This window comes from Streptomyces sp. NPDC052773, from assembly GCF_044547145.1.
GTDB lineage: Bacteria > Actinomycetota > Actinomycetes > Streptomycetales > Streptomycetaceae > Streptomyces.
In genome coordinates, this window is the sequence record NZ_JBITZX010000008.1 from 114517 (window position 1) to 172187 (window position 57671).

At 71.8% G+C, this 57671-nt stretch carries 48 protein-coding genes (2 of these 48 only partly in view); 29 read left to right on the forward strand and 19 right to left on the reverse strand.

From position 1 onward, the window contains the following. From ACIG0D_RS19475 to ACIG0D_RS19485, 3 genes are all read left to right on the forward strand, one after another. Positions 1-940, forward strand: the 3' portion of a protein-coding gene (locus ACIG0D_RS19475) for a TerD family protein (protein ID WP_399802200.1). The gene continues 1097 nt to the left of window position 1, outside the view; 940 of the gene's 2037 nt are visible here — the last part of the coding sequence; its start codon lies beyond the left edge, outside the window; the stop codon is at positions 938-940. 288 nt (positions 941-1228) lie between these two features. Next, positions 1229-2218: a TerC/Alx family metal homeostasis membrane protein gene (locus ACIG0D_RS19480; protein ID WP_399802203.1), complete on the forward strand. Its 990-nt coding sequence runs from the start codon at positions 1229-1231 to the stop codon at positions 2216-2218. A 439-nt stretch (positions 2219-2657) separates the two neighbouring features. Further along, the gene (locus ACIG0D_RS19485) at positions 2658-3758 is read left to right on the forward strand and encodes a calcium:proton antiporter (RefSeq protein ID WP_399802206.1); all 1101 of its coding nucleotides are present in this window, start codon (positions 2658-2660) and stop codon (positions 3756-3758) included. Here ACIG0D_RS19485 and ACIG0D_RS19490 read toward each other — a convergent pair. Both ACIG0D_RS19490 and ACIG0D_RS19495 read right to left on the reverse strand, forming a co-directional pair. Beyond that, a complete protein-coding gene (locus tag ACIG0D_RS19490) occupies positions 3748-5058 on the reverse strand; it encodes an MFS transporter (protein WP_399802208.1) in 1311 nt (436 codons plus the stop codon). The two genes, ACIG0D_RS19485 and ACIG0D_RS19490, sit on opposite strands and share 11 nt — an antisense overlap. 62 nt (positions 5059-5120) lie before the next feature. Then, positions 5121-6167: a S66 peptidase family protein gene (locus ACIG0D_RS19495; RefSeq protein ID WP_399802211.1), complete on the reverse strand. Its 1047-nt coding sequence runs from the start codon at positions 6165-6167 to the stop codon at positions 5121-5123. 102 nt (positions 6168-6269) lie between these two features. Here ACIG0D_RS19495 and aroQ point away from each other — a divergent pair, with 102 nt between their 5' ends. Further along, complete coding sequence (gene aroQ, locus ACIG0D_RS19500) at positions 6270-6743, forward strand: type II 3-dehydroquinate dehydratase (protein ID WP_399802213.1); 474 nt, start codon at positions 6270-6272, stop codon at positions 6741-6743. Between the two features lie 26 nt (positions 6744-6769). On the opposite strand, the gene ACIG0D_RS19505 is transcribed toward aroQ, so the two are convergent. The 5 genes from ACIG0D_RS19505 to ACIG0D_RS19525 form a co-directional block, all read right to left on the reverse strand. Beyond that, entirely contained in the window at positions 6770-7531 is a 762-nt protein-coding gene (locus tag ACIG0D_RS19505; RefSeq protein ID WP_399802216.1) for an amino acid ABC transporter ATP-binding protein, read from the reverse strand. Beyond that, positions 7528-8409 carry an amino acid ABC transporter permease gene (locus ACIG0D_RS19510; RefSeq protein ID WP_399802219.1) on the reverse strand — a complete coding sequence of 294 codons (882 nt, stop codon included), beginning with the start codon at positions 8407-8409 and terminating at the stop codon, positions 7528-7530. Before ACIG0D_RS19510 ends, ACIG0D_RS19505 begins: the two co-directional genes overlap by 4 nt. Further along, complete coding sequence (locus tag ACIG0D_RS19515; protein ID WP_399802222.1) at positions 8406-9290, reverse strand: ABC transporter substrate-binding protein; 885 nt, start codon at positions 9288-9290, stop codon at positions 8406-8408. Before ACIG0D_RS19515 ends, ACIG0D_RS19510 begins: the two co-directional genes overlap by 4 nt. A gap of 383 nt (positions 9291-9673) precedes the next feature. Further along, positions 9674-10330 (reverse strand): MBL fold metallo-hydrolase, encoded by a 657-nt coding sequence (locus ACIG0D_RS19520; RefSeq protein WP_399802225.1) that lies wholly within the window; start codon positions 10328-10330, stop codon positions 9674-9676. 100 nt (positions 10331-10430) lie between these two features. After that, on the reverse strand, positions 10431-11117 hold the full coding sequence (locus ACIG0D_RS19525; RefSeq protein WP_399802227.1) for a maleylpyruvate isomerase family mycothiol-dependent enzyme: 687 nt from the start codon (positions 11115-11117) through the stop codon (positions 10431-10433). Between the two features lie 224 nt (positions 11118-11341). Between ACIG0D_RS19525 and uvrA the strand changes: the two genes are divergently transcribed. Beyond that, the gene (gene uvrA, locus ACIG0D_RS19530; protein ID WP_399802230.1) at positions 11342-14386 is read left to right on the forward strand and encodes an excinuclease ABC subunit UvrA; all 3045 of its coding nucleotides are present in this window, start codon (positions 11342-11344) and stop codon (positions 14384-14386) included. 187 nt (positions 14387-14573) lie between these two features. On the opposite strand, the gene ACIG0D_RS19535 is transcribed toward uvrA, so the two are convergent. After that, positions 14574-15143 (reverse strand): YceI family protein, encoded by a 570-nt coding sequence (locus ACIG0D_RS19535; RefSeq protein WP_399802233.1) that lies wholly within the window; start codon positions 15141-15143, stop codon positions 14574-14576. A gap of 100 nt (positions 15144-15243) precedes the next feature. Between ACIG0D_RS19535 and ACIG0D_RS19540 the strand changes: the two genes are divergently transcribed. Beyond that, entirely contained in the window at positions 15244-16107 is an 864-nt protein-coding gene (locus ACIG0D_RS19540) for a helix-turn-helix domain-containing protein (RefSeq protein WP_399802236.1), read from the forward strand. A 32-nt stretch (positions 16108-16139) separates the two neighbouring features. Here ACIG0D_RS19540 and ACIG0D_RS19545 read toward each other — a convergent pair whose 3' ends face one another. Continuing rightward, the gene (locus ACIG0D_RS19545; RefSeq protein WP_399802239.1) at positions 16140-17057 is read right to left on the reverse strand and encodes a carbohydrate kinase; all 918 of its coding nucleotides are present in this window, start codon (positions 17055-17057) and stop codon (positions 16140-16142) included. Then, a complete protein-coding gene (locus ACIG0D_RS19550; RefSeq protein ID WP_399802241.1) occupies positions 17054-18133 on the reverse strand; it encodes a LacI family DNA-binding transcriptional regulator in 1080 nt (359 codons plus the stop codon). Before ACIG0D_RS19550 ends, ACIG0D_RS19545 begins: the two co-directional genes overlap by 4 nt. Positions 18134-18400: 267 nt before the next feature. Here ACIG0D_RS19550 and ACIG0D_RS19555 point away from each other — a divergent pair, with 267 nt between their 5' ends. Beyond that, on the forward strand, positions 18401-18826 hold the full coding sequence (locus tag ACIG0D_RS19555) for a Rieske 2Fe-2S domain-containing protein (protein WP_399802243.1): 426 nt from the start codon (positions 18401-18403) through the stop codon (positions 18824-18826). A 31-nt stretch (positions 18827-18857) separates the two neighbouring features. Here ACIG0D_RS19555 and ACIG0D_RS19560 read toward each other — a convergent pair whose 3' ends face one another. Further along, positions 18858-19814, reverse strand: coding sequence for a hypothetical protein (locus tag ACIG0D_RS19560; protein ID WP_399802246.1), 957 nt, complete (start codon positions 19812-19814; stop codon positions 18858-18860). A gap of 301 nt (positions 19815-20115) precedes the next feature. Here ACIG0D_RS19560 and uvrC point away from each other — a divergent pair, with 301 nt between their 5' ends. The 13 genes from uvrC to ACIG0D_RS19625 all read left to right on the forward strand — a co-directional run bounded on the left by uvrC (position 20116) and on the right by ACIG0D_RS19625 (position 37078). Continuing rightward, entirely contained in the window at positions 20116-22332 is a 2217-nt protein-coding gene (gene uvrC / locus ACIG0D_RS19565; protein ID WP_399802248.1) for an excinuclease ABC subunit UvrC, read from the forward strand. After that, entirely contained in the window at positions 22329-23369 is a 1041-nt protein-coding gene (gene rapZ, locus ACIG0D_RS19570) for an RNase adapter RapZ (protein WP_399802251.1), read from the forward strand. The genes uvrC and rapZ overlap by 4 nt, the downstream gene beginning before the upstream one ends. Then, positions 23366-24433, forward strand: a complete 1068-nt coding sequence (yvcK, locus tag ACIG0D_RS19575) for a uridine diphosphate-N-acetylglucosamine-binding protein YvcK (protein WP_399802253.1) — start codon at positions 23366-23368, stop codon at positions 24431-24433. Before rapZ ends, yvcK begins: the two co-directional genes overlap by 4 nt. After that, a complete protein-coding gene (gene whiA / locus ACIG0D_RS19580; protein ID WP_043499846.1) occupies positions 24424-25413 on the forward strand; it encodes a DNA-binding protein WhiA in 990 nt (329 codons plus the stop codon). The genes yvcK and whiA overlap by 10 nt, the downstream gene beginning before the upstream one ends. A 167-nt stretch (positions 25414-25580) precedes the next feature. After that, complete coding sequence (locus ACIG0D_RS19585) at positions 25581-28535, forward strand: M14 family zinc carboxypeptidase (RefSeq protein WP_399802258.1); 2955 nt, start codon at positions 25581-25583, stop codon at positions 28533-28535. Positions 28536-28741: 206 nt separating this feature from the next. Then, entirely contained in the window at positions 28742-29749 is a 1008-nt protein-coding gene (gene gap / locus ACIG0D_RS19590; protein WP_365766519.1) for a type I glyceraldehyde-3-phosphate dehydrogenase, read from the forward strand. A gap of 173 nt (positions 29750-29922) precedes the next feature. Continuing rightward, a complete protein-coding gene (locus ACIG0D_RS19595; protein ID WP_399802261.1) occupies positions 29923-31134 on the forward strand; it encodes a phosphoglycerate kinase in 1212 nt (403 codons plus the stop codon). Positions 31135-31139: 5 nt separating this feature from the next. Continuing rightward, on the forward strand, positions 31140-31916 hold the full coding sequence (gene tpiA, locus ACIG0D_RS19600; protein WP_399802263.1) for a triose-phosphate isomerase: 777 nt from the start codon (positions 31140-31142) through the stop codon (positions 31914-31916). Between the two features lie 102 nt (positions 31917-32018). Then, positions 32019-32246, forward strand: a complete 228-nt coding sequence (gene secG / locus ACIG0D_RS19605; RefSeq protein WP_399802265.1) for a preprotein translocase subunit SecG — start codon at positions 32019-32021, stop codon at positions 32244-32246. A gap of 238 nt (positions 32247-32484) precedes the next feature. Next, positions 32485-32820, forward strand: a complete 336-nt coding sequence (locus ACIG0D_RS19610) for an RNA polymerase-binding protein RbpA (protein WP_129797281.1) — start codon at positions 32485-32487, stop codon at positions 32818-32820. Between the two features lie 137 nt (positions 32821-32957). Beyond that, complete coding sequence (locus ACIG0D_RS19615; RefSeq protein ID WP_399802268.1) at positions 32958-34226, forward strand: MFS transporter; 1269 nt, start codon at positions 32958-32960, stop codon at positions 34224-34226. Between the two features lie 52 nt (positions 34227-34278). Then, a complete protein-coding gene (gene pgi / locus ACIG0D_RS19620) occupies positions 34279-35934 on the forward strand; it encodes a glucose-6-phosphate isomerase (RefSeq protein ID WP_399802272.1) in 1656 nt (551 codons plus the stop codon). 106 nt (positions 35935-36040) lie between these two features. Further along, the gene (locus tag ACIG0D_RS19625; protein WP_399802275.1) at positions 36041-37078 is read left to right on the forward strand and encodes a hypothetical protein; all 1038 of its coding nucleotides are present in this window, start codon (positions 36041-36043) and stop codon (positions 37076-37078) included. Positions 37079-37108: 30 nt separating this feature from the next. On the opposite strand, the gene ACIG0D_RS19630 is transcribed toward ACIG0D_RS19625, so the two are convergent. From ACIG0D_RS19630 to ACIG0D_RS19640, 3 genes are read right to left on the reverse strand one after another with little or no spacing between them, the layout of a single operon-like run. Continuing rightward, positions 37109-39394 carry an ABC transporter permease gene (locus ACIG0D_RS19630; RefSeq protein ID WP_399802278.1) on the reverse strand — a complete coding sequence of 762 codons (2286 nt, stop codon included), beginning with the start codon at positions 39392-39394 and terminating at the stop codon, positions 37109-37111. 42 nt (positions 39395-39436) lie between these two features. Next, entirely contained in the window at positions 39437-40189 is a 753-nt protein-coding gene (locus tag ACIG0D_RS19635) for an ABC transporter ATP-binding protein (RefSeq protein ID WP_399802281.1), read from the reverse strand. Next, positions 40186-40701, reverse strand: a complete 516-nt coding sequence (locus ACIG0D_RS19640) for a PadR family transcriptional regulator (protein WP_365762074.1) — start codon at positions 40699-40701, stop codon at positions 40186-40188. The genes ACIG0D_RS19635 and ACIG0D_RS19640 overlap by 4 nt, the downstream gene beginning before the upstream one ends. Positions 40702-40830: 129 nt before the next feature. Here ACIG0D_RS19640 and ACIG0D_RS19645 point away from each other — a divergent pair, with 129 nt between their 5' ends. The 5 genes from ACIG0D_RS19645 to ACIG0D_RS19665 all read left to right on the forward strand — a co-directional run bounded on the left by ACIG0D_RS19645 (position 40831) and on the right by ACIG0D_RS19665 (position 47523). Then, positions 40831-42105, forward strand: coding sequence for an ABC transporter substrate-binding protein (locus tag ACIG0D_RS19645; RefSeq protein ID WP_399802284.1), 1275 nt, complete (start codon positions 40831-40833; stop codon positions 42103-42105). 135 nt (positions 42106-42240) lie between these two features. Further along, positions 42241-43881: a glycoside hydrolase family 13 protein gene (locus ACIG0D_RS19650; RefSeq protein WP_399802287.1), complete on the forward strand. Its 1641-nt coding sequence runs from the start codon at positions 42241-42243 to the stop codon at positions 43879-43881. Positions 43882-44001: 120 nt separating this feature from the next. After that, complete coding sequence (locus ACIG0D_RS19655; protein ID WP_399802290.1) at positions 44002-45327, forward strand: ABC transporter substrate-binding protein; 1326 nt, start codon at positions 44002-44004, stop codon at positions 45325-45327. A 1-nt stretch (position 45328) separates the two neighbouring features. After that, positions 45329-46687, forward strand: coding sequence for an ABC transporter permease subunit (locus ACIG0D_RS19660; protein WP_399802293.1), 1359 nt, complete (start codon positions 45329-45331; stop codon positions 46685-46687). After that, positions 46684-47523, forward strand: coding sequence for a carbohydrate ABC transporter permease (locus tag ACIG0D_RS19665; RefSeq protein ID WP_399802296.1), 840 nt, complete (start codon positions 46684-46686; stop codon positions 47521-47523). Before ACIG0D_RS19660 ends, ACIG0D_RS19665 begins: the two co-directional genes overlap by 4 nt. Before the next feature lie 72 nt (positions 47524-47595). Here ACIG0D_RS19665 and pgl read toward each other — a convergent pair whose 3' ends face one another. From pgl to tkt, 5 genes are read right to left on the reverse strand one after another with little or no spacing between them, the layout of a single operon-like run. Further along, entirely contained in the window at positions 47596-48378 is a 783-nt protein-coding gene (gene pgl, locus ACIG0D_RS19670) for a 6-phosphogluconolactonase (protein WP_399802299.1), read from the reverse strand. Continuing rightward, a complete protein-coding gene (gene opcA, locus ACIG0D_RS19675; protein ID WP_399802302.1) occupies positions 48375-49493 on the reverse strand; it encodes a glucose-6-phosphate dehydrogenase assembly protein OpcA in 1119 nt (372 codons plus the stop codon). The genes pgl and opcA overlap by 4 nt, the downstream gene beginning before the upstream one ends. Next, entirely contained in the window at positions 49490-51025 is a 1536-nt protein-coding gene (gene zwf / locus ACIG0D_RS19680) for a glucose-6-phosphate dehydrogenase (RefSeq protein ID WP_399802305.1), read from the reverse strand. Before zwf ends, opcA begins: the two co-directional genes overlap by 4 nt. 4 nt (positions 51026-51029) lie before the next feature. Continuing rightward, complete coding sequence (gene tal / locus ACIG0D_RS19685; protein ID WP_399802308.1) at positions 51030-52148, reverse strand: transaldolase; 1119 nt, start codon at positions 52146-52148, stop codon at positions 51030-51032. 34 nt (positions 52149-52182) lie between these two features. Beyond that, complete coding sequence (gene tkt, locus ACIG0D_RS19690) at positions 52183-54270, reverse strand: transketolase (protein ID WP_399802311.1); 2088 nt, start codon at positions 54268-54270, stop codon at positions 52183-52185. Positions 54271-54755: 485 nt separating this feature from the next. Here tkt and ACIG0D_RS19695 point away from each other — a divergent pair, with 485 nt between their 5' ends. The 4 genes from ACIG0D_RS19695 to ACIG0D_RS19710 all read left to right on the forward strand — a co-directional run. Beyond that, on the forward strand, positions 54756-55724 hold the full coding sequence (locus ACIG0D_RS19695) for a heme o synthase (protein WP_399802314.1): 969 nt from the start codon (positions 54756-54758) through the stop codon (positions 55722-55724). 81 nt (positions 55725-55805) lie between these two features. Continuing rightward, a complete protein-coding gene (locus tag ACIG0D_RS19700) occupies positions 55806-56138 on the forward strand; it encodes a hypothetical protein (RefSeq protein WP_399802317.1) in 333 nt (110 codons plus the stop codon). A 147-nt stretch (positions 56139-56285) separates the two neighbouring features. Next, a complete protein-coding gene (locus tag ACIG0D_RS19705) occupies positions 56286-57392 on the forward strand; it encodes an amidohydrolase family protein (RefSeq protein WP_399802319.1) in 1107 nt (368 codons plus the stop codon). An 18-nt stretch (positions 57393-57410) separates the two neighbouring features. Continuing rightward, a protein-coding gene (locus ACIG0D_RS19710; RefSeq protein WP_399802321.1) for a nucleotidyltransferase domain-containing protein crosses the window boundary here: on the forward strand, positions 57411-57671 show its 5' end (the start). Its footprint extends 474 nt past the window's final position; 261 of the gene's 735 nt are visible here — the first part of the coding sequence; it begins with the start codon at positions 57411-57413; its stop codon lies beyond the right edge, outside the window.

The window sequence follows — 57671 nt, forward strand, 5'->3', positions numbered from 1 at the left end:
CGACGCCGCCCGCGAGGCGGCGCGCGCCAAGCACGCCCAGCTCGTCGACCAGGCCCGCCAGGCCCTCGACCGGGACGTCGCCCAGCTCACCGCCGAGGCGGCCGTGGTCGAACCCGCCCTGCCACCGGCGTACGCCCGCTGGGACAACCCGGTCTGGCACGGGTACCGGGTGCCCATGGAACTGCCGATGGCCCTGCGCCTCGGCGACCTGCACCTGTCCGAGTGCGCCCAGCTGCGCATACCCATGCTGGTCCGGCTGCCGCTGGAGCGCGGTCTGTGGATCGACAGCGGCCGGACGGGCTCGCTGGACGGCTCGTTCGCCGACAGCCACGAGACGCGCCGCCTGGCGATGGAGTCGGCGGTCGCGCACGTGGCCCGGCTGCTCGCCGTCCACCCGGCGGGCGAGTTCACCGTGTACGTCATCGACCCGGCCGGGACCGGCGCCCAGGCGCTGGCGCCGCTGGTGCAGACCGGGGTGCTCGCGGCACCGCCCGCCCTGGGCGCCGCCGGTGTGGCGGAGGTCCTGGCCAAGCTGACCCAGCGCGTCGACCTGGTGCAGATGGCGGTCCGCGGCGGCGCCGCCGACGCGCTCCCGCCGGGCCTCGACACCGCCCAGCACCTCCTGGTCGTCAACGACTTCCCGCACGGCTTCGACGACCGGGCCGTCACCCAGCTCCGCTACCTCGCGGACGAGGGCCCCGCCGTCGGCGTCCACCTCATGATGGTCGCGGACCGCGAGGACGCAGCGGGGTACGGCCCGCTGCTCGACCCGCTGTGGCGTTCGCTGCTGCGCCTGACCCCGGTCCCGGACGACCACCTGGCCGACCCGTGGGTCGGGCACGCCTGGACGTACGAGCCGTCACTGGTGCCGCCCGGCAGCCAGGTGCTCCAGCAGGTGCTCACCCAGGTCGCGGCGGCCCGCCGCGCCTGGCGCCGCTGACCGGCACCAGCCATCGCCACCCATCACCGGACCAAGCGCCGGTAAAGCGCTCTGACCAGCAGGCTTGGCCCTTCTTTTACTAACCACTTTACCTTTCCTTGGTGATTGGGTAGTCTTATCCGCACGGAGGGGAGTACTCCCTGTCTGCTGCGGCGTCCCCGTCAATACGGATCCGGCCGGATCCCGGGGCGTCGGCCCTTCACCGGGTGGAAGAGACCTCCGGCAGCGCGACGACGCTGACTGTTCTGTTCGCCGTTACGTACTGCCGGAGGCGCAGTGGAAGTTTCCATGACCCTGTGGGTCCTGACGGTCGTGGGCCTCGCCGCCCTGATCGCGGTCGATTTCTTCATCGGCCGAAAGCCCCATGACGTATCCATCAAGGAAGCCGGGATCTGGACCGTCGTCTGGATCGTCCTGGCCGGTCTGTTCGGCGTCGGCCTGCTCGTCTTCGGCGGCGGCCAGCCCGCCGGCGAGTTCTTCGCGGGCTTCATCACCGAGAAGTCGCTGAGCGTCGACAACCTCTTCGTCTTCGTCCTGATCATGGCGAAGTTCGCGGTCCCGTCGCAGTACCAGCAGCGGGTGCTGCTCGTCGGCGTCCTCATAGCCCTGGTGCTGCGCGCGATCTTCATCGCCGCCGGCGCCGCGATCATCGCCAGCTTCTCGTGGGTGTTCTACCTCTTCGGCGCCTTCCTGATCTGGACCGCCTGGAAGCTCATCCAGGAGGCTCGGGCCGACGAGGAGGACGAGGAGTACGAGGAGAACAAGCTCCTCAAGGCCGCCGAGCGCCGCTTCGGCGTCGCGGACCGGTACCACGGCACCAAGCTGTGGATCCAGCAGAACGGCAAGCGGGTCATGACCCCGATGCTGGTCGTGATGCTCGCCATCGGTACCACCGACGTGCTGTTCGCCCTGGACTCCATCCCCGCGATCTTCGGCCTCACGCAGGACCCGTACATCGTCTTCACCGCCAACGCCTTCGCCCTGATGGGTCTGCGGCAGCTGTACTTCCTCATCGGTGGCCTGCTGAAGAAGCTGGTCCACCTGTCGTACGGCCTGTCGATCATCCTGGGCTTCATCGGCGTGAAGCTGGTGCTGCACGCCCTGCACGAGTCCGGCGTCCACGTCCCGGAGATCAGCATCCCGGTCTCGCTCGGCGTCATCTGCGCCGTCTTGATCGTCACCACGATCACCAGCCTGATGGCCTCCAAGAAGCAGGCTGCCGCCGAGGCGGCGCAGGCGGAGGGCACGCAGGCCCCGAAGGACAGCATCGACGCCTGACCGCGTCGGTCACCTCAGCGCACCCGGCACCGGGAGCGGCGCGGCGCCTCGCCGACCGTCGCTCCCGGTGCCGCGTTTTGCCCACGGGGTGCCGAGGCACCCAACGGAAGCCGACCGCCCTGGGGTGACCCCCGCCAGTCCGCCGGCCCAGCTCCGAGAGCCCCGAGACGCCGAGACCGCGAGACCCAGAGACCTCTGAGACCCCCGAGCCACCGAGCCCTGAGGAGAGCGACCGGCACGAGCGACGACGACGCGACCGAGCGACGAGCACCGAACGCGAGGAGGAGATGTGGCAACCGGCCGCAAAGACCACCCGACCAGCGCCGGCGGAACCGTCCAGCGGCCCGCGGACCGGAACGCGAGGCCCGGTCCCGACCGGAACGCCAGGCCCCGGACCGACCGGAATGCGAAGCCCCGGCCCGTCTGCGACGATCGCCGCATGATCGCTCGGCTCAGGTCGCTCACGAACCAGTGGACGTCCCTCGTGCCGGTGCTCGGGGCGATCCTGCTGATCTTCACCTGGGGGCGTGATCTGCCCGGCCCGCTCGTGGCACTGGTGACCTTGGTGCTGGCCGGCGCGGTGCTCGCCGCGGTGCACCACGCGGAGGTGGTCGCCCACCGGGTCGGCGAGCCCTTCGGCTCACTGGTCCTCGCGGTCGCCGTCACCGTCATCGAGGTCGCCCTGATCGTGACCCTGATGGCCGACGGCGGCGACAAGGGCTCCACGCTCGCGCGGGACACCGTCTTCGCCGCCGTGATGATCACCTGCAACGGTGTCGTCGGCCTCACCCTCCTGGTCGCCTCCCTGCGCCATGGCACGGCCGTCTTCAACCCGGAGGGCACCGGCGCGGCCCTCGCCACGGTCGCCACCCTGGCCACGCTCAGCCTGGTGCTGCCGACGTTCACCACCAGCAAGCCGGGCCCGGAGTTCTCCGGGGTGCAGCTCACGTTCGCGGCGATCTCGTCACTCGTCCTGTACGGCCTGTTCGTGGCGACCCAGACGGTCAGACACCGTGACTACTTCCTGCCCGTCACCCGGCAGGGCGAGGTGATAAGCGAGGACCACCATGCCGACGCGCCGTCCGCGCGCACCGCCTGGATCAGCCTGGGACTGCTTGCCCTCGCCCTGATCGGCGTGGTCGGCCTGGCCAAGGGCGTGTCGCCGACCATCGAGTCCGGCGTGGCGGCGGCCGGGCTGCCGCATGCCGTCGTGGGCGTCATCATCGCCCTGCTGGTGCTGCTCCCCGAGACCATCGCCGCGCTGCGCTCCGCCCGCCGCGACCGGGTGCAGACCAGCCTCAACCTGGCCCTCGGCTCCGCCATGGCCAGCATCGGCCTGACCATCCCCGCCGTCGCCCTGGCCTCCGTCTGGCTGTCCGGCCCCCTCGTCCTCGGCCTCGGCTCCACCCACATGGTGCTGCTCGCCCTGACGGTCGTCGTGGCCTCGCTGACGGTCGTGCCCGGCCGCGCCACCCCCCTCCAGGGCGGCGTCCACCTGGTGATCTTCGCGGCGTATCTGGAGCTGGCGATCAATCCATGACCGGCTCCGGCTTCGCCACCGCCCCCGGTACGGGCCGGGTCTCCGGCAGCAGCGCGAAGCAGGCCAGGCTGAGCAGGGCGATCCCGGTCAGATACGCCCCCACACCCCACGGCACCCGGCCGCCCTGCTCGGCCAGCGCGGTCGCCGCGATCGGGGTGAGCGCACCGCCGACCACCCCGCCGAGGTTGTAGCCGACGGCGGCGCCGGTGCAGCGCACCCGCGGCTCGTACAGCTCGGGCAGATAGGCGGCGACCACCGCGAACATCGTGATGAACGCGAGCATCGCCCCCAGGAACCCGGCGAACATCAGCAGCGGCTCACCGGTCGCGAGCAGCCCGACCAGCGGGAACATCCACACCGCGGCGGCGGCGCAGCCGAGCAGGCACATCGGCCGCCGCCCGTACCGGTCGCCGAGCACCGCCGCCACCGGGGTGAGCGCGCCCTTCACCACCACCGCGGCCAGGACACAGGTCAGCATGACGCTGCGGCTCAGCCCCAGCCGCTCCGTGGCGTAGGCGAGGGACCAGGTGGTGACGGCGTAGAAGACCGCGTAACCGACGGCCAGCGCGCCGGCGGTCAGCAGGACCAGCCGCCAATGGTCGCGCACCACCTCGGCGAGCGGCACGCGCGCGGGCTCCTCGATCTCCAGGAAACGAGGGCTCTCGGCCAGCGACGAGCGCAGCCACAGGCCCACCGCGGCGAGCACCCCGGCCGCCCAGAACGGCACCCGCCACCCCCACTGGGCGAACTGCGCCTCGGTGAGGGTCGCCGACAGCGTCAGCATCGAGCCGTTGGCGAGCAGAAAGCCCACCGAGGGGCCGACCTGCGGGAAGCTCGACCACAGGGCGCGCCGTTCCGGGGGCGCGTGCTCGACGGTCAGCAGCACGGCCCCGCCCCACTCCCCGCCGAGCCCCAGCCCTTGCAGGAAGCGCAGGGTGACGAGCAGCAGGGGAGCGGCGACCCCGATCGCGTCGTACGTCGGCAGACAGCCGACCGCGACCGTCGAGGCGCCCGTCAGCAGCAGCGAGACGACGAGGACCGGCCGGCGTCCGTGCCGGTCCCCGATGTGCCCGAACAGCACCGAGCCCAGAGGGCGGGCCACGAATCCCACGCCGAACGTCGCGAACGCGGCCAGGGTGCCCGCAAGCGGGGAGACGGTCGGAAAGAACAGCGGTCCCAGGACCAGCGCCGCCGCGGTCCCGTAGACGAAGAAGTCGTAGAACTCGATGGCGGTCCCGGCCAGGGCGGCCATCGCGAGCCGCAGCATGGAGGGCGCCCTTACGGTGCGTACGTCGTGCATGGACCGTCAACTACCCACAGTGACGGGGAGTTACGGGGGCGCGTGGAGGTGGCCGGTCGTCGTCAGTACGTGACCGTAATGCGCCGGGCCGGGCCGTCTACGCGGATCGTGCCGCCGTAGGGGATCACCACCTGGGGGTCGGTGTGCCCGCACTCCACGTCGAAGACGATGGGGGTGTCGGGGGCGTACATACGCATCGCGCGCAGGACGGCCTCGCGCTGGTCGGCGGCGTAACGGGCCGCCTCCTCCGGGCTGTTGGGGTGGATGAAGGACCAGGTCTTCGCGCGGGCCATCAGCAGGGCGGAGAACTGCCGCAGCAGGCCGCGCTCGCCCATGTTGCGCAGGGTGCGGAAGACCTCATCGGCGCTCGGCAGCTCCTCGGAGGTCTCCAGGAACAGCACGTCGCCGGCGTACTCCGCCGGGTCGCGGGCGATCTCGCGGTCGGCCATCAGCAGCCAGCCGAGGATCTCCAGGTTGCCGCCCCAGCCGCGGCCCTCGACGACACGGTCGGCGTTCACCCAGGTCCAGCCCTCGGAGGGCCGGGTCCGCGGCTGCGTCTCGAAGGTCGCCGGGTCCGCCCAGTCGCGGTCGACGTCGTTCCAGCGCTCGGCGGGGCGCAGCTCGTACGGGCCGGACGTGAACAGCGCCGCACGCAGCGAGTCGGCCGTCCGCGGGTCCATGGCGCCGGGCCGGCCCAGCTCGACCATCACGCTCGCGCCGTGGTAGCCGACGATGCCGGTGTTGCGCAGATACGCCAGCAGGTTGGTGTTGTCGCTCGTCCCGAAGAACGGCTTCGGGTTCGCCCGGATCAACTCCCCGTCCAGGTACGGCAGCACGGTGATCTGGTCGTCGCCGCCGATGGAGGCGATCACCGCCTTGACGTCCGGGTCGGCGAAGGCGGCGTGGACGTCGGCGGCCCGCTCCCGCGGCGTCGAGCCCATCTTCCGGGTCGCCGGGTACTCCACCGGCTCCAGGCCGTACTCGGTGCGCAGCCGCTCCAGGCCCAGCTCGAAGGGGCGCGGGTAGAGGCCGGGCAGGCCGCTGGACGGCGAGATGACGGCTATGCGGTCGCCGGGGGACGGTTTGGGCGGGTACAGGGGTGTGATCACGATCGGCAGGGTAGGGCCGTCCGGGCCGCCCACGCACCGTGATAAACCGGGTGCGAGCAGCGGTCCCGCCGGACCGCGACCCCCGAACGGACCGGAGGAACAGTGCCCCGCACCCTGGCCAACGCCCCGATCATGATTCTCAACGGCCCCAACCTGAACCTCCTCGGGCAGCGCCAGCCGGAGATCTACGGCTCCGAGACGCTCGCCGACGTCGAGGCGCTGTGCGCCAAGGCGGCGGCCGCGCACGGCGGCACGGTGGACCTGCGCCAGTCCAACCACGAGGGACAGCTCGTCGACTGGATCCACGAGGCGCGCGAGAACCACTGCGCGATCGTCATCAACCCCGGCGCCTACACGCACACCTCCGTCGCGCTGTTCGACGCACTGAGCACCTGTGACGGCATGCCGGTGGTGGAGGTCCACATCTCCAACATCCACAAGCGGGAGTCGTTCCGGCACGTCTCCTACGTCTCGCTGCGCGCCGACGGTGTCATCGCCGGGTGTGGCATCCAGGGCTACGTCTTCGGCGTGGAGCGCGTCGCCGCGCTGCTCGGGGCGGCGCGCGCGGAGGCGTAGGCGCTTCCTGGGGGCGCCCCGCTCTCCTAGAGGCGCCCGGCCTCCACGATGCGCCGCAGGAAGCGCCGGGTGCGCTCCTGCCGCGGATCGCCGAAGACCTGCTCGGCGGTGCCGCGCTCCAGCACGACCCCTCCGTCCAGAAAACAAACCTGGTCGGCGACCTCCCGCGCGAAGCCCATCTCGTGCGTCGCCAGCACCATGGTCATGCCGTCGTCCTTGAGGTCGCGGACGACGGCGAGGACCTCGCCGACCAGCTCGGGGTCGAGCGCCGCGGTGATCTCGTCGAGCAGCAGCAGCCGGGGCCGTACGGCGAGCGCGCGGACGATGGCCACGCGCTGCTGCTGACCACCACTGAGCCGGTCGGGATACGCGTCGGCCTTGTCGCCCAGCCCGAGCCGCTCCAGCAGCCGCACGGCCTGCTCCTCGGCCTCCACGCGGGGCACGCCGTGCACCCTGCGCGGCGCGAGAGTGATGTTCTCCAGGACCGTCATGTGCGGGAACAGGTTGTACGCCTGGAAGACCACGCCGATCCGGCGCCGTACCGCGTCCTGGTCCACGCGCGGGTCCGTGATCTCCTCGCCGTCCAGCCAGATCGCCCCGTCGTCGATCTCCTCCAGCAGGTTGGCGCACCGCAGCAGGGTCGACTTCCCCGAGCCGGAGGCGCCGATCAGCGCGGTCACCGTGTGCGGCGCGACCTCCAGGTCGACGTCCCGCAGCACGACGGAGCCGCCGAAGGTCTTGCGGACGGACTCCATCCGCAGCACCGGGGCGGCGGGGGCGTCGCTCATGTGATCCCTCCCTGGGCCCGCCGGCGGTCCATCCGGGCCGTCACCCAGTCCGTGAGCCGGGTCATCGGAATGGTCAGCGCCACGAAGACCAGCCCGGCGACGATGTACGGGGTGTAGTTGAGGCTGCGTCCCACGATGATGTCCGCGGCCCGTACGGCGTCCACCGCGCCGCCGATCGACACCAGTCCCGTGTCCTTCTGCAGCGACACCAGGTCGTTCAGCAGCGGCGGCACCTGACGGCGCACCGCCTGCGGCAGCACCACGTGCCGCAGCGCCTGACGGTTGGTCAGGCCCAGCGAGCGGGCCGCGGCGCGCTGCGAGGGGTGCACGGACTCGATGCCCGCGCGGAACACCTCCGCGACGTACGCCGAGTACGTCAGCGTCAGCGCCGTACCGCCCAGCAGCACCGGATCGACGGTCACGCCCTGCAGCCGCAGCGCCGGGACGCCCAGCACCACGATCATCAGGTTGATGATCAGCGGCAGCCCGCGGAAGAAGTCCGTGTACGCGGCGGCCAGCACCCGCAGCGGGAAGAACACCGGGCCGCGCAGGGTCCGCGCGACGGCGATGAGCATGCCGAGGACCAGCACCGCGGCCCCGCACACCAGCAGCAGCCGGACGTTCAGCCACAGCCCTTCCAGGACCTTCGGGAACGCCTCGCGCGCGTACCCCCAGTCGAAGAACGTCTCCTTGGTGCGCGGCCAGCCGGGCGCGTTGACCACGACCAGGTACAGCACCACACCGGTGACCAGCGTCGACACGGCCGCGATCGCGGTGGCGCGGCGCGCGCGGGCCCGCTTGTGGCGCTCGCGCTCCAGCCGCCGCGCGGAGGGGACGTACGGGTCCCGCGTCTCCTCGGGTTCCTTCGTGACGGTCACTTCAGCACCGGGGCGTCGACGGCGTCGGACAGCCACCGCTGCTCCAGCTTCGCCAGGGTGCCGTTCTCGCGGAGGGTGTCCACGGCGTCGGTGACGCATGCGGTGAGCGCGCTGCCCTTGTCGAGGACGAGCCCGAACCGCTCCTGTGTGGAGCCCCGGTTCTCGAACTGGCCGACGATCTCGGCGTCGGTCACCTCGGCGGCGGTGATGTAGAAGGCGGTGGGCAGGTCGGTGACGATGGCGTCGACCTGACCGTTCCTCAGGGCGGACTTCGCCTGGTCGTTCTTGGCGTAGACGGCGGCGTCCCGCTCGGGCCGCACCACGTCGTCGATGTAGTCGAGGCTGGTGGTGCCGACCTGGGCGCCCAGCCTGACGCCCCTGAGGTCCGCGACGCTCTTCGCCTTCGCGGCCTTCGAGCCCTTCAGCGCGATGACGGCCTGGCGCACGTCGTAGTAGCCGGAGGAGAAGTCCACGGCCTTCTTGCGCTCGTCGCTGACGGACACCTGGTTGATGTCGAAGTCGAAGGTCTTCTCGCCGGGCGCGAACGCCTTGTTGAAGGGCACGCGCTGCCAGACCACGGCGTCCTTGCCGTAGCCGAGCTGCTCGGCGACGGCGTACGCCACCGCGGACTCGAAGCCCTTGCCGTTGGCGGGGTCGTCGTCCTGGAACCACGGCTCGTACGCGGGCTCGTCGGTGGCGATCGTCAGCTTCCCGGCGGTCTTCGTGGCCAACTCGCCCTTGGGGCAGCTCTTTCCGGCCGGTCCGGACGGTTTGGCGGCGGTGTTGTCCTCCGGCTGCGGAGCACAGCCGACGGCGGCGGCGAGCAGGGCGACGGTGACGGCGGCGACGGCGCGACGCGGCGCGCGGAGGACAGATCGCATGGCGGGAGAGTGGCAGCGCGGCCCCGCTTTGTCGAGGTCACACCAGTCGATGTCCGCATGGTGGGAACGGGTGTTGCGGCCTTGTGAACAGGCGCTGCCGCGTTCCGCCTTGGGCCGCCGGCCGAGGGCGGGGGTTGGGGACCGGCGGCCCATGCCGCGCGGATACGTCGTCCCCGCGCGGGGCTGTCCCCAGTGGACCGCGCGATCCCGTGCGCCGGGAGCGCGCGCGGGGCGCCGGTGTGTGCGGAGAATTCACACGGGGCGCGAATCAGGTTCCGCGCGCCCCATACTTGAGGTGCGCAACCCGCGCTCACCGCCCCGCGTTCGCCGGCTCGCGTCCACCGCCCCGCGTCCACGGCAGCCTCACATTCGGCAACCCGCGCTCACCAGCCCCGCCGGTGCCACTCCGGCAGGTGCGGACGCTCCGCGCCCAGCGTGGTGTCGTCGCCGTGCCCCGGATAGACCCAGGTCTCGTCCGGCAGGACGTCGAAGATCTTGGTCTCCACGTCATGGATCAGACGGGCGAACGCCTCGGGATCCTTGTGGGTGTTGCCCACACCGCCCGGGAAGAGGCAGTCCCCCGTGAACACATGGGGGTGGCCGTGCGGGTCGTCGTAGACGAGGACGATCGACCCGGGCGTGTGGCCGACCAGATGGCGCGCGGTGAGCTCCACGCGCCCCACGCGGATGACGTCGCCGTCGTCGACCGGGACATCGGTCGGCACGGGGATCCCCTCGGCGTCGTGGCGGCCGGCATACGTCCGGGCGCCGGTGGCCGCGACGACCTCGGCGAGCGCCCGCCAGTGGTCCGCGTGCCGGTGCGTGGTGACGACGGACGCGATGCCGTCGTCACCGATCATGCCCAGCAGCGTGGGGGCCTCGTCGGCCGCGTCGATCAGCAGTTGCTCGTCGGTGGCCCGGCAGCGCAGCAGATAGGCGTTGTTGTCCATCGGGCCGACCGCAATCTTGGTGATCATCAGTTCCGAGAGCTCGTGCACGTCCGCCGGGCCGCCGACCGTCACCTGTCCGCTGTACGTCATGGCCGTCAGTCTAGGTCCGCGACCTGCCCGGAGCAGGTCGCGGCCACAGCGGCCACCCGGCCGCACCGGGCGGCCGTACCGGCCACCGCCGCGGGAGCGGCTACAGCGGCGGCAGGGACGGCAGCGGTCCGCCCTCCACGGCCAGCGCCGAGCCGTCGCGGCGCCCGGCGAGCCAGCCGAGCAGGTCCGCAGGGGTGCCCCGGACGGTGACCTCGGGAGCGTCCGCCTCGCGGCCGGTGCTCCACGCGCGCGTGCCGTCCGTCAGCCGGGTCGGCGGCACCTCGGGGTGCCCGGTGAAACGATCGGCGAGGAAGTCGATCTCCCGCTCGGTGAACTCCGCCGGCAGGTCCTCCAGCTCGTAGCTGATGCCGAGGTCCACGTGGTGCAGCTCGACCTCGACCCAGCGCCGGAAGGGCACCCGGGACGCCGAGTCGGTGACCCCGTTGCGCAGCTCCACCGTGCGCGACCAGTCGGCGGGCGCGGCGGCGGCCTCCTGGAAGCGCTCGGCGCTCGCGCGCACGTCGGCGAGCTGGACGTCGAGGGGGCGCGGGGCATCCCGTTCGATGTCGCCGTCCCGGGCCTCGGCCGAGACGTACATGGGGCGCCCCTCCAGGACGTTCACGAGGGCGTCCGCGTTGCGGGCGAGGTGGGCGAGGACGTGGCCGCGGCTCCAGCCGGGCAGCCGTGACGGTTCCGTCACGTCCGCGTTGTCCAGCTTGGCGGCTGCGCTGAGCAGCCGCTCGGTCGCCTCGCGTACAGACACCAGGTCACGCGCGTGATCAATCATGGGGCCGACCCTAGCTCCGCCACTCCTTCGGGTGAAGGTGGCGGACCGGGCCCGTAAATCGAATGCACGTGCTATATGGTCGGTGGCGGCGTCGGGCATGCTGGATGGCCGGGGATTGTTATGCAACCGGGGAATCCGAACCGGCGCTGTCAGTGGCTCCCCCTAGTCTGGGAAAGACGGGGGCCCCGCCCCTGTCACTTCTCTCAAGAAAGGTGCGGACCGGCGTGGCCGACCGTCTCATCGTCCGTGGCGCGCGCGAGCACAACCTGAAGAATGTCTCGCTCGACCTGCCGCGCGACTCGCTCATCGTCTTCACGGGCCTGTCGGGGTCGGGCAAGTCCTCGCTGGCCTTCGACACCATCTTCGCCGAGGGCCAGCGGCGCTACGTCGAGTCGCTGTCGTCGTACGCCCGCCAGTTCCTCGGCCAGATGGACAAGCCGGACGTCGACTTCATCGAGGGCCTGTCCCCGGCGGTCTCCATCGACCAGAAGTCGACCTCGCGCAACCCGCGCTCGACGGTCGGCACGATCACCGAGGTCTACGACTATCTGCGGCTGCTCTTCGCCCGCATCGGCAAGCCCCACTGCCCCGAGTGCGGCCGCCCGATCTCGCGCCAGTCGCCGCAGGCCATCGTCGACAAGGTGCTGGAGCTGCCGGAGGGCAGCCGCTTCCAGGTGCTCTCGCCGCTGGTGCGCGAGCGCAAGGGCGAGTTCGTCGACCTCTTCGCCGACCTCCAGACCAAGGGCTACTCCCGGGCGCGTGTGGACGGCGAGACCATCCAGCTCTCCAACCCGCCCACCCTGAAGAAGCAGGAGAAGCACACCATCGAGGTGGTCGTCGACCGCCTCACGGTGAAGGACTCCGCCAAGCGCCGCCTGACCGACTCCGTCGAGACCGCCCTCGGCCTGTCCGGCGGCATGGTCGTGCTCGACTTCGTCGACCTCCCCGAGGACGACCCCGAGCGCGAGCGGATGTACTCGGAGCACCTGTACTGCCCGTACGACGACCTGTCCTTCGAGGAGCTGGAGCCCCGCTCCTTCTCCTTCAACTCGCCCTTCGGCGCCTGCCCCGAGTGCACCGGCATCGGCACGCGCATGGAGGTCGACCCGGAGCTGATCGTTCCGGACCCGGACAAGTCCCTCGACGAGGGCGCCATCCACCCGTGGTCCCACGGGCACACCAAGGACTACTTCGGCCGCCTGGTGGGCGCCCTCGCGGACGCGCTCGGCTTTCGCACCGACATCCCCTTCGCGGGCCTGCCGCAGCGCGCCAAGAAGGCCCTGCTGTACGGCCACCGGACGCAGATCGAGGTCCGCTACCGCAACCGGTACGGCCGCGAGCGGGTGTACACCACGCCGTTCGAGGGCGCCGTGCCCTTCGTCAAGCGCCGGCACAGCGAGGCCGAGTCCGACGCCAGCCGTGAGCGCTTCGAGGGCTACATGCGCGAGGTGCCCTGCCCCACCTGTGAGGGCACGCGCCTGAAGCCGATCGTCCTCGCGGTCACGATCATGGGGAAGTCGATCGCCGAGGTCTCCGCGATGTCGATCAGCGACTGCGCGGACTTCCTGGGCGAGCTGAAGCTCAGCGCGCGCGACAAGAAGATCGCCGAGCGGGTGCTGAAGGAGGTCAACGAGCGGCTGCGGTTCCTGGTCGACGTCGGCCTGGACTACCTCTCGCTGAACCGCGCGGCCGGCACCCTCTCCGGCGGCGAGGCCCAGCGCATCCGCCTGGCCACCCAGATCGGCTCCGGCCTCGTCGGCGTGCTCTACGTCCTCGACGAGCCGTCCATCGGCCTGCACCAGCGCGACAACCACCGGCTGATCGAGACCCTGGTCCGGCTGCGCGACATGGGCAACACGCTCATCGTCGTGGAGCACGACGAGGACACCATCAAGGTCGCCGACTGGGTCGTCGACATCGGCCCCGGCGCCGGTGAGCACGGCGGCAAGGTCGTGCACAGCGGCTCCCTCAAGGAACTGCTCGCCAACCCCGAGTCGCAGACCGGTCAGTACCTGTCGGGCAAGAAGTCCATCCCGCTGCCGGACATCCGGCGCCCGATCGACCCGTCCCGGCAGCTCACCGTGCACGGCGCGCGCGAGAACAACCTCCAGGACATCGACGTCTCGTTCCCGCTGGGCGTCTTCACCGCGGTCACCGGCGTCTCCGGCTCCGGCAAGTCGACCCTGGTCAACGACATCCTCTACACCCACCTGGCCCGCGAGCTGAACGGCGCGCGCAACGTCCCCGGGCGGCACACGCGCGTGGACGGCGACGACCTCGTCGACAAGGTGGTGCACGTCGACCAGTCGCCCATCGGCCGCACCCCGCGCTCGAACCCGGCGACGTACACCGGCGTCTTCGATCACATCCGCAAGCTGTTCGCCGAGACCACCGAGGCGAAGGTCCGCGGCTACATGCCCGGCCGCTTCTCCTTCAACGTCAAGGGCGGCCGCTGCGAGAACTGCGCGGGCGACGGCACGATCAAGATCGAGATGAACTTCCTCCCGGACGTCTACGTCCCGTGCGAGGTCTGCCACGGCGCCCGGTACAACCGGGAGACCCTGGAGGTCCACTACAAGGGCAAGTCCATCGCCGAGGTCCTGAACATGCCGATCGAAGAGGCGATGCACTTCTTCGAGGCCGTCCCGGCGATCAACCGCCACCTGAAGACGCTCCACGACGTCGGCCTGGGGTACGTCCGGCTCGGCCAGTCCGCGACCACCCTGTCCGGCGGCGAGGCGCAGCGCGTGAAGCTCGCGAGCGAGCTCCAGAAGCGCTCCACCGGCCGCACCGTCTACGTCCTGGACGAGCCGACCACCGGTCTGCACTTCGAGGACATCAGCAAGCTGCTGAAGGTGCTGTCCGGCCTGGTCGACAAGGGCAACACGGTCATCGTCATCGAGCACAACCTCGACGTCATCAAGACCGCCGACTGGATCGTCGACATGGGCCCCGAGGGCGGCGCGGGCGGCGGCCTGGTGGTCGCCGAGGGCACGCCCGAGCAGGTCGCCGCGGTCCCGGCCAGCCACACCGGCAAGTTCCTGCGGGACATCCTCGGCGACCGGATCAGCGACGCCGAGCCGGTGCGGGCCCCCGCGCGCGGCACGGCCGGGAAGACCGCCGGCGCGCGGAAGACGGTCGCGGCCAAGTCGACGACGCGGAAGACGGTCACGGCCAAGAGCGCCGACGGCACGGCGACCGGGAAGGCGGCCGGAACCGCCAAGAAGGCAGCACCCGCAAAGAAGACCGCGCGGGCCCGCAAGGCCTGATCCGGAAAACGGTCTGATCCGGAACAAGGCTTGATACAGAACAGGCCTGATCCGGAACCAGGCCTGTGCGAGAACACCGACGCGGTGCCCCGGAGAACCCCCGTTCCCCCGGGGCACCGCGCGTCTCCGGTCCAGGGCCGGTAAAGAGGCCTGGACCAGGACCAAGGCCGTCGCCCGGACCCGGGGCTCAGGCTCCCTTGGGCTCCACGAACTGCATGTCGAGCTGGATCTTCACCACGTCACCGAGCAGCCCCGGCGCGAAGTCCAGACCGAAGTCGCTGCGCCGGATCTCGCCCGTCGCCTCGAACCCGGCGTGCCGGCTGCCGTCGACCGGTACCTCGACCAGCCCGCCGAACTCCACATCGAGCGTCACGGGACGCGTCACGTCACCGATCGTCAGCTCGCCCTCCATCGTCCAGTCCTCGCCCTCGCCCGACACCCGGGTCGAGCGGAAAATCATCGTGGGGCGCTTCTCCACGTCCAGCAGATCGGACGCGCGGACATGCGCGTCCCGGTCGGCGTTGCCGGTGTCGACGGAGGCCAGGGCGATCTCGGCGGTCACCCGCACGTCGTCCACCACCTCACCGACGTACAAGGCGGCCTTCACCTCGGTGAAACGCCCGCGCACCTTGGCGATCCCCAGATGCCGGATGCTGAAGTTGACGGCCGAGTGCAGGGGATCCAGCTCCCAGTGACCGGGGGACAGGGGCAGCGGGGCAACGGCCAGCGTGTTCGAGAAGTCGTTCCGAGTCGTCATGCCTCCACCCTGAGGGCCGCAGGGCGGGGCAGGGAGACCGGGCGAAGCCTGGTAGTCGCAGGGCCACCCTCCCGCGGGCGCGCGTTGGTACGTTCGCGGGGTGAGCGACAACGAGTTGGGCACCTATCTGCGGACCTGGCGCGAGGCCGTGACCCCGGATGAGGTCGGGCTGCCCGCGGGCCCGCGCCGCCGCACCCCCGGGCTGCGCCGCTCCGAGCTGGCCACGCTCGCCGGCATCAGCGTCGAGTATCTGACCCGGCTGGAACAGGGACGCGACCGCAACCCCTCCGCGCAGGTCCTCGGCGCCCTCGCCGACGCGCTGAACCTGTCCCTCCAGGACCGGATGGTGCTGCGCCGCCTGACCAAGGAGGCGCACGACGGCGACCCGCTGGTCTGCGGCGCGGCCCCGCCGCTCAGCCGCACCCCGCGCCCCACCGTGCGCGCCGTCCTGGACCGTCTGGAGCCCGCGCCGGCCGTGCTGCTCAACTGGATCGGCGACGTCCTCGCCCACACCACCGGCTACGCACGCCTGTTCGGCCCGATCGGCGTGCTCGACGGCGAGCACCCCAACCTGCTCCGCCATCTGTTCACCGACCCGCGGGCCCGTGCCGCCTACCCCGACTGGGAGCGCGAGGCCGACAACCTGGTCGCCCACCTCCGGCACGACGTGCCCCTGCGCGACCCGTACGCCGCCGAGCTGGCCGAGGAGCTGACGGTGACGGCGGGGGCCGAGTTCGCCGACCGGTTCGCCGATCTGGCGACGGCCCCGCGACGGATCGGCAGCCGGCGCGTCGAGCACCCGGAGGCCGGGCAGCTACGGCTGCTGCACGAGACGCTGGCGCTGCCGGACGACGGCCAGCGGATCGTCGTCCACCTCCCGGCCGACGAGGCCACGGCCACCGCTCTGGACCGGCTCAACGGCCGCCACCCGGGAGGCCTGCGGGCCGTGGGCCGAGCGGGCTGACGCGGGCCGAGCGGGCTGAGACTCCGGCTCCTTCAGGCCCGTACGTCCTCCAGCTCGTGCGCGTACGGCGGCTCCGCGCCCGCCCGGGAGCAGGTGACCGCCGCCGCGCGGGCCGCGAACCGCAGGAGCCGGGCCCAGCCGTCGGCGCCCAGGCCGGCGAGGGCGGCGGGGGAGAGGGCGTCCTGGGCGGCCAGGCCGTGCAGCAGGGCCGCGTTGACGGTGTCCCCGGCGCCGATGGTGTCCACCACGTCGACCTTCTCACCGGGCACGGAGTGCTCGGCGCCGTCGCGCGTGAAGACGGTCAGCCCGTCGCCGCCATGGGTGATCACGACGGCCGAGGGCCCGGCCGCCAGCCATTCGCGCGGGCTGCCGCCCAGCCACCGCGCGTCCTCCTCGGACAGCTTCAGCAGGGTCACCGACGGCAGCCACGTCAGGAACCGGGCCCGGTAGGCGTCCGCGTCCGGGATCAGCCCCGGCCGGATGTTCGGGTCGAGCGCGGTGAACACACCCTGCCCGGCCGCCGTCCGCATCAGCTCCTCGTACGCGCTCGCGCCCGGCTCCAGCACCAGCGAGCAGGTGCCGAACGACACCGCGCGGGTCCCCTCCGGAAGCGCGGCCGGGGCGGTGAACAGCCGGTCGGCGGTGCCGTCGACGTAGAAGGAGTAGGCGGCGGAGCCCTGCGCGTCGATCGTGGCGACCGCCAGGGTCGTCGGCTCGGCGCCGCGCGCTACGCCCGACACGTCCACCCCGGCCGCGCGCAGCCCCTCCAGCAGCGCCTCGCCGAAGGCGTCGGACGAGACGCGGGAGCAGAAGGCGGTGGGGGAGCCGAGCCGGCCGAGGGCGACGGCCGTGTTGTACGGGCCGCCGCCGAGCGCCGGCCGCAGGCTCGCCAGGGCACCCGGCCCCTGCGGTACCAGGTCGATCAGGGCCTCACCGGCGACGACGATCACGAGTCGGCTCCTTTCTCGGGCTGCGGGAGCCCTTCGGACGGGTCCGGCCGCCGGGGCGGCGGCTCGGGGCAGCCGCACGAGGTGCGGTGCACGAACGTGCAGGCCAGGCGTACGGTCCGGGCGGGCCGCTCCGGCTCGGCGAGGCGCTCCAGGAGCACCCGTACCGCCTCCGCGCCCAGCTCCTTGCCGGGCTGGGCGATCGCGGTGAGCCGGGGCGAGAAGAGATCCGCCCAGGCGAAGTCGTCGAAGCAGGCGAGCGCGAGGTCGCCGGGGACGGTGAGGCCGCGGTGGCGCAGCGCGCGGAGGGCGCCGATGGTCATCGCGTTGTTGGCGGTGACGAGCGCCGTCGGCGGTGCGGCCAGGGACAGCAGGGCCGCGGCGGCCCGCTCACCGCCCGCCGACTCCGAGTCGCCGTGCGCCAGAAGCCGCTCCTCGAAGGGCAGCCCGGCCGCCGCCAGACCGTGCCGGTACCCGGTGATCCGCTCGCTCGTGGTGCTCAGCCCCGGCCGGCCCGCGACCAGGCCGATCCGGCGGTGCCCGAGTCCGGCGAGATGGGTGACCAGCCGGGCCATCGGCTCGGCGCTCTCCGCGCACACCTGGTCGAAGCTCCGGGCGCCCTCCGCGCGGTCGTCGACGACGCGGTCCAGGAAGACGGCCGGTACGTCGTGCCGGCGCAGATAGGCGACCAGTTCGCGCGGGTCCGCGGACGGGGCGACGATCATGCCGTCCACCCGTCGCTCGTGCAGCAGCTGGACGACCTTGCGCTCGTGCCCGGGGTCGTCGTGCGGATCGGCGATGAGCAGGCTGTAACCGTGCTCCAGGGCGGCGGCCTCGACGCCTTGCAGGATCTCCGTGAAGTACGGGTTGCTGATCGCGGACACCGCGAGCCCGATGGACCGGGTCCGCGAGGTCACCAGGGAGCGGGCGAGGGTGTTCGGGGTGTAGCCGAGCGCGTCGATCGCGTCGAGGACGGCCTGACGGGTGTGGGGCAGCACGGGCCGGGTGCCGTTCAGCACGTGCGAGACGGTCGCCACGGAGACCCCGGCGCTGCGCGCCACGTCGGCCATGGTCGGCATGGGTTCCCCTCTCAGAGCCCGGCTCGGCTGCGTTCCGCGCGGCACGGTATCCCATCGAAACGGCATGCGTAAACGCTTGCGCAAGCGTTTACGCGCCGCCGCCACCCCACCCGGCCGTCACCCGACAGGCCCGGTTATCGTCGGGGTGCGTTCCCGGCGCCCCGACGCCCTCGGCGCCCCGACGCCCTCGGGCGCCCTCGGTGCCGTCGGCGCACCCGCGCACCAGCGCCCCTGCGCTTCCGCCCAGCTCAGACCAGTGGAGATCCCATGCCCGCCCGCCCCTCCGCGAGCCGCCGCACCGTCCTGCGCGGAGCCGCGCTGGCTCCCGTCGCCGGGCTCGGCCTGGCCGCCTGCTCCCCGGAGGAGTCCGGCGGTGCACCGGCCGCGCCCACCGCGCCGGTCGAGCTCGGCGCGGAGAGCGAGGTCGCGAAGGGCGGCGCCCGGCTGTACCGCGAGCAGAACGTGGTGGTCAGCCGGGACGACAAAGGCGCCCTCAGGGCGTACAGCTCGATCTGCACGCACGCGGGCTGCCCCATCACCAAGCTGGAGGGGACCAGGCTGACGTGCTTCTGTCACGGCAGCGAGTTCGACGCCGCCACCGGCGAGGTCCTGCAGCCGCCGGCCACGGTGCCGCTGACGGAGCTCGCCGTGACGACCGAGAACGGCAGGATCGTGGCGGGCCCGAGGGACTGACGCCCCTACCCGACGACCCCCTTGAGTGTCCTCACTCCCAGTCCCACCCGATCCCCACGATCCCCGACCGCACCCGCGGCTCCACGAGGTGCACGGAATGGTGGCGGCCGGTCAGGGCCAGCTCCTGCCGGCCGCTGCGCGGTGCCGCCGCCGAGTGCTGGGTGAACCGGTGGCAGCGCACCGGCAGGGCGCGCTCGTCGAAGCGCACCTGGAGCACGTACTGCCCGCCCGCAGGCCCGAACCCGCGGACGTACTCGCGTGACACCCCGGCGGTGCCGTCCTCGACGCCGTACCGGAACAGGAAGGTGTCACCGGCCCGCAGCCTGGTGTCGAACAGCAGCTCGGTGACGAGCACCCCGGTCTCCCGGTCCCAGCGCACCCGCCCCGCGCGGCAGTTGTCCAGGGCGTGCACCGTCATGCGCTCCGGCGCGCACCCCGGGTCGCCGTGGTGCACGGCGACGAAGCGGTCGACGCCGTCCTGGTGGGCGCGCACGATGTGGTGCGACTCGCGCGCCGCCAGCTCCCGGCGCGCCCCGATCCGCACCCGCTCGTGGTGCCCGAGCATGTGCAGCCCGCCGTCGAGCTGGGCGCCCAGCTCGGCCAGTAGCCGGTCCAGGACGTCCGTGGCCTCGACGAGGGACCGGTAGGAGCGGCCGGCGGTCCGCCGCGCGGAGCGCTCGTCGCTCTCCGCGAGCAGCCGGATCAGCGACTCGTCGGGCAGCTGGAGTATCTCCTCCAGCGCACGGACGGCGCGCAGCGACTCCGGGCGCTGCGGGCGGCGGGCGCCCTGCTGCCAGTAGCTCAGGCTGGTGACGCCGACTCTCACGCCGTACCGCGACAGATGGTGCTGCACGCGCTGCAGGGGCAGTCCCCGGGCGGCGATCGCGGCGCGCAGCGCGACGTGGAAGGGGCCGCCTCGCAGGGCCGTGTCCAGGTCCGCGGCGGCGACGTCGGCGGCGGCGTCCGCGTGCTGTGTGGCGTGCGGCATGCAGGGGCCTTTCTCTGGCTGACAACGGCTGGTCGGACCGTTCGCGGGATTCCGGGCGGGGCCACCCCCGTCGGCGCCGGGGCGCTGCACATCCGTACGCCGTGGTTCACGGCCCCGAGTTCCCCCGCATTGAAGCGTGTTGACCAGGCCCCGACAACACCTGAGTCCGACCGCCGCGCACTCCTGGCCGAGGTTCGACCATGGCGGGGAACGGGACCGCCCGGTGCGTCACCTCGGGGATCCCGCCGCCCTCGGCCCCGGGCCCGCCGGAGTGTCAGTCCTCGCCAGTAGGGTGTGAGACATGGCCGACCCCTCCAGCTACCGCCCCAGGCCGGGAGACATCCCGGACTCCCCGGGGGTGTACAAGTTCCGGGACGAGCACCGCCGGGTGATCTACGTCGGAAAGGCGAAGAGCCTGCGCCAGCGCCTGGCGAACTACTTCCAGGACCTGGCGAACCTCCACCCGCGCACCCGCACCATGGTGACCACGGCGGCGTCCGTGGAGTGGACGGTGGTGTCCACGGAGGTCGAGGCGCTTCAGCTGGAGTACTCCTGGATCAAGGAGTTCGACCCCCGCTTCAACGTCAAGTACCGCGACGACAAGAGCTACCCGTATCTCGCGGTGACGATGAACGAGCAGTTCCCGCGCGTGCAGGTGATGCGCGGCCACAAGAAGAAGGGCGTGCGCTATTTCGGGCCGTACGCGCACGCGTGGGCCATCCGCGACACGGTCGACCTGCTGCTGCGCGTCTTCCCGGTGCGCACCTGCTCGGCCGGCGTCTTCAAGAACGCCGCCCGCACCGACCGCCCCTGCCTGCTCGGTTACATCGGCAAGTGCTCCGCCCCGTGCGTCGGCCGCATCTCCGCCGAGGACCACTGGGAGCTGGCGGACGAGTTCTGCGACTTCATGACCGGCCGGACGGGCACCTACCTCCGCCGGCTGGAGAAGCAGATGATGGAGGCGGCCGAGGAGCTGGAGTACGAGCGGGCGGCCCGGCTGCGCGACGACATCGAAGCCCTGAAGAAGGCCATGGAGAAGAACGCGGTCGTGCTCGCGGACGCGACCGACGCCGACCTGATCGCGGTCGCCGAGGACGAGTTGGAGGCGGCCGTGCAGATCTTCCACGTGCGCGGCGGCCGGGTCCGCGGCCAGCGCGGCTGGGTCACCGACAAGGTCGAGGAGATCACCACCGGCGCCCTGGTCGAGCACGCCCTGCAGCAGCTGTACGGCGAGGAGACCGGCGACGCCGTCCCCCGGGAGGTCCTGGTCCCCGCGCTGCCCGACCCGGTCGACCCCGTCCAGCAGTGGCTCACCGGCCGCCGCGGCTCCGGCGTCTCGCTGCGCATCCCGCAGCGCGGCGACAAGAAGGCCCTCATGGAGACCGTGCAGCGCAACGCCCAGCAGGCGCTCATGCTCCACAAGACCAAGCGGGCCTCCGACCTGACCACGCGCTCGCGCGCGCTGGAGGAGATCGCCGACGCCCTCGGCCTGGACAGCGCCCCGCTGCGGATCGAGTGCTACGACATCTCGCACCTCCAGGGCGAGGACGTGGTGGCCTCCATGGTCGTCTTCGAGGACGGCCTCCAGCGCAAGAGCGAGTACCGGCGGTTCCAGATCAAGGGCTTCGCGGGCCAGGACGACGTCCGTTCCATGCACGAGGTGATCACCCGCCGCTTCCGCCGCTATCTGGCCGAGAAGGAGAGGACGGGGGAGTGGGCCGAGGACGGCGACCCCGGCCTCGCGGGCGGCACCGACGCGGACCCGGCCCTCGAGAGGACCGGCGCCCGCACGGGGACCGGCGCCCACGGCCAGACCGGTGCCGTCGGCGAGACCGGCGCCCTCACGGAAACCGGCGCGCTCACCAAGACCGGCGCCCGCACGGACACCCTCGATGACGCTCTCGCCCTCACCGAGGACGACGGCCGCCCCAAGCGCTTCGCCTACCCGCCGCAGCTCGTCGTGGTCGACGGCGGCAAACCGCAGGTCGCTGCGGCCCAGCGGGCCCTGGACGAGCTGGGCATCGACGACATCGCCGTCTGCGGCCTCGCCAAGCGCCTGGAGGAGGTCTGGCTGCCCGGCGAGGACGACCCGGTGGTCCTGCCCCGTACCAGCGAGGGCCTGTATCTGCTCCAGCGCGTCCGCGACGAGGCCCACCGGTTCGCGATCACCTACCAGCGCAGCAAGCGCGCCAAACGCGTCCGGTCCAGCCCGCTGGACGACGTACCCGGCCTCGGCGCGACACGCAAGCAGGCGCTGATCAAGCACTTCGGTTCGGTGAAGAAGCTGCGATCCGCGACAATCGACCAGATCTGCGAGGTTCCCGGCATAGGCCGCAAGACGGCCGAGACGATCGCCGCGGCCCTGGCCCAGGCGGCTCCGGCCGCGCCCGCCGTCAACACGGCGACGGGAGAGATCATGGATGACGTGGAAGACGGGGCACCCGAGACGACGGCGGATGCCCCAGGGGAGCCCGTGCCCACGGGCGCCCCGGACGAGCGACGGGGGCAGGAGACATGACCGAGCACGAGACACACCCGACAGCGGGACCGGAACGCGCGGCCGGCGAGCCCGCCGCCCAGGCCTCCGCTCAGGAGACACCCGGGGCGACCGGCGCGGACCAGCCGCGTCAGGAAGCCCAGAGCAACGGAGCCCAGGTGACCAACGGCGCGGAGGCCACCGGGGTCCCCGAGGCGGCCATCCCCGAGCTGGTGATCATCTCCGGCATGTCCGGCGCCGGCCGCTCCACGGCCGCGAAGTGCCTGGAGGACCTCGGCTGGTTCGTCGTCGACAACCTGCCGCCCGCCCTCATCCCCACCATGGTGGAGCTGGGCGCCCGCTCGCAGGGGAACGTGGCGCGGATCGCGGTCGTCGTCGACGTGCGCGGCCGGCGCTTCTTCGACAATCTGCGCGAATCCCTGGCCGACCTCGACACGCGCGGCGTCACCCGGCGCATCGTCTTCCTGGAGTCCTCCGACGAGGCCCTGGTGCGCCGCTTCGAGTCGGTGCGCCGCCCGCACCCGCTCCAGGGCGACGGCCGGATCGTCGACGGCATCGCCGCCGAGCGCGAGCTGCTGCGCGAGCTGCGCGGCGACGCCGACCTGGTGATCGACACCTCCAGCCTCAACGTGCACGAGCTGCGCGCCAAGATGGACGCCCAGTTCGCCGGCGAGGAGGAGCCCGAGCTGCGGGCCACCGTGATGTCGTTCGGGTACAAGTACGGCCTGCCCGTCGACGCCGACCTCGTCGTCGACTGCCGCTTCCTGCCCAACCCGCACTGGGTCCCGGAGCTGCGCCCGTTCACCGGCCTGAACGAGGAGGTGTCGGGCTACGTCTTCAACCAGCCCGGCGCCAAGGAGTTCCTGGACCGGTACGCGGAACTGCTCCAGCTGATCGCGGCCGGCTACCGCCGCGAGGGCAAGCGCTATGTGACCATCGCGGTCGGCTGTACCGGCGGCAAGCACCGCTCGGTGGCCATGTCGGAGAAGCTGGCCGCGCGGCTCGCGGCCGAGGGCGTGGAGACGGTGGTCGTGCACCGGGACATGGGACGCGAATGACCGGACGTACTCCGCGGCTGAGCAGGCTGCGCCGGGCGCTCCCCGAGGGGCGCGGCGGCCGGTCCGCCGAGCCCCGTGGCGGCAGGGCGCGCCGGCGGGGCGCCCAGCCCAAGGTGGTCGCCCTCGGCGGCGGCATGGGCCTGTCCGCCTCGCTCGCCGCGCTGCGCCGGATCACCGGCGACCTCACCGCCGTCGTCACCGTGGCCGACGACGGCGGCTCCAGCGGGCGCCTGCGCGACGAGCTGGGCGTGCTGCCGCCCGGCGACCTGCGCAAGGCGCTGGCCGCGCTGTGCGGCGACGACGACTGGGGCCAGACCTGGGCCCGGGTCATCCAGCACCGCTTCCAGTCCGGCGGCGAGATGCACGGCCACGCGGTCGGCAACCTGCTGATCGTCGCCCTCTGGGAGCAGCTCGGCGACCACGTGCAGGCCCTGGACCTGGTGGGCCGGCTGCTCGGCGCGCAGGGCCGGGTGCTGCCCATGTCCGCCGTGCCGCTGGAGCTCCAGGCCCTGGTCAAGGGCCACGACCCGGAGCGGCCCGACGGCGTGGACACCGTCCGCGGCCAGGCCACGGTCGCCCTCACCCCCGGCGAGGTGCAGTCCGTGCACCTCGTCCCGCCCGACCCGCCCGCCGTCCCGGAGGCCGTCGAGGCCGTGCGGGACGCGGACTGGGTGGTGCTCGGCCCCGGCTCCTGGTTCTCCTCGGTGATCCCGCACCTGCTCGTGCCCGAGCTGCTGGACGCCCTCACCGAGACCAAGGCGCGACGGGTGCTCTCCCTGAACCTCGCTCCGCAGCCCGGGGAAACCGACGGCTTCTCCCCGCAGCGTCATTTGGAGGTTTTGGGACGACACGCCCCTAAACTCGCCCTGGACGTGGTGCTGGCCGACGAGGCCGCCGTGCCCGACCGCGACTCGCTGACCGACGCCGCCAAGCGTTTCGGGGCCGCGGTCGAGCTGGCGCCGGTGGCCCGGAGGGACGGATCTCCGCGGCACGATCCGGAGCTGCTGGCTGCCGCGTACGACCGTATTTTTCGGATGCATGGAAGGATCGGCCCATGGCGATGACGGCAGCGGTGAAGGACGAGATCTCCCGGCTCCCCGTCACCCGGACCTGCTGCAGGAAGGCGGAGGTCTCCGCCATTCTGCGGTTCGCCGGCGGCCTCCACCTGGTCAGCGGGCGCATCGTGATCGAGGCGGAGCTGGACACCGCGATGGCGGCCCGCCGGCTCAAGCGGGACATTCTGGAGATCTTCGGGCACAGCTCGGAGCTGATCGTGATGGCCCCGGGCGGGCTGCGGCGCGGCTCGCGGTACGTGGTGCGGGTGGTCGCGGGCGGTGACCAGCTGGCCCGGCAGACCGGGCTGGTGGACGGCCGGGGCCGCCCGATCCGTGGGCTCCCCCCGCAGGTGGTCTCGGGGGCCACCTGCGACGCGGAGGCGGCCTGGCGCGGCGCCTTCCTGGCGCATGGCTCGCTGACCGAGCCCGGCCGCTCCTCCTCCCTGGAGGTGACCTGCCCGGGTCCCGAGGCCGCGCTCGCCCTCGTCGGCGCCGCCCGCCGGCTCTCCATCGCGGCCAAGGCCCGCGAGGTGCGCGGTGTGGACCGCGTGGTGGTCCGCGACGGCGACGCGATCGGCGCCCTGCTCACCCGGCTCGGCGCCCATGAGTCGGTGCTGGCCTGGGAGGAGCGCCGGATGCGCCGGGAGGTGCGGGCCACCGCCAACCGCCTGGCCAACTTCGACGACGCCAACCTGCGCCGCTCCGCCCGCGCGGCCGTGGCCGCGGGTGCCCGCGTCCAGCGCGCCCTGGAGATCCTCGGCGACGATGTCCCCGAGCACCTCGCCGCGGCCGGCCGGCTGCGCATGGAGCACAAGCAGGCCTCCCTGGAGGAGCTGGGCGCGCTCGCCGACCCGCCGCTCACCAAGGACGCCGTGGCCGGCCGTATCCGCCGCCTGCTGGCGATGGCCGACAAGCGCGCCGCCGACCTGGGCATCCCGGGCACGGAGGCCAACCTCACCGAGGAACTGGCCGACAACCTGGCGGGTTGACGCGCCGTCAACCCCCTGTCCGCACGCCGGTGCCGACGTCCGAACGGGCGTCGGCACCGGCGTGTTCGCGTCCGCGTCCCGTCCCGGCGGCACCCTTGACTCGATCATGATCTGTCATGAGCCTGGCACCTATTCGTCGCTGTGGCGAACCACCAGCAGGGGGGTTCATGAGACACAGAGCGAGATCGATCCTCGCCATCGGCACGCTCCTGATCGGCGGAGCGAGCATCGCACCCATCGCCCAGGCACAGCACGGCAGTTCCTCGCGGCCCGACGCCGAGGAAGTCAAGGTCTTCCGTGCCGAGGTCACCAAGCAGCAGATCCCGCTGCTCCTCGCGGCCGGGCAGGACGCCCACGAACTCGGCGAGCAGGCCCCCGACCGGGGCACCGCCTCCGTCGAGGTCTACCTCACCGACAAGCAGGCCGCGCAGCTGGAGAAGAAGGGCGTCGACCTGCGGGAGCACACGCTCTCCGCGAAGTCACGCGCACGCGTGAACGCCGCCGGGGACGGCGTCTACCGCCCGTACAGCGGACCGGGCGGCCTCAAGGAGGAGATCCTGAAGGCCGGCCGGGACCACCCCGGCCTGACCAAGGTGGTCTCCATCGGCAAGACCCTCCAGGGGCAGGACATCCTCGCCCTGAAGCTCACCAAGAACGCGAAGAAGACCAAGGACGGCGCCAGGCCCTCCGTGCTGTACCTGTCCAACCAGCACGCCCGCGAGTGGATCACGCCGGAGATGACCCGCCGGCTGATGCACCACTACCTGGACAACTACCGCACCGACAAACGCATCAAGAGGATCGTCGACACCACCGAGCTGTGGTTCGTCATCTCCGCCAACCCCGACGGATACGACTTCACGCACGCCGCCGACGGCGACCGCCAGTGGCGCAAGAACATGCGGGACAACAACGGCGACGGCGCCATCACCATCGGCGACGGCGTCGACCTCAACCGCAACTTCGCCTACAAGTGGGGCTACGACGACGAGGGTTCCTCCCCGTACCCCACCAGCCAGACCTACCGCGGCCCCGGCCCGAACTCCGAGCCCGAGACCAAGGCCCTGGACGCCCTCCAGAAGCGCATCGGCTTCGAGTACGGCATCAACTACCACTCCGCCGCCGAGCTGATCCTCTACGGCGTCGGCTGGCAGGTCGCCACCGAGACCCCCGACGACGTGCTCTACAAGGCGCTCGCCGGCACCCCCGAGAAGCCGGCGATCCCGGGCTACCACCCGCAGGTCTCCTCCGAGCTGTACACCACCAACGGCGAGGCGGACGGCCACGCCGCCAACGTCAACGGCACGGCGATGTTCACCCCGGAGATGTCGACGTGCCAGACGGCGTCGAACGCCGACCCGGACGACGCCTGGAAGCCCGAGGACTGCGCGTCGATCTTCACCTTCCCGGACGACGAGAAGCTGATCCGGCAGGAGTTCGAGAAGAACATCCCGTTCGCGCTCTCCGTCGCCGAGTCCGCGGCCCGACCCGACCGGCCGAAGTCCTCGGTCGGCATGGCCGCCCCCGACTTCACCCCGGCGCCGTTCGCCACCTCCTACTCCCGCGGCGCCGACCAGGAGGTCTCCGTCATCGCCCGCAGGTCGGTGCGCGACAAGGAGCTGAAGTACCGCGTCAACGGCGGCCGCGTCCACGACATGGCCCTGCGCCCCTGGAAGGGCGGCGAGACCTACGGCGGCGAGGACAACCTGTACTTCGACGAGTACCGAGCGAAGGTCGCCGACGGCGAACCGGGCGACAAGGTCGAGGTCTGGTTCACCGGCGAGACCCGCTCCGGCAAGCCGGCCGAGAGCGAGCACTTCACCTACACCGTCGCCGAACGCCCCCGCGCGGACGTCCTCGTCGTCGCCGAGGAGGGGCAGCCCGCGACCCGCGCCCAGGCCTACGTGGACGCGCTGAAGGCCAACGGCGAGCGGGCCGCCGTCTGGGACGTGGCGAAGCAGGGCGCGCCCGACGCGCTCGGCGTCCTCGGCCACTTCGAGAAGGTCGTCCACTACACGGGCGCCGCGCGCCCCGGCAACGCCACCCAGCTCGAGCTGCGCGCCTACCTCAACGAGGGCGGCAAGCTGATCGAGGCGGGCGAGACGGCCGGCGGCTCCGTCGACCTCGGCGGCGGCACCCTGTCGAACGACTTCAGCCAGTACTACCTGGGCGCGTACACCCGTACGAGCCTGCCGCAGGCCACCCGCTTCGACGGCACCGGCGCGCTCGCGGACGCCCAGGCACCGCTCGGCGACGCCCCCGGCAACCCGCTGAACACGGCCGGCTCGTTCGGCGTCACCTCCGACGTGCTGCCCCCGCGGAAGTTCCCGCAGTTCGAGAGCGCGGGCGCCGGCCGGTACCCGGGCACGGTGAACCCGTACGGCCCGTACGAGGGCTCCTCCATGGCGGCGGTCACCCACTCCGACTACGCCTGGAACCGCCTCACCCGCACCGTGGACCTCACCGGTGTCAGCGCCTCCGAGAAGCCCACCCTGCGCACCCGCCTGCTGTGGGACACCGAGGAGGGCTACGACCACGTGGTCCTGGAGGCCCGTACGGCCGGCGGGGACGACTGGACCACGCTCCCGGAGGCGGGCGGCGCCACCTCCACCGCGGTGCCCGCCGAGTGCGAGGCCGGGTACTTCGTCCAGGCGCACCCCGCGCTCAAGCGGTATCTCACGGTCGGCGACGACGGGTGCGCGCCCACCGGGACAAGCGGCTCCTGGAACAGCCTCACCGGCGCCTCGGCCGGCTGGCAGGAGGTCTCCTTCGATCTCTCGGCGTACGCCGGGAAGACGGTGGAGCTGTCCCTGAGCCACATCACCGACCCCGGCTCCGGCGGGCGCGGCGTCCTCGCCGACAACGCCACCGTCGTCATCGGTGGCACGGCGGGCCCGACGGACGGCTTCGAGACGTCGCTGGGCGCCTGGAGCACCCCCGGCCCGCCCGCCGGGAGTCCCGCGGTGGTGAAGGACTGGGGCCTTTCCGGGGAACTGTTCCGGACGTACGGCGCGGTCACCACGGACGACACCGTGCTCCTGGGCTTCGGTCTGGAGCATGTCACCGGGGCGGCCGACCGTACCCGGCTGCTGGGCCGCGCACTCGACGCGCTGGACGACTGAAAACAGGCGGGCGCACCTGAGCGCGACGCGCCACAGTTGAGCCGGTCCGTACCCCTACTGGCGGGTACGGACCGGCGTGCCGTGTATGGGCCGTCTCGATGTCACCCCGGAGGCTTCGGGGAGGTAGGGTCGGAGGCGGTCGGGGACATCCCAAATAGAGCTCGCCGGCGACAACGGAGCCGGCGTACCAACGAGGAGATCGGTTCGTGACGATCCGCGTAGGCATCAACGGCTTTGGCCGCATCGGTCGTAACTACTTCCGCGCGCTGCTGGAGCAGGGTGCAGACATCGAGATCGTGGCTGTCAACGACCTGGGTGACACCGCGACCACCGCCCACCTGCTGAAGTACGACACCATCCTGGGCCGCCTCAAGCAGGAGGTGTCGCACACCGAGGACACCATCACCGTCGGCGACAAGACGATCAAGGTGCTGTCGGAGCGCAACCCCGCCGACATCCCGTGGGGCGAGCTGGGCGTCGACATCGTCATCGAGTCGACCGGCATCTTCACCAAGAAGGAAGACGCCGAGAAGCACATCGCTGGCGGCGCCAAGAAGGTCATCATCTCCGCCCCGGCGAAGAACGAAGACGTCACCATCGTCATGGGCGTCAACCACGACACCTACGACCCGGCGAACCACCACGTCATCTCCAACGCCTCCTGCACCACCAACTGTGTGGCGCCGATGGCGAAGGTCCTCGACGAGAACTTCGGCATCGTCAAGGGCCTGATGACGACGGTGCACGCGTACACGAACGACCAGCGCATCCTGGACTTCCCGCACAAGGACCTGCGCCGCGCCCGTGCCGCCGCCGAGAACATCATCCCGACCACCACCGGTGCCGCCAAGGCCACCGCGCTGGTGCTGCCGCAGCTCAAGGGCAAGCTGGACGGCATGGCCATGCGCGTCCCGGTCCCGACCGGCTCGGTCACCGACCTCGTCGTCGAGCTGTCCCGCGAGGTCACCAAGGAAGAGATCAACGCCGCCTTCCAGAAGGCCGCCGAGGGCGAGCTGAAGGGCATCCTCGAGTACACCGAGGACGAGATCGTCTCCTCCGACATCGTCAACGCCCCGGCGTCCTGCACCTTCGACTCCTCCCTGACCATGGTCCAGGAGGGCAAGAACGTGAAGGTCATCGGCTGGTACGACAACGAGTGGGGCTACTCCAACCGCCTCGTCGACCTGACGGTCTTCGTCGGCAACCAGCTCTGACCGGCTGAAGCAGGCACCTTGACGTGAGAACAGGGCTCGGGCCAGGCGCGAGGACGCGCGGCCCGAGCCCTGACTCACGTCGCGACCGGCCTCCCTCTCTAGGATCAGGCCTGGTCATCGGTCACGAGCCATCCGGTCACGAGCAGTACGAGCCTCCTCAGGAGTCCCCTGACATGAAGACGATCGACGAACTCCTCGCCGACGGGGTCGCGGGCAAGCGGGTCTTCGTCCGCGCCGACCTCAACGTGCCGCTGGACGGCACCACCATCACCGACGACGGCCGTATCCGCGCGGTGCTGCCCACCGTCAAGGCCCTCGCCGAGGCGGGCGCCCGCGTGGTCGTCGCCTCGCACCTCGGCCGCCCCAAGGGCGCCCCGGACCCCGCCTTCTCGCTCGCCCCGGCCGCCGCCCGGCTCGGGGAACTCCTCGGCGCGGACGTCGCCTTCGCCACCGACACCGTCGGCGAGTCCGCCCAGGCCGTCGTCGCGGGCCTCGCCGACGGACAGGTCGCCGTCATCGAGAACCTGCGCTTCAACGCGGGCGAGACGTCCAAGGACGACGCCGAGCGCGGCGCCTTCGCCGAACAGCTCGCCGCCCTCGCCGACGTCTACGTGGGCGACGGCTTCGGCGCCGTGCACCGCAAGCACGCCTCGGTGTTCGACCTGCCGAAGCAGCTCCCGCACTACGCCGGCCACCTCATCGCCACCGAGGTCGGCGTCCTGAAGAAGCTCACCGAGGACGTCCAGCGGCCGTACGTCGTCGCCCTCGGCGGCGCCAAGGTCTCCGACAAGCTCGCCGTCATCGACCAGCTCCTCGGCAAGGCCGACCGCCTGCTCATCGGCGGCGGCATGGCCTACACCTTCCTCAAGGCCAAGGGCCACGAGGTCGGCCAGTCTCTCCTCCAGGAGGACCAGATCCCGGTCGTCAAGGAGTACATGGAGCGCGCCGAGAAGAACGGCGTCGAGCTGGTCCTGCCGGTGGACGTCCTGGCCGCGACCGACTTCCCGGACCTGAAGACGAAGGCCCCGGCCAACCCCACCACCGTCGCCGCGGACGCCATCCCCGCCGACAAGGAGGGCCTGGACATCGGTCCGGAGACCCGCAAGCTGTACGCCTCGAAGCTCGCCGACGCCGCCACCGTCTTCTGGAACGGCCCCATGGGCGTCTTCGAGCACCCCGACTACGCCGAGGGCACCAAGGCGGTCGCCCAGGCCCTCATCGACGCCCCGGGCTTCACCGTGGTCGGCGGCGGCGACTCCGCCGCGGCCGTCCGCACCCTGGGCTTCGACGAGAACGCATTCGGCCACATCTCGACCGGCGGCGGCGCCTCCCTCGAATACCTCGAGGGCAAGACGCTCCCCGGCCTCGCCGCACTGGAGGACTGACCTAGATGAGCACGCGCACGCCGCTGATGGCGGGCAACTGGAAGATGAACCTCAACCACCTCGAGGCCATCGCGCACGTCCAGAAGCTCGCCTTCGCCCTGGCCGACAAGGACTACGAGGCCGTCGAGGTCGCCGTCCTGCCGCCCTTCACCGACCTGCGCTCCGTGCAGACCCTGGTCGACGGCGACAAGCTGAAGATCAAGTACGGCGCCCAGGACATCTCGGCGCACGACTCCGGCGCCTACACCGGCGAGATCTCCGGCCCGATGCTGGCCAAGCTGAAGTGCACCTACGTGGCGATCGGCCACTCCGAGCGCCGCCAGTACCACGGCGAGACGGACGAGATCGTCAACGCCAAGGTCAAGGCCGCCTTCAAGCACGGACTGACCCCGATCATGTGCGTCGGCGAGGAGCTGGAGGTCCGCGAGGCCGGCAACGCCGTCCCGCACACCCTGGCCCAGGTCGAGGGCGGCCTGAAGGACGTCCCGGCCGACCAGGCCGAGACCATCGTGATCGCCTACGAGCCGGTGTGGGCCATCGGCACCGGCAAGGTCTGCGGCGCCGAGGACGCCCAGGAGGTCTGCGCCGCCATCCGTGGCAAGATCGCCGAGCTGTACTCGCAGGACGTGGCCGACAAGGTCCGCGTCCAGTACGGCGGCTCCGTCAAGGCCGGCAACGTCGCCGAGATCATGGCGCAGGCCGACATCGACGGCGCGCTGGTCGGCGGCGCCTCGCTGGACGCCGACGAGTTCGTCAAGATCGTGCGCTTCCGCGACCAGTGAGTATGCGGTAGCGGCGTAACGTCGTACCCTTGCGGGGGCCGGCAGTAGTCTGTCGGCCCCCGTCGTCCATCCGAAGCCGAGGAAGTTGGTCCAGCCGTGATTATGGGGTTCTCGATCGCCCTGATCGTCTTCAGCCTGCTGCTGATGCTGCTGGTGCTGATGCACAAGGGGAAGGGCGGCGGCCTCTCCGACATGTTCGGTGGCGGCATGCAGTCCTCCGTCGGCGGCTCCTCGGTCGCCGAACGCAACCTCGACCGCATCACCGTCGTGGTCGGTCTGCTCTGGTTCGCCTGCATTGTCGTGCTCGGCATCATGATGAAGGTCGGCTGACGCCCGCCAGAGCGATCCGGTGACCGACCGGCATCCCGCAGGTCAGCACGATTCCGCACGTAACGCCCCATGTACGGTACGCGCCTTCGAGCGCGGCCTATCATGGGGCGTGCGTCTGTGTGTGGGGTCTGTAACTCCAATCACTGGACGCGCGTTGGGCCTTACGTAGACTGGGGCGCTCGCAGCGAAGCGAAACGCCGACGCGCTTCGCGGCACCATCACGCAGGGAGTTACGACCGTGGCAAGTGGCAACGCGATCCGAGGAAGCCGGGTCGGGGCGGGGCCGATGGGCGAGGCTGAGCGCGGCGAGTCCGCGCCGCGTCTGCGCGTCTCCTTCTGGTGCTCCAACGGGCACGAGACGCAGCCGAGCTTCGCCAGCGACGCGCAGGTTCCCGACACCTGGGACTGCCCGCGCTGCGGCTTCCCGGCCGGACAGGACCGGGACAACCCGCCGGCCCCGCCGCGCACCGAGCCCTACAAGACGCACCTCGCGTACGTCCGGGAGCGGCGCAGCGACGCGGACGGCGAGGCGATCCTCGCCGAGGCGCTCGCCAAACTGCGAGGCGAGATCTAGGACATGACGACCGGCCGGGCACCGAGACAGGTGCCTGGCCGGAGCCGTCTTTCCCGGCCTGCCGCCGACCGCTCGCGGACCGATTGTCAGTGGTGCCCTCTACGGTTCTCTCATCGGGCGAATCGTGAGGGGGAATCGTGGCGACGGCAGAGACGGCGGGTGCGCGCGCGCCCGCCTGGCGCGGGGGGTTCGGGCGGCTGTGGAGCGCCGCGGTGCTCTCCTCCTTCGGGGATTCCCTGCGCACGGCCGCTCTGCCACTGCTCGCCGTGACGCTGACGGACCGGCCGTTGCTGGTCGCCTCGGTGACCGCCTGCGGCTATCTGCCCTGGCTCGTCTTCGGGCTGCTCGGCGGCGCCGTCGCCGACCGCGTGGACCAGCGGCGCGCGATGTGGACGGTGGACGCGGTACGCGGGCTGCTGGTCGCGGGTTTGGCGGTCGCCGTCGCCCTCGGTCACGCCTCCATCGCCCTGCTGATCGCGCTGGCCGTCGCCCTCACCACCCTGCAGACCCTCTTCGACAACGCCGCCACCGCCCTGCTGCCCGCCCTGGTGGACCATGAGGCCCTCGGCAGCGCGAACGCCCGCCTGATGACCGGCCAGCGCATCGCGGGCGGCCTGCTGGGCGGGCCCGCCGCACCACTGCTGCTCACCGCCGGGGCCGCCGTACCGTTCGCGGCGGACGCCGCGACCTTCCTCCTCGCCGCCGCACTCGTGGCCTCGCTGCGGACCGGCGGCGCCGAGCGGGAGCCCAGACCCGCGGGCAGCACCCTGCGGCGGGAGATCGCGGACGGACTGCGCACCCTGTGGCGCGACCGCGCGCTGCGAGCGCTGTGCGCCGCCACCACCCTGTGCAACATCGGCATGGGCGCCCTCATCGCCACCCTGGTGGTCCTCGTGACCGGTTGGCTGGACGCGGGCACCGCGGGATACGCGGCGGCGGCCACCGCGTACACCGTCGGCAACCTGGCCGGGGCTGCGGTCAACCACCGGCTCGTCGCCCGGGCGGGACGCCTGCGGGCGGTGCTGCTCGCCGGGGCCGTGCAGATCGCCGCGCTCGTCGTGATGGGCTCGGTGCGCAGTCTGGTCGCCGTGGTGGCCGCCATGGCCGTCTTCGGACTCATGGGCGTGGTGTGGAACGTCAACACCACGACGCTGATGCAGCAGCGCAGCCCCGCCGGGATGCTCGGACGCGTCAGCTCCGCCTTCCGCACCCTCGCCGTCGCCGGGGCACCGCTGGGCGCGCTGCTCGGCGGAGCCGCCGCCACCGCCTGGGGGCTCAACACGCCCGCGCTGCTCGCCGCCGCCTTCTTCGTCCTCTCCGTCACCGCGTTGATACCGGCGCGCAAGGCGGACGTACCCGTTGTTGCGCCGGACGACGCCGCCACGGCGGTTCACACCCCGCGCTGATCAATTAGGTTGGAACGGCTGGAACAGGCACGAAAGAAGGCTGACGTCGGACATGAACGCAGACGGCCGTACCAGGCTCAACCAGACGCCCGAGTGGACCGCTCTGGCCAAGCACCGCAAGGAGCTCGGCGAGGTGCGGCTGCGGGAGCTGTTCGCCGCCGATCCCGGGCGCGGCAGCGGATACACGCTCCAGGTCGGCGACCTGCACATCGACTACTCCAAGCACCTCGTCACCGACGAGACCCTGCGGCTGCTGCGCGAGCTGGCCGCCGCGACCGACGTGTTCGGGCTGCGGGACGCCATGTTCCGCGGTGAGCGGATCAACACGACGGAAGACCGGGCGGTGCTGCACACCGCGCTGCGCGCGCCGCGCGACGCGGTGATCGAGGTCGACGGCGAGAACGTCGTGCCCGGGGTGCACGCGGTGCTCGACAGGATGGCCGCCTTCGCCGAGCGGGTCCGCTCCGGTGAGTGGACGGGTCACACGGGCAAGCGGATCCGCAACGTCGTCAACATCGGCATCGGCGGCTCCGACCTCGGCCCCGCCATGGCGTACGAGGTGCTGCGCAGCTACACGGCGCGCGATCTGACGGTCCGTTTCGTCTCCAACGTCGACGGTGCGGACCTGCACGAGGCGATCCGCGACCTGGACGCGTCCGAGACGCTGTTCATCGTCGCGTCGAAGACCTTCACCACCATCGAGACGGTCACCAACGCCACCTCGGCCCGCAACTGGCTGCTGCGCGAGCTGAACGCCGGGCAGGACGCGGTGGCGAAGCACTTCGTGGCGCTGTCGACGAACGCCGAGAAGGTGGCGGAGTTCGGCATCGACACGGCGAACATGTTCGAGTTCTGGGACTGGGTCGGCGGGCGGTACTCGTACGACTCGGCGATCGGTCTGTCCCTGATGATCGCCATCGGCCCGGACCGCTTCCGGGAGATGCTGGACGGCTTCCGCATCGTCGACGAGCACTTCCGCACCGCGCCTCCGGAGGCCAACGCGCCGCTGCTGCTGGGCCTGCTGGGCATCTGGTACAACAACTTCCACGACGCGCAGTCGCACGCCGTCCTGCCGTACAGCCACTACCTGTCGAAGTTCACGGCGTACCTCCAGCAGCTGGACATGGAGTCCAACGGCAAGTACGTCGGCCGGGACGGGCGGGAGGTCGACTGGCAGACCGGGCCGGTGGTGTGGGGCACGCCCGGCACCAACGGCCAGCACGCGTACTACCAGCTCATCCACCAGGGCACCAAGCTGATCCCGGCGGACTTCATCGGCTTCGCCGAGCCGGTCGCCGAACTGGACGACGAGCTGAAGGCGCAGCACGACCTGCTGATGGCCAACTTCTTCGCCCAGACGCAGGCGCTGGCGTTCGGCAAGACGCCCGACGAGGTGCGGGCCGAGGGCGTCCCGGAGGAACTGGTCGCGCACAAGACGTTCAAGGGCGGCCACCCGACGACCACCATCCTCGCGCGTGAGCTGACCCCGTCGGTGCTGGGCCAGCTCGTCGCCCTCTACGAGCACAAGGTGTTCGTGCAGGGCGCCGTGTGGAACATCGACTCGTTCGACCAGTGGGGCGTCGAGCTGGGCAAGGTCCTCGCCAAGCGGGTCGAGCCGGCGCTGACCGAGGGTGCCGACGTGCCGGGTCTCGATCCGTCCACCAAGGCGCTGGTCGCCAAGTACCGGGAGCTGCGCGGCCGGAGCTGACGGGTCGCGGCGACGGTCGCGGTGACGGGAAGTGGCGGGCGCGTGGGTCCCCGCTTCCCGTAGACTCCCCGACGATCATGAGCACGATCGCTCGGGGGAGCACAACGTGACGACAGCACAGGGGAGTTGGACGGGCGGCACCCTGACGCCACGGGACCTGCTGCGGCCGAAGGAGGTGGCCCGGGCGGTGTTCCACCCGGTCTGGATCCCGGAGTCGCTGGACCCGGCGGTGGACACGCTCAAGCGGATACGGCTGATCGCCGGGACGATCGCCGCGGTCGGCGTCTACACCTTCGTCGAGGGCGGGTTCGCCTTCGACGAGGTGCTGGAGAACATGCTCACGGCCTCCGCCGTGCTGCTGTTCATCACCCCGCTGACGGTCGCCGTGATGCTCTACGTCTGGCGGCGCGGCGGCACGGTGCGGGCGATGAGAGTGCCGCTGCTGAACTCGCTGAAACTGCTGCTGGCGTTCGTCGGCACCATCGTCCTCACCGTCTTCGTGTGGCGGCTGGCGGGCGGCGCCGGCTTCCTCGCGCTGCTGCTGGTCCCGGCGGCGCTGTGGCTGACCGTTGTCGTGATCCGCGGCGCGGTGCACGTCTCCGGCAACTTCTTCGGCACCGCGGGCGTCCACCGCTGTCTCCCGCCGCTGCTGGCCACGGTGACGACCTGGCTGATGGCGATCCCCGACCTGGCGACCGGCGATCTGCACGGCCTGAGCCTCACCATGGGCGTCGTGTTCATCCTGGGCGCGCCGCTGACGGTCACCGGGATCGCCCTGCTGGAGATGGGCCGCCTCAAGCAGCGCTACGGCATCCGCCTGGCCGCCCACCCGGCCACCCTGCCCCGCGTGCCGGGCCCGCCGCCCGCGATGCCGCCCATGCCGCCGACGGCCCCGCCGTACGTCCCGCAGCAGGGGAACCCGTACGGCAACGCACCGCACGCGAACGCGCCGTACGGCAACGCGCCGTACGCACCGCCCCACGGCAACCCCTACGGGGCGTCGCCCCAGGGGAATCCGTACGGCAACCCGTACGCGCCCCCGGCGGGCCACCCGTACGCGCCCCCGGCGGGCCACCCGTACGCGCCTCCGCCGGGCAACCCCTACGGCGGCAGGCCCTACGGCCCGGGACCCCAGGCCGGCTGAGCCGATCCCTCCTCGCGTCGGGGCCCGGGTTCAGGCCACCGCGCTCAGCGTGTCCGCCAGCCTGCGGCGGGCCGCGCGGGACGCCGGGAGCGCGGCGAGGGCCGCGGCGCCCACCACGGCGGCCGTGCCGAGCAGCACCAGCAGCCCGGGGGAGGGCCCCTGCGCGATGCCGGCGCCGATGCCGCTCGACCTGCCCTGGGCGTCGATCAGCCAGTGCGCGAGCGGCAGCCCGAGGGCCGTGGCGAGGACGACGGCCGTGAGGGCGGTGCAGCCGGTGGCCGTCACGGTGATCGCGGTGATCTGGCGCGGGGACAGCCCGATCGCCTTCAGGGCGAGCAGATCGCGCTCGCCCTCGCGGACGGTGCCGCCGATCGCGGTCAGCAGTTCGATCAGCCCGATGAGGGCGAGCACGGCGACCAGCCCCAGGACGACGCCGCGCAGCGGGGAGAGACCGTCGGCCGGGTTGGTCACGGTGTGCACGTCCAGATGGCCCCGCCCGGCCGAGGCGAGACGGTCGGCGACCTCGCGCGGGTCGGCACCCGGGTCCAGGCGCAGCTGGTAGAGGCTCGGGCGCAGTCCGGGGTCGTTCTCGCGAAGGGTGTCGAGGGACGTGGAGACGACCCGGCCGGCGTTCTCCGGTTCGATGCTGCGGCCGACGATGTGCAGGATCTGCGGCCGGTCCCCGACGGTCATCCGCACCCAGTCGCCGACCCGCACGTCCAGCAGGTCGAGCAGCCCCTGCCCGGCCACCGCCTCGTCGGGCCCGTGCGCGGCGCGGCCCTCGGCGAGGGCGTACGGGTAGGGCTCGGCGCGGGTGCCGAGGCCGCGCAGGGCGATGGTCGCGGTCTGGCCCGGGACCAGCGCGGCCACCTCGACGCCCGGGTAGGCGGCGGCGACCTGCGGGTCGCGTTCCAGCAGCGCGCGGGCGTCCCGGTCGCTCAGCCCGGCGTCCGCCCGCACGGTGAGCGCGGCCGGCAGGCCGATCCGCTCCGGGCTGCGGTGGAACCGGTCGATGGTGGTCCACGCGCTCATCGCGACCACGATCAGCAGCAGTGGCAGCGCGAGCCGCGCCACCGTGCCCAGCGAGCGGGGCCGCCGGGCGAACGCCCGGTGCCAGCCCAGCACCAGCGCGGGCGGCACCCGGGTCCCCAGGGCCCGGCGCGCAAGCCCCGGCAGCCGTCCGCCCGGCGACGCCGAGGGCCGCGGCACCGGCACCGGCGGCACCCGGCCGGCCCGCCACGCGGCGAGCCCGGTGGTCGCGCCGATGAACAGCACCGCGGCGACCGGGATCGCGACGAGCGCGGCGGTGTGTCCGGGCAGCCCCTGCCACACGCCGACCGCGTCCCCGAGCCGCCCCGGCACCCGGCTGCCCAGCGTCTCGATGAGCGCCGCCGCGGCCAGGGCGCCCAGCACGGCGTACGCCAGATGCTGGAGGAGGAAGATCCGGACGACCTGGCCGGGGGTGAAGCCGATCGCCTTCAGGACGGAGATGTCCCGCAGATGGCCGCGGATGCGGGTGCCGATGGCGCCGTGCACGGCGAACCCGGCGGCGATCAGCGCACCCAGCCCGAACAGGCCCAGGACCTGCCCGAGCAGCCGGTTGTCGCCCTGTGCCTCGGCGCGGGCCTGCTGCCAGGTGGAGACCTCGCCGATCGCTCCGGCGCCCAGTACGGTCACCGCGCGCTGGACGGCGTACTCGGTGTCCGAGGGGTCCGTCAGCCGCAAGCCGATGACCTGGGCCTCCGGGCCGGGCAGCGCGGACGGCAGCGCCCAGACCAGGCCGGGCCGCTCGCCCGGCCGGTAGCGCGGCTCGGCGCTGTCGGCGACGCCGACGACGGTCAGCCGCCGCCCGGTCCCGGGCAGGGTCAGGGTGTCGCCCGGCTCGGCGAGCAGGGCGCGGGCGAGGTGGCTCTCCAGGACCACGCCGTCCGGGGCGGCCGGGTCCAGCCAGCGCCCGGCGGTGAGCAGCGGGCGGCCCACGGCCGGGGCCTCGGCGGAGCTGCCGCGCAGTTCGACGGAGGCGCGGCTGCCGCGCGAGGCGACGGTGACGGCGTCGGTGCGGTAGGGGCCGGCGACGGACTCCACGCCGTCCAGGCCGGTCAGCCGCCCGGTGTCGGCGGCCTCGTCGACATGGAGCCACACATGGGCGCCGCGCGCCTGGGTGAACACCCGCTGCCAGGGATTGGTGGCGTACCCGAACAGGGCCGTGGCCAGCAGCAGCGAGACGACGATGCCCGCGGTGGCGAGGACCAGGAACACCGCCTCGCCGCGGTGTGCGCGCAGATCGGAGTGCGCCCAGCGCAGGGTGGCTCGCACGGGCCTCAGCCCCCGGCCGCGCAGTGGTCGTGCACCGGCATGTCAGTCCTTCAGCTCCAGCACACCGGATATCCCGGAGCGGCGCGGTGGGGCGCCGCCGTCCAGTCGCGCGTCGTCGGCGATCCGCCCGTCGAAGAAGCTGATCACCCGGTCCGCGGCGCTCGCCAGCCGGGCGTCGTGCGTGACCAGCAGGATCGTCTGGCCGCGCTGGTGGAAGCGGGACAGCAGCCGCATCACCTCGCGGGTGCCCTTGCTGTCGAGGCTGCCCGCGGGTTCGTCGGCCAGCAGCAGCGGGGGGTGGTTGACCAGGGCGCGGGCCAGCGCGACGCGCTGCTGCTCGCCGCCGGACAACTCCCCGGGCATGCTGCGCTCCTTGCCCGCGAGGCCCAGCTCGGCCAGCAGCTCCTCGCGCTCGGCGCGGGCCCGCTTCGGCGGGACGCCGGCGAGCAGGGCGGGCAGTTCGACGTTGTCGGCGACGGACAGGTTCGACACCAGGTTGAAGAACTGGAAGACGATCCCGATCCGCCGGCGCCGCTCCACCGCCCAGCGGGCCTCGCTCCAGGCGTCCGTGGACTCGCCGTCCAGCCGGATGGAGCCCGCGTCCGGTCGCTGGAGCCCGCCGAGCAGATGCAGCAGCGTCGACTTCCCGGCGCCGGACGGGCCGGTGATCGCGACGAACTCGCCGCGCCGCACGGACAGGTCGACGCCGCGCACGGCGTGGGCGGGCGCGCCCTCGCCGTGGTGGGTCTTCACCAGGCCCTCGGCGCACAGCACGGGAGCGGAACCGTCGTTCACTCCAGCTCCTCCAGCTCTTCCTGGCACCTCTCCAGCCAGTCGAGGTCGGCCTGGAGATGCAGCATCGCGCCCTCGATCAGCAGATGGGCGATGCGGTTGTCGCGGTCTTCGGCGGCGGCCAGCTTCGAGAGCTGCCGCATGGTGTTCAGATACTGGCGCCGCTGCTTGTTGATCAGGGCGATCTGGTCGGCGAGGCCGGTCTGGGGGGCGAGGGCCAGTTTCATGAAGAACTCGTCCCGCACCCGCGGCTCGTCCTCGGGCTCCTCGAACCAGGCGCGCAGCTCCTCCCGCCCGGTCTCGGTGAGGTGGTAGACCTTCTTGTTGGGCCGGCTCGACTGCTCGACGTCCTCGCCCTCGATCAGTCCCTGCTTCTCGAGGCGGCCGAGGGTGACGTAGATCTGGCCGACGTTCGGCTGAGGGTACGCGGACCCCAGCAGTTGCTCAAGGTCCTGCTTCAGCTCGTAGCCGTGGGCCGGGCCGCGTGCGAGGAGTGCCAGGAGGGGCAGGCGCACTCGTGCAGTCCTCCTGTCCTCGCCATGTGCGTAATGTGGGCCAGGCCCTAGTATCGCCCATACCTAACAGGTATACATGGCCTCTGACCCGGGCGAGGGTGCCCGTGGCCGGTGTACAGGGAGGAACCTATGCGGTGGATGAGTGCCGCGGGTAGGGGCCTTCTCGTTCTCGTGGTCCTGCTGACCGGTTACGTCGCCTCCGGCGCCCAGGCGGGCCAGGCGCGCGACGACGGCGGGCGCGGCCCGCTCACCCTGGCCACCGCGGGCGACCTCACCGGCTATCTCGGCCCCCTGCTGGAGGGCTGGAACCGCGCCCACCCCGGGGAGCGGGTGACCCTCGTCGAGCTGCCCGACTCGGCCGACGAGACCCGCGCCCAGATGGCCACCGACCTGCGCGCGGGCGGTCGCGGCCGGTTCGACGTCCTCAACATCGACGTCAACTGGACGTCCGAGTTCGCCGCGGCGGGCTGGATACGCCCGCTGCCCCGCGACCGCTTCGACCTGGACGCCTTCCTGCGGCCGGTGGTCGGCACCGCGACCTACGACGGGCGGCTGTACGCCGTCCCGTACGTCACCAACGCCGGCCTGCTGCTCTACCGCAAGGACGTCCTCGCCGCGGAGGGCGTCCCCCCGCCGCGCACCTGGGCCGAGCTGGAGCGGTACGCGAAGACCCTCGCGCCGAAGCACGGGCTCGACGGCTACGCCGGGCAGTTCCTGCCCTACGAGGGCCTGACCGTGAACGCGGCCGAGGCCGTCTACTCGGCGGGCGGCACGATCCTCGGCGACGAGGGCGCACGCGTCACCGTGGACTCCGCGGCGGCCCGCGAGGGCATCGGCTTCCTCGCGCGCGGGGTGCGCGACGGCTGGATACCGAAGGCGGCGCTCGCGTACAAGGAGGAGGAGTCCAAGCAGGCCTTCCAGGACGGCCGGCTGCTCTTCCTGCGCAACTGGCCGTACGCCTACGTCGCCGCCTCCGCCGAGGGCTCCCGGGTCGCCGGGAAGGTCGGCGCCGTACCGCTGCCCGGCCCCGACGGGCCGGGGACCAGCGTTCTCGGCGGCTCCAACCTGGCCGTGAGCAGCCATGCCCGGCATCCCGACACCGCCGCGCGCCTGATCGCGTACCTCACCGGCGAGCCCGTGCAGCGCCAGGTCCTCACCCGAGGCGCGCTGCCGCCCGTACGGGCCGCGCTCTACGACGATCCCGGGCTGATCCGCGCCTACCCGTATCTGCCGACCCTGCGCGAGAGCGTGCTGCGGGCCGCGCCGCGCCCCAAGAGCCCGCACTACGACCAGGTCAGCCTGGTGGTGCAGGCGGCCGTGCAGGACGCGATGACCGGGCGGCAGACGCCCGAGGCGGCGGTGCGCCGACTGGCGCGCGAGCTGGCGGCCATCTCCAGTCGATAGTTACCTGTTAGGTAACGCGGATATCTCAACTGGCGTCAGTCTGTCCCATTTACTCCTGCTTTGTCGCCCCAACTGGCCAGTATCCTGCGTTCTTTTCGTTGACACGCTTACGACACGCCTACCTAACATGCATGCATGTTGAGTAAGCGCCACTGGTGGCGGGACGCCGTGATCTACCAGGTGTACGTCCGCAGCTTTCTGGACAGCACCGGTGACGGAGTCGGCGATCTCGCCGGCGTCCGGGCGGGACTGCCGTATCTGAAGAAGCTCGGCGTCGACGGGATCTGGTTGAGCCCCTTCTACCCCTCGCCGCAGCACGACCACGGCTACGACGTGGCCGACTACTGCGACGTCGACCCGCTCTTCGGCGACCTCGCCGAGTTCGACGAGCTGGTGCGGGCCGCCCGGCGGCTCGGCATCAAGGTGCTGCTCGACATCGTCCCCAACCACTGCTCCAGCGCGCACCCGTGGTTCCGCGAGGCGCTCGCCTCGCCGCCCGGCAGCGCGGCCCGCGCCCGCTTCCACTTCGCCGACGGCCGCGGCCCCGACGGCAGCGAGCCACCCAACAACTGGCACGCCATGTTCGGCGGCCCGGCCTGGACCCGGGTCGAGGACGGCCAGTGGTACCTGCACATGTTCACGCCCGAGCAGCCCGACTGGAACTGGCGCAACCCCGAGATCCGCGCCGAGTTCGACCGGATCCTGCGCTTCTGGCTCGACCGGGGCGTCGACGGCTTCCGCATCGACGTCGCCGCCGGCCTCTTCAAGCACCCCGAACTGCCCGACTCCGACGACCCCGAGGCCGACGCCCGCACCCGCGACTCGGTCAACCCGCTCGCCTGGAACCAGCCCGAGGTGCACGACGTATGGCGCCACTGGCGGGCGGTCTGCGAGGAGTACGCCGCCCGCGACGGCCGCGAACGCCTCCTCGTCGGCGAGGTCTCCGTGCCCACCGCCCGCGAACACGCCCTCTACGTCCGCCCCGACGAACTCCACCAGGCCTTCTTCTTCGACCTGCTCGGCGCGCCCTGGGACCCCGACGCCTTCCGCAAGGTGATCTCCGAGGCCATGGCGGACATCGCCGGCACCGGCTCCACCGTCACCTGGGTCCTCAACAACCACGACCAGGTCCGCACCGTCACCCGCTACGGCGAACCCACCCCGCATGGCAGCGGCCTCGGCGCCGCCCGCGCCCGCGCCGCCGCGCTGCTCATGCTGGCGCTGCCCGGCGCGGCGTACATCTACCAGGGCGAGGAGCTGGGCCTGCCCGAGGTCGTCGACCTGCCCGACGACGTGCTCACCGACCCGATCTTCCGCCGCACCGGCAGCCGCGCCCGGATCCGCGACGGCTGCCGCGTGCCGCTGCCGTGGTCCGGACAGGCCTCGCCGTTCGGCTTCACCTCCGGCGCCGAGACCGCCAAGCCGTGGCTGCCGCAGCCCGAGTGGTTCGCCGAGTACGCCACCGACCGCGCCCTCGCCGACACCCGCTCCTTCTGGCACCTGTACCGCGACGGCCTGCAACTGCGCGCCGCCCTGCCCCAGCTCGGCGAGGGCACCCTGCGCTGGCTGGACACCCCGCCCGGCGTCCTGGCCTTCGTCCGCGGCGACGACCTCGTCTGCGCCGTGAACTTCGGTACGGCACCCGTGCCCGCGCCGGTCCCCGGCACCCCGCTGCTGTCCAGCGGCCCCTGCCCGCCCGGCGAGCTGCCCGGCTCGACGGCGGCCTGGTGGATCAGCGACCTCCCGATCTCTCCTGAGGCCCCGGTCGCCTCCTGAGACCCGGTCGCCCCCCGAGACCCCGGTCTCCCCCCGAGACCCCGGTCTTCTCCCGACCCCCCGGGTCTCCCCCGAGACCCCCCGTCTCCTCCCGAGACAACCTGCGAAGGGACATCGACGATGATGCGACGACGTACCACCCTGCTCACCACCTGTACCGCCCTCGCGCTGGCCCTCGGCGCGACCGCCTGCGGCGGCGGCCCCGTCACGGCCGGCGGCGGCGACCAGGCGCTGAGCGGCCAGACCGTCACCGTGGCCGGTGTCTGGTCCGGCACCGAGCAGAAGAACTTCCAGAAGGTGCTGGACGCCTTCACCGAGAAGACCGGCGCCAAGACCCAGTTCGTGTCCACCGGCGACAACGTCTCCACCGTCGTCGGCAGCAAGATCGAGGGCGGCAACGCCCCCGACGTCGTGATGGTCCCTCAGGTCGGCGTGCTCCAGCAGTTCGCCGAGCAGGGCTGGCTCACGCCGCTGTCGGAGAAGACCGAGAAGGCCGTCGACGCAGGCTTCGCCCCCGTGTGGAAGAAGTACGGCAGCGTCGACGGCAAGCTCTACGGCCTCTACTTCAAGGCCGCCCACAAGTCGACCGTCTGGTACAGCCCCGACGCCCTCGCCCAGGCGGGCGTCAAGCCGCCGAAGACGTACGACGAGATGCTGAAGGCCGGGCGGACCGTCTCCGACTCCGGGCTCGCCGCCTTCTCGGTCGCCGGACAGGACGGCTGGACCCTCACCGACTGGTTCGAGAACGTCTACCTCTCCCAGGCCGGACCCGAGAAGTACGACGCCCTCGCCGCGCACGAGCTGAAGTGGACCGACGCGAGCGTCGTGAAGGCCCTGGAGACGCTGGGCAAGCTCTTCAAGGACAAGCAGCTCATCGCGGGCGGCCAGAAGGGCGCCCTCAACACCGACTTCCCCGGCTCGGTGGAGAAGGTGTTCGGCCCGAAGCCCGAGGCCGGCATGGTCTACGAGGGCGACTTCGTCGCCGGCGTCGCCAAGGACCAGTTCGGCAGGTCGATCGGCGAGGACGCGGACTTCTTCCCGTTCCCGGCGGTCGGCGACGGCAAGGCGCCGGTCGTCAGCGGCGGTGACGCGGCCGTCGTCCTGAAGGACGGCAAGAACCAGAAGGCCGCCATGGCGCTCCTGGAGTACCTGGCCACCCCGGAGGCCGCGGCCGTGTGGGCCGAGGCCGGCGGCTTCCTCTCCCCGAACAAGAAGCTCGACCTCGCCTCCTACGGCGACGACGTCACCCGCGCCACCGCCCAGTCCCTCGTCGCCGCCGGGGACTCGGTCCGCTTCGACATGTCCGACCAGGCCCCCGCGGCCTTCGGCGGCACCAAGGGCGCCGGCGAGTGGAAGATCCTCCAGGACTTCCTGCGCGACCCGTCGGACCCGAAGGCCACCGCGGAGCGGCTGGAGGCCGCGGCGGCGAAGGCGTACCGGGGCTGACATGACCGCCACCCTCGTGAAAGAGGCGAGCCCGCCGGCCGCCGCGGTCGCCGACACCCGTCGGCGCCCGCGGCGCCGGGGCCGGATCATCGCCCTGCTGTTCGTCTTCCCCGCGCTGCTCCTGCTGGGCGCCCTCGTCGTCTACCCGGTGCTGTTCTCGATCGGCCGCAGCTTCTTCGACGCCGGCGGGACCCGGTTCGTCGGCGGCGAGAACTACGCCGAGATGTTCCGCGACCCCGCCACCCTCAAGGCCATCCGCAACACGGCCATCTGGGTCGTGGTCGCGCCCACCCTGCTCACCGGCCTCGGCCTGATCCTCGCCGTCCTCGTCGAGAAGATCCGCTGGGCCACCGCGTTCAAGCTGCTGCTCTTCATGCCGATGGCGGTCTCCTTCCTCGCCGCCGGCATCATCTTCCGGCTCGCCTACGACGAGGACCCCGACAAGGGCGTGCTGAACGCGGCCGTGGTCTCCGTCCACGACGCCTTCACCGGCACCTCCTCCTACCCCACGGCCCGCGCCCGCGACGGCCAGGGCCTGACCAAGGAGGCGGACGGGGCCTACCGCACGAGCACCGCCGTGGCACCGGGGGACACGGTGACGCTCGGTTTGGTCGGCGTCCAGCCCAAGGACCTGCCCGGCGGCGCCGAACCCGCCCGCGCCGCGGCCGGCCGCACCGCCGGGCCCGGCGAACTGCGCGGCGTCGTCCACCTGGACTTCACACCCGGCGGGGGAGGGAAGCCGGGCACGGTCGACCCCCGGGAGAGCGGCCTGCCCGAGATGAAGGTCGAGGCGGTGCGCGGCGGAGAGGTGGTGGCCTCGACGACCACGGCGTCCGACGGCTCGTTCCGCTTCGACGGCCTCGCCGACGGCTCGTACACCGTCAAGCTCCCCGCGTCGAACTTCGCCCCGCCCTACGAGGGCGTCTCCTGGCTCGGCCCGGCGCTCGTCACCCCCGCGATCATCGGGGCGTACCTGTGGATCTGGACCGGCTTCGCGATGGTGCTGATCGGCGCGGGCCTGTCCACGCTGCCCCGGGACGCGCTGGAGGCGGCGCGGATGGACGGTGCCAACGAGTGGCAGATCTTCCGCCGCATCACGGTCCCGCTGCTCGCACCCGTGCTCACCGTCGTCTTCGTGACCCTGGTGATCAACGTGATGAAGGTCTTCGACCTCGTCTACATCATCGCGCCCGGCCCGGTTCAGGAGGACGCGACCGTGCTCGCGACGCAGATGTGGCTGGTGTCGTTCGGCGGCGGCAACAACCAGGGCCTCGGCAGCGCGCTGGGCGTCCTGCTCCTGCTGCTGGTCGTCCCGGCGATGGTCTTCAACGTCCGCCGTTTCCGAAGGAGTCAGCGATGAACGCCATCCGGCGCGGGCTGGGCAACGGGCTCGTCCAGGCCTTCCTCGTGGTGACCGGCCTGGTCTGGATGACGCCGCTGGCCGGACTGTTCCTGTCCTCGCTGCGCTCCGCCGAGGACACCGCGAAGGGCGGCTGGTGGACCGTGTTCACCAGCCCCGGGCAGCTGTCCTTCGACAACTACGCGGCGCTGCTGGACAACTCGGGCATCACCCAGGCCTTCTGGAACACGGTCCTGATCTCCGTGCCGACGACGGCCCTGGTCGTCGTCATCGCGGCGCTCGCCGGATACGCCTTCGCCTGGCTGGACTTCCCGCTGCGCGAGCCGCTGTTCCTCCTGGTGGTGGCCCTGCTGGTGGTCCCCGTCCAGATCGGCCTGCTCCCGGTCGCCAAACTCTTCGGCCAGCTCGGCCTGTTCGGCACGATCCCCGGCGTCGTCCTCTTCCACGTCGCCTACGGCCTGCCGTTCGCCGTGTTCCTGCTGCGGAACTACTTCGCGGAGATCCCCAAGGAGATGCTGGAGGCCGCCCGCATGGACGGCGGCAGCGAGTGGCGCATCTTCACCCGCCTCGTCCTGCCCGTCGGCCGGCCGGCCATCGCCAGCCTCGCCATCTTCCAGTTCCTGTGGGTGTGGAACGACATGCTCGTCGCCCTCCTCTTCGCCGACAGCACCGCCCAGCCGCTCACCGTGGAACTCCAGTCCCAGATACGCCAGTTCGGCAGCAACATCGACGTCCTGGCCCCCGGCGCCTTCCTCTCCCTGGTCGTGCCGGTGGCGGTCTTCTTCGCCTTCCAGCGGCACTTCGTGCAGGGCGTGATGGCCGGGTCGGTGAAATAGCCCGGCACGGAAAGGGGCGGCGGAGATCCAGGATCTCCGCCGCCCCTTTCCGTGCCGGCTCCGTTCAGCCGGTCACGGCGTCGCCGGGGGATACAGCGTGCGCGGCAGCGCGGAGGCCGCCGCCGCGTCCAGCAGCCACAGGGTGCGGGAACGGCCCCGGGCGCCCGCCGCCGGGGCCTGGACCTCGCCCGCGCCGGACAGAGCGATCGCCGCGGCCTGCGCCTTGTCCTCGCCGGCCGCCAGCAGCCACACCTCACGGGCCGACCGGATCGCCGGGAGGGTGAGGGTGACCCGCGTCGGCGGGGGCTTGGGCGCGCCGTGGACGCCGACCACCGTGCGCTCGGTCTCGCGCACCGCGGGCAGCTCCGGGAAGAGCGAGGCCACGTGCGTGTCCGGGCCGACACCCAGCATCAGGACGTCGAACGTCGGAACCCCGCCGTGGTTCTCGGGACCGGCCGCCCGGGCCAGCTCCTCGGCGTAGGCGGCGGCCGCCGCGTCCACGTCGGAGCCGTACGGGCCGTCCGAGGCGGGCATCGCGTGCACCCGCTCCGGGTTCAGCGGCACGGAGTCCAGCAGGGCCTCGCGGGCCTGGGTGACATTGCGGTCCGGGTCGCCCTCGGGCAGGAACCGCTCGTCACCCCACCACAGGTCCAGCCGGGACCAGTCGATCGCGTCCCGCGCGGGCGCGGCGGCCAGGGCGGCCAGTACGCCGTTGCCGTTGCGCCCGCCGGTGAGGACCACCGACGCCGAGCCGCGCGAGGCCTGCGCGTCCACGATCTTCGTGATCAGCCGGGCCGCCGCGGCCTGCGCCATCAGCTCCTTGTCGTGGTGCACGACCAGCTGCGGAGTGCTCACTTCGCCGCCGCCTTCTTCACCGGGGCCTTGCGGGTGGCCTTCTTCGCGGGTGCCTTCGCGGCCTCCTCGACGGGCTCCGGGACCGCCACTGGTTCGTCGGTCGCGACCGGGTCGGCCGCGGCCTCCCCGTCCGGCTCCGCATCCTTCGCCGGCTCCTGCCGCTCCGGATCCGCCGCCGCCTCCGGCTGTGCCGCCTTCAGCCGCTCCACACCGAACCGCAGCGCCGACGCGTACGTGTCGTCCGGGTCCAGCCGCCGCAGCTCCTCCGCGATCAGCTCGGCCGTCTCACGCCGCTTCAGCGCCACCGCCCGGGCCGGCTGGCCCTGAATGGACAGGGTCGCCAGCGAGCCGTCGGCACGGTCCAGGACGATCGGGCCGCAGTCGGTGTCCATGCGGACCGCGGTCAGACCGGGGCCGGCCGACACCGAGCGCCGCACCGGCACGCCCAGCCGGTCCGCGAGCCACATCGCCAGCAGCTCGCAGCTCGGGTTGAACTCCTCGCCCTCGACCTCGACGCCCTTCACCTCGCACACGACCTGGTCCAGCGCCGCGGCCAGCATCGAACGCCACGGCGTGATGCGGGTCCACGACAGGTCCGTGTCGCCGGGGGTGTACGTCTCGGCGCGGGCCGTGAGGTCGCGCACCGGGTCCTCGGCCGCGTAGGTGTCGGTCACCCGCCGCTGGGCCAGCGCGCCCAGCGGGTCGTTCGCCGGGTCCAGCGGCGCGTTCACCGGCCACCACACCACCACGGGGGCGTCGGGCAGCAGCAGCGGCAGCACCACCGACTGGGCGTGGTCGACCACGTCGCCGTACAGACGGAGCACCACCGTCTCGCCCGTGCCGGCGTCCGCGCCCACCCGCACCTCGGCGTCCAGGCGGGACTGGGTGCGGTCGCGCGGGGTGCGCGAGACGCGCTTGATGACCACGAGGGTGCGCGAGGGGTGCTCGCGCGAGGCCTCGTTCGCGGCCTTCAGGGCGTCGTACGCGTTCTCCTCGTCCGTGACGATGACCAGCGTGAGCACCATGCCGACGGCGGGGGTGCCGATCGCCCGGCGCCCCTGCACCAGCGCCTTGTTGATCTTGCTGGCGGTGGTGTCCGTGAGGTCTATCTTCATGGCCGGCGCCAGCTCCGTCCGTCTCGCTCGAGCATTTCGTCCGCCTCGACGGGACCCCAGGTACCCGCCGGGTACTGGGCCGGCTTGCCGTGCGTGTCCCAGTACTCCTCGATCGGGTCGAGGATCTTCCAGGACAGCTCGACCTCCTCGGTGCGCGGGAAGAGGTTCGAGTCGCCGAGCAGCACGTCCAGGATCAGCCGTTCGTACGCCTCCGGGCTGGACTCGGTGAAGGACTCGCCGTACGCGAAGTCCATCGACACGTCCCGGATCTCCATCGAGGTGCCCGGGACCTTCGAGCCGAACCGGACCGTCACGCCCTCGTCCGGCTGCACCCGGATCACGATCGCGTTCTGGCCCAGCTCCTCCGTCGCCGTCGTGTCGAAGGGGGAGTGCGGGGCGCGCTGGAAGACGACCGCGATCTCCGTGACCCGGCGGCCGAGCCGCTTGCCGGTGCGCAGGTAGAACGGGACGCCCGCCCAGCGGCGGTTGTCGATGCCCAGCTTGATCGCGGCGTAGGTGTCGGTCTTGGAGTCCGGGTCGATGCCCTCCTCCTCCAGATAGCCGCGCACCTGCGCGCCGCCCTGCCAGCCCGCCGAGTACTGGGCGCGCACGGTGTCGCGGCCCAGGTCCTTCGGCAGCCGCACGGCGCCGAGCACCTTCGTCTTCTCCGCGGCCAGCGCGTCCGCGTCGAAGGAAGCGGGCTCCTCCATCGCGGTGAGCGCGAGCAGCTGGAGCAGGTGGTTCTGGATGACGTCACGGGCGGCGCCGATGCCGTCGTAGTAGCCGGCCCGGCCGCCGATGCCGATGTCCTCGGCCATGGTGATCTGCACATGGTCCACGAAGGACCGGTTCCAGATCGGCTCGAACATCGTGTTGGCGAACCGCAGCGCCAGGATGTTCTGGACGGTCTCCTTGCCCAGGTAGTGGTCGATCCGGAACACCTGGTCCGGGGCGAACACCTCGTGGACGATCGCGTTCAGCTCCTCGGCCGACTTCAGGTCGTGGCCGAACGGCTTCTCGATCACCGCACGCCGCCACGAGCCGCCCGTCTGGTCGGCCAGCCCGTGCTTCTTCAGCTGCTGGATGACCACCGGGAACGAGCGCGGCGGCACGGACAGGTAGAAGGCGAAGTTGCCGCCGGTGCCCTGCGCCTTGTCCAGCTCCTCGATCGTGGCGCGCAGCTTCTCGAACGCCTCGTCGTCGTCGAAGGTGCCCTGGACGAACCGCATGCCCTGGATGAGCTGCTGCCAGACCTCCTCGCGGAAGGGGGTACGGGCGTGCGCCTTGACGGCGTCGTGGACCTCCTGGGCGAAGTCCTCGTGCTGCCACTCGCGGCGGGCGAAGCCGACCAGCGAGAAGCCCGGCGGCAGCAGACCGCGGTTGGCGAGGTCGTACACCGCGGGCATCAGCTTCTTGCGCGACAGATCGCCCGTGACGCCGAAGATGACCAGGCCCGACGGCCCCGCGATACGCGGGAGCCGTCGGTCTGCGGGGTCACGAAGCGGGTTCGCTCCTGTGACAGAGGGAGACAAGGTGTCAGCCCTCCGAGGGGGCGAGGCGCTTCAGCTCGGCCTCGGTCGACGCCAGCAGGTCGTTCCAGGACGCCTCGAACTTCTCGACGCCCTCGTCCTCCAGCAGCTGCACCACGTCGTCGTACGAGATCCCCAGCTTGGCGATCGCGTCGAGGTCGGCGCGGGCCTGCTCGTAGGTGCCGGCGACGGTGTTGCCGGTGATCTGCCCGTGGTCCTCGGTGGCCAGCAGCGTGGCCTCCGGCATGGTGTTCACGGTGTTCGGGGCGACCAGGTCGTCCACGTACAGCGTGTCCTTGTACGCCGGGTCCTTCACACCGGTCGACGCCCACAGCGGACGCTGCTTGTTGGCGCCGGCGCTCTCCAGCTTGCTCCAGCGGTCAGAGGAGAAGACCTCCTCGTACGCCTGGTAGGCGAGCCGGGCGTTGGCGAGGGCGGCCTTGCCGCGCAGCGCCTTGGCCTCGTCGGTGCCGAGCGCGTCCAGCCGCTTGTCGATCTCGGTGTCCACGCGGGACACGAAGAACGACGCCACCGAGTGGATCAGGGAGAGGTCCAGGCCCTTCTCCTTCGCCTTCTCCAGACCGGCGAGGTAGGCGTCCATGACCTCGCGGTAACGCTCCAGCGAGAAGATCAGCGTGACGTTGACGCTGATGCCGTTGCCGATGACCTCGGTGATCGCGGGCAGGCCCGCCTTGGTCGCCGGGATCTTGATCAGCGTGTTGGGGCGGTCCACCAGCCAGGCCAGCTGCTTGGCCTCGGCGACGGTCGCCTTGGTGTTGTGCGCGAGGCGCGGGTCGACCTCGATCGACACCCGGCCGTCCTGCCCGCCGGTCGCGTCGAAGACCGGGCGCAGGATGTCGGCGGCGTCACGGACGTCCGCCGTGGTGATCATGCGGATGGCCTCTTCGACCGTCACCTTGCGCGCGGCGAGGTCGGACAGCTGCTGGTCGTAGCCGTCGCCGCTGCTGATCGCCTTCTGGAAGATGGTCGGGTTGGTGGTGACGCCCACGACGTGCTGCTGGTCGATCAGCTCGGCGAGGTTGCCCGAGGTGATCCGCTTGCGCGACAGGTCGTCCAGCCAGATCGCGACGCCTTCCTCGGAGAGGCGCTTGAGTGCGTCCGTCATGGAAATTGCATCTCCTACGTGTCGTGTATGAGCGTCAGCGCTGGGCGGCGGCGAGCGATTCCCGGGCCACGGCGGCCACGTTCTGAGCGGTGAAGCCGTACTCGCGGAAGAGGACCTTGCCGTCCGCGGACGCGCCGAAGTGCTCCAGCGAAACGATGCGGCCCGCGTCCCCGACGTACTTGTGCCAGGTCAGACCGATACCGGCCTCGACCGCGACACGCGCCTTCACGTGCGGCGGAAGGACGCTGTCCCGGTACCCCTGGTCCTGCTCCTCGAACCACTCCACCGACGGCATCGACACCACGCGGGTCGGCACGCCCTCGGCCTGGAGCGCCTCACGCGCCTCGACGGCCACGTGCACCTCGGAACCGGTCGCGATCAGGATGACCTGCGGCTCGCCACCCTCGGCCTCGAACAGCACATAGCCGCCCTTGGCCGCGCCCTCGTTCGGCTCGAACGTCGGCACGCCCTGACGGGTCAGCGCGAGACCGTGCGGCTGCCCCTTGCCGAACTCCTTGGTGTGGCGCTTGAGGATCTCGCGCCAGGCGATGGCGGTCTCGTTGGCGTCGGCCGGGCGGACCACGTTCAGGCCCGGGATGGCGCGCAGCGAGGCCAGGTGCTCGACCGGCTGGTGGGTCGGGCCGTCCTCGCCGAGGCCGATGGAGTCGTGCGTCCACACGTACGTGACCGGAAGGTGCATCAGGGCCGACAGGCGCACCGCGTTGCGCATGTAGTCGGAGAAGACGAGGAAGGTGCCGCCGTAGACACGGGTGTTGCCGTGCAGCGCGATGCCGTTCATCTCCGCGGCCATGGCGTGCTCGCGGATGCCGAAGTGGATCGTGCGGCCGTAGGGGTTCGCCTCCGGCAGCGGGTTGCCCTCCGGGAGGAACGACGACGTCTTGTCGATGGTCGTGTTGTTCGAACCGGCCAGGTCGGCGGAGCCGCCCCACAGCTCGGGGATGACCTCGCCGAGCGCCTGGAGCACCTTGCCGGACGCGGCACGCGTGGCGACGCCCTTGCCGGGCTCGAAGACCGGGATCTTCTCCTCCCAGCCGGCCGGCAGCTCACCCTTGGCGATGCGGTCGAACTCGGCCGCGCGCTCCGGGTTGTTGTTGCGCCACTCCTGGAAGGACTTCTCCCACTCGGCCTTGGCCTGGCGGCCCCGCTCCAGCGCCTTGCGGGTGTGCTCGATGACCTCGTCGGCGACCTCGAAGGTCTTCTCCGGGTCGAAGCCGAGGACGCGCTTGGTGGCCGCGACCTCCTCGTCGCCCAGCGCCGAGCCGTGCGCGGCCTCGGTGTTCTGCGCGTTCGGGGCCGGCCAGGCGATGATCGAGCGCATGGCGATGAAGGACGGCCTGTCCGTGACCTTCTTGGCCTCCTGGATCGCGGCGTAGATCGCCTTCGGGTCCAGGTCGCCGTTGGCCTGGGGCTCGACGCGCTGGACGTGCCAGCCGTAGGCCTCGTAGCGCTTGACGGTGTCCTCGGAGACGGCCGTCTCGGTGTCGCCCTCGATCGAGATGTGGTTGTCGTCCCACAGCAGGATCAGGTTGCCGAGCTTCTGGTGGCCGGCCAGCGAGGACGCCTCGGCGGAGATGCCCTCCTGGAGGCAGCCGTCACCGGCGATGCAGTAGACGTAGTGGTCGAAGGGGGACTCCCCGGCGGGGGCCTCCGGGTCGAACAGACCGCGCTCGTAGCGGGCGGCCATGGCCATGCCGACGGCGTTGGCGACACCCTGGCCCAGCGGGCCGGTCGTCGTCTCCACGCCCGTCGTGTGGCCGTACTCGGGGTGGCCCGGGGTCTTGGAGCCCCAGGTCCGGAAGGCCTTCAGGTCGTCCAGCTCCAGGCCGAAGCCGGCCAGGTACAGCTGGGTGTACAGGGTCAGGGACGAGTGGCCCGCGGACAGCACGAACCGGTCGCGGGCGACCCAGTCGGCGTCCGCCGGGTCATGCCGCATCACCTTCTGGAAGAGGGTGTAGGCGGCCGGCGCCAGGCTCATCGCCGTACCCGGATGGCCGTTGCCAACCTTCTGTACGGCGTCGGCGGCCAGGACGCGGGCGGTGTCAACGGCCCGCTGGTCCAGCTCGGTCCACTCGAGGTCTGTGGTGGTCGGCTTGGTGCTCACCCTGGGTCAGGGCTCCTCTCCACATGTCGAATGCCGGTGTGGGCGTACACCGACCGCCGGTGCACTCCGCGCCCACCGGCCGCTGTCGAGCCTACCCCCGCAGGAACGTCCATTTTTTCGAGTCATTACAGACTGCCGGGACTCGCGGGGATCCGCCTCCTGACTAGGCCGGACCGGCTTCGCCAAGTGAATACGAGGGTGCTCATCTGACGGCTCAATCGCTGCTCATTTCGGAGTAACCCGGCGCTCATCCGAGCATGTCTACGAGCGCTCGTCCGAGCGTTCCTCCGAGCGTTCCCCCGACGCCTCCTCCCGGCCGCCCGGTCCGCGGGCCGGACCACCCCGCGACGGGACGCCCGTCCCCGTCTCGGAGCACGCCGCCCAACACGACCCCACCCCCGCGAAGAGCGGGGTATGGGCAACGTCTACAGTGGCGTGGTACGCGCGAGCCTTTACCGCGACTTCACACGGGGAGGCTTGCTGGGATGTCTCTGTCAGGGGTGTGCGTGACGGCCGTTGAATCCCGTCCTGCGGGGGTTATCGGGACGAGCCAGAGCCCGACCCACCGGCCGTTCGGGGCCCGTGTGAAGGCGTTCGTGGCGCTGACCAAGCCGCGGATCATCGAGCTGCTGCTCATCACCACGGTGCCGGTGATGTTCCTCGCCGAGCAGGGCGTACCGGACATGGGTCTGGTGCTGCTGACCTGTGTCGGCGGGTACCTCTCGGCCGGCGGCGCCAACGCGCTGAACATGTACATCGACCGCGACATCGACGCGCTGATGGACCGCACCTCGCAGCGTCCGCTGGTCACCGGCATGGTCAGCCCGCGCGAGTGCCTGGCCTTCGGCATCACCCTCGCGGTCGTCTCCACCCTGTTGTTCGGCCTCACCGTCAACTGGCTGTCGGCCTGGCTCTCCCTCGGCGCGCTCCTCTTCTACGTCGTCGTCTACACGATGATCCTCAAGCGCCGCACCGCGCAGAACATCGTCTGGGGCGGCATCGCCGGCTGCATGCCGGTGCTGATCGGCTGGACGGCCGTGAAGGACTCCCTGTCCTGGGCGCCCGTCATCCTCTTCATGGTCATCTTCTTCTGGACGCCGCCGCACTACTGGCCGCTGTCCATGAAGGTCAGGGAGGACTACGCGCGCGTCGGCGTGCCGATGCTGCCGGTCATCGCCTCGAACAAGGTCGTCGCCAAGCAGATCGTGATCTACAGCTGGGTCATGGTCGCCGTCTCGCTCCTGCTCACCCCGCTCGGCTACACCGGCTGGTTCTACACGGCGGTCGCGCTGGCCGCGGGCGGCTGGTGGCTGTGGGAGGCGCACGCGCTGCAGAACCGGGCGAAGGCCGAGGTCACGGGCGCGAAGCTGAAGGAGATGCGGCTGTTCCACTGGTCCATCACCTATGTCTCGCTGCTCTTCGTCGCGGTGGCGGTGGACCCCTTCCTGCGCTGAGGTACGTCACCTTCTCGCGCTGACGTACGTCACAGCGACCTGCTCTCGCCAGTCGATCTACCGCTGAGTAGCATCCTGGCCATGGCAGACACGCAGCAGGTTGACGCGAAGGCCGAGCGCACGGTGGCGAAGCTGGCCCGGCGCATCACCGCCTTCTCCAAGGAACACGGCGGCGCCGAGGGCCAGGTGGCCTACCTCGGCCAGCGCGGCGCCCGCATCGTCCTCGTCGGTGAGGACGGCGGCTGGGGCGACCTGGTCGCCCCCTCGTACGACATCGCCGAGAAGGCCGTGACGAAGGCCGGGATCACCGTCCACGAGGCCTTCGACGGCGAGTTCGCCGCCAAGGTGAAGACCGGCCCGTACGAATGGTCCCGGATGGCGGGCATCCAGGTCGGCGGCCCCTCGAACGGCTGACGGACGGCCCGCGGGCGGCTCGGGGGACGGGCTGCGCGCGGTCCTCGGTCGTGTGTCGTTCGCACGGGGTGTGCGGGCGCAGTACCTGACACCCGGTTCACCCGTTAGGACTCGTAGGAGTACGCGGTCCAGTCACGGGAGTCCCGGATGATCGAAACGCCGTCCCTCGTGGACCAGTACTGCCACGGCGTACTGAGAACGGAGCTGGGCCTCGGCACCTTCGAGGCCCAGCTGGCCCGCACCGAAGGGCCGCCCGCCCCGGGCACGACCCTCTTCGACACCCAGACCGGATTCGCGGTACGGCGCTGGTGCCCGCCGCTGCTCGGCCTGGAACCCCACTGCCCGCCCGCCCGCTATCTCGCCCGCCGCCGGGAACTGGGCGTCTTGGAGGCCGGCCGGCGGCTCCTGCGCGGCAGCGGCATCACCACCTACCTCGTCGACACCGGGCTGCCCGGCGACCTCACCGGCCCCGACGAACTGGCCTCCGCCTCCGCCGCCGAGGCCCGCGAGATCGTCCGGCTGGAGCTGCTGGCCGAGCAGGTCGCGGACACCTCCGGCACCGTCGAGTCGTTTCTCGCCAACCTCGCCGAGTCGGTGCACGCCGCCGCCGCGAGCGCCGTCGCCTTCACCTCCGTGGCCGGCGTACGGCACGGCCTCGCGCTCGCGCCCGAGCCACCCGGCCCGGGGGAGGTGCGCGGCGCGGCGGGACGCTGGCTGGCCGCCCGGCCGGTCGGCGGGGAGCTGAGCGACCCGGTGCTGCTGCGGCATCTGCTGTGGAGCGCGGTCGCCACCGGCCGCCCGCTCCAGCTGCACGCCGGGCTCGGCGAACCCGGACTGCGGATCGACCGCACGGACCCGGTGCTGCTCACCGACTTCGTCCGGGCGACCGCGGGCCTGGGCACCGACCTCGTCCTGCTGCACGGCTACCCGTACCACCGGCACGCCGCCCATCTCGCCGGGGTCTTCCCGCACGTCTACGCCGACTCCGGCGCCGCCCTGGTCCGCACCGGCGCCCGCGCGGCCACCGTCCTCGCGGAGATCCTCGAACTCGCCCCCTTCGGCAAGATCCTCTTCTCCAGCGGCGGCAAGGGCCTGCCCGAGCTGCACGTCGTCGGCGCCCGGCTGTTCCGCGAGGCGCTGGCCCGGGTGCTGGGCGGCTGGGTGGCCGAGGGCGCGTGGTCCCTCACGGACGCCCAGCGGGTCGCGGGCATGATCGCGGCGGGGAACGCGCGCCGGGTGTACGGACTGGACTGAGCTGTCCACACTGGGCGGATGCAGACCGACGCCTTACTCGACCGCTTCCTCGCCGAACTGGTCCGGCTGAAGCCCCTCGCCGTCTGGGCCCACGGCTCCCTCGCCGGCGGCGACTACCAGGAAGGCCGCAGCGACCTGGATCTGATCGCCGTACTGGACGACGTCGGTCCGCGCACCGCCTGGCGGCTGGCGCTGCTGCATGCCCGGCTGCGCGCCGAGCCGCTCGCCCCGCTGCTGCACTGCACCTATCTGACCCCGGGCACCGCGGACGACCCCGCC

Bases quoted from the DNA above. Each gene is read 5' to 3' on its own strand.
- ACIG0D_RS19655 (WP_399802290.1), top strand. From the start codon at position 44,002: ATGATGCGACGACGTACCACCCTGCTCACCACCTGTACCGCCCTCGCG.
- secG (WP_399802265.1), top strand. From the start codon at position 32,019: ATGGGGTTCTCGATCGCCCTGATCGTCTTCAGCCTGCTGCTGATGCTG.
- ACIG0D_RS19705 (WP_399802319.1), top strand. From the start codon at position 56,286: ATGATCGAAACGCCGTCCCTCGTGGACCAGTACTGCCACGGCGTACTG.
- ACIG0D_RS19520 (WP_399802225.1), bottom strand. From the start codon at position 10,330: ATGACGTACAGCGGACAGGTGACGGTCGGCGGCCCGGCGGACGTGCAC.
- tpiA (WP_399802263.1), top strand. From the start codon at position 31,140: ATGAGCACGCGCACGCCGCTGATGGCGGGCAACTGGAAGATGAACCTC.
- uvrC (WP_399802248.1), top strand. From the start codon at position 20,116: ATGGCCGACCCCTCCAGCTACCGCCCCAGGCCGGGAGACATCCCGGAC.
- ACIG0D_RS19525 (WP_399802227.1), bottom strand. From the start codon at position 11,117: ATGATTGATCACGCGCGTGACCTGGTGTCTGTACGCGAGGCGACCGAG.
- ACIG0D_RS19535 (WP_399802233.1), bottom strand. From the start codon at position 15,143: ATGACGACTCGGAACGACTTCTCGAACACGCTGGCCGTTGCCCCGCTG.
- ACIG0D_RS19700 (WP_399802317.1), top strand. From the start codon at position 55,806: ATGGCAGACACGCAGCAGGTTGACGCGAAGGCCGAGCGCACGGTGGCG.
- ACIG0D_RS19650 (WP_399802287.1), top strand. From the start codon at position 42,241: ATGTTGAGTAAGCGCCACTGGTGGCGGGACGCCGTGATCTACCAGGTG.
- ACIG0D_RS19505 (WP_399802216.1), bottom strand. From the start codon at position 7,531: ATGAGCGACGCCCCCGCCGCCCCGGTGCTGCGGATGGAGTCCGTCCGC.
- yvcK (WP_399802253.1), top strand. From the start codon at position 23,366: ATGACCGGACGTACTCCGCGGCTGAGCAGGCTGCGCCGGGCGCTCCCC.
- ACIG0D_RS19550 (WP_399802241.1), bottom strand. From the start codon at position 18,133: ATGCCGACCATGGCCGACGTGGCGCGCAGCGCCGGGGTCTCCGTGGCG.
- opcA (WP_399802302.1), bottom strand. From the start codon at position 49,493: ATGAAGATAGACCTCACGGACACCACCGCCAGCAAGATCAACAAGGCG.
- ACIG0D_RS19695 (WP_399802314.1), top strand. From the start codon at position 54,756: ATGTCTCTGTCAGGGGTGTGCGTGACGGCCGTTGAATCCCGTCCTGCG.
- ACIG0D_RS19490 (WP_399802208.1), bottom strand. From the start codon at position 5,058: ATGCACGACGTACGCACCGTAAGGGCGCCCTCCATGCTGCGGCTCGCG.
- tal (WP_399802308.1), bottom strand. From the start codon at position 52,148: ATGACGGACGCACTCAAGCGCCTCTCCGAGGAAGGCGTCGCGATCTGG.
- ACIG0D_RS19555 (WP_399802243.1), top strand. From the start codon at position 18,401: ATGCCCGCCCGCCCCTCCGCGAGCCGCCGCACCGTCCTGCGCGGAGCC.
- ACIG0D_RS19665 (WP_399802296.1), top strand. From the start codon at position 46,684: ATGAACGCCATCCGGCGCGGGCTGGGCAACGGGCTCGTCCAGGCCTTC.
- ACIG0D_RS19560 (WP_399802246.1), bottom strand. From the start codon at position 19,814: ATGCCGCACGCCACACAGCACGCGGACGCCGCCGCCGACGTCGCCGCC.
- ACIG0D_RS19585 (WP_399802258.1), top strand. From the start codon at position 25,581: ATGAGACACAGAGCGAGATCGATCCTCGCCATCGGCACGCTCCTGATC.
- ACIG0D_RS19595 (WP_399802261.1), top strand. From the start codon at position 29,923: ATGAAGACGATCGACGAACTCCTCGCCGACGGGGTCGCGGGCAAGCGG.
- ACIG0D_RS19645 (WP_399802284.1), top strand. From the start codon at position 40,831: ATGCGGTGGATGAGTGCCGCGGGTAGGGGCCTTCTCGTTCTCGTGGTC.
- pgi (WP_399802272.1), top strand. From the start codon at position 34,279: ATGAACGCAGACGGCCGTACCAGGCTCAACCAGACGCCCGAGTGGACC.
- whiA (WP_043499846.1), top strand. From the start codon at position 24,424: ATGGCGATGACGGCAGCGGTGAAGGACGAGATCTCCCGGCTCCCCGTC.
- ACIG0D_RS19485 (WP_399802206.1), top strand. From the start codon at position 2,658: ATGATCGCTCGGCTCAGGTCGCTCACGAACCAGTGGACGTCCCTCGTG.
- ACIG0D_RS19480 (WP_399802203.1), top strand. From the start codon at position 1,229: ATGACCCTGTGGGTCCTGACGGTCGTGGGCCTCGCCGCCCTGATCGCG.
- rapZ (WP_399802251.1), top strand. From the start codon at position 22,329: ATGACCGAGCACGAGACACACCCGACAGCGGGACCGGAACGCGCGGCC.
- ACIG0D_RS19660 (WP_399802293.1), top strand. From the start codon at position 45,329: ATGACCGCCACCCTCGTGAAAGAGGCGAGCCCGCCGGCCGCCGCGGTC.
- ACIG0D_RS19515 (WP_399802222.1), bottom strand. From the start codon at position 9,290: ATGCGATCTGTCCTCCGCGCGCCGCGTCGCGCCGTCGCCGCCGTCACC.